Source organism: Chitinophaga sp. YR573 (assembly GCF_900110995.1).
Lineage (GTDB): Bacteria > Bacteroidota > Bacteroidia > Chitinophagales > Chitinophagaceae > Chitinophaga.
In genome coordinates this window covers 4,125,875-4,183,545 of the sequence record NZ_FOJF01000001.1, presented here as the reverse complement: position 1 = coordinate 4,183,545, position 57,671 = coordinate 4,125,875, and the positions used below count along the sequence as shown (strand labels likewise).

The following is a 57,671-nucleotide window of genomic DNA, read 5'->3' as shown; positions in this document are numbered from 1 at the left end:
TATGTGATGCCACTCAGGCAGTGGGCAAAATTCCAGTGAACGTTGACCAGGATGGTATTGACCTGCTGGCATTTTCAGCTCATAAAATGTATGGGCCTAAGGGTGTGGGCGCCTTGTTTACCGGTAAAACCTTACCGGTAACACAACTACATGGAGGCAGTCATGAATGGGGTTTGAGAAGTGGTACCCTGAATACACCAGCCATCATTGGTTTTGGTAAAGCAGCCGAATTATGCAGCCAGGAAATGCTGACTGATGCTGATCGCCTACAACAGCTAAGGGACAGCATGGAACATGCCTTACCTGATCTTATCGTTAATGGCAGCGAAAACAGATTACCTCATGTCACTAACTTTCTGCTGCCGCAGGGCGATGCAGAACAGTTCCTGCTTTCCTTATCACCCTACCTTGCCGCGAGTCGTGGCAGTGCCTGTTCATCAGGACTGGTACAGCAGCCTTCACATGTATTAAAAGCAATGGGATTAAGTGATGTGGAGGCACATCGTGCTATTCGTATCAGTCTGGGAAGGTTTACCTCCCGTGATGAAGTAGACAGCGCGGTTCAGCATCTTATGAGGGGGATACGGGCATTAGTACCTGCTGACATGCATGAATAAATGATACAATTTCAATGAAAGAGATCAGACAAATCATACGGGCTTTCGAAACAGCGTTCAGGCAACACAAAAAAATGGTGCTGGCCACAGTGGTACACATTGAGGGCTCCGCTTATCGTGCACCTGGTGCACGAATGCTCGTATCTGAGGATGGCACACTGATGGGGACCGTCAGTGGCGGATGCCTGGAAGGTGACGTACTGCGAAAAGCATTGCTGGTAATGACAGAAGAAAAACCGGCGTTGATTACATATGATACCTCTGATGAAACGGATACTACCGGCCTGGGAGTAAGCCTGGGATGTAACGGCATTATCAGGATTCTGCTGGAACCCATTCCTGCACACCAGGATCATAACCCGATAACGCTGTTGCAGCTTGCGGTCGCTACGCGTCAACCTTCAGTACTGGTGACCTTTTTTACACCTGATAATAAAAAGTATGCTAAGCAGGGAACCCGGTTAATTGTGAATGCTGATGGTACCCACATCGTTGATGATATTATGCCGGTTGCCTATTCAAGGATGGACGCTGATATCCGGCAGGTGTTAGCGACACAGTCATCTGCGTTTATACGATATGCACCCTATAAAACAGGCGAAACTGCTGTACATGTGTTTTTTGAATTCCTGATACCTGGTCCGGCCCTGGTGGTAGCAGGGGCAGGCAATGACGTACTCCCCCTGGCACATATGGCAGCCATACTGGGTTGGGAACTTACGCTGATAGATGGACGCCCTTCTTATGCCACTTCTGCCAGATTTCCGTCCTGCCAGGTAATTGTGGCGAAACCGGAAGAAGCATTACAGTCTGTCACTATTGATGAACAAACGGCTGTGGTGCTGATGTCTCACAATTATTTCTATGATAAATCTGTGCTTATTCAGGCGCTACAAAGTCCGGCAGCCTATTTCGGCATTTTAGGGCCGCAGAAAAAGCGGGACCGTTTACTGCAGGAGTTACAGGAGCAGGGCATCACGCTGTCTGCACAACAGCGTGCCCGGATATATGGTCCGATAGGTCTGGATATAGGCGCAGAGACTGCAGAAGAGATAGCGCTTTCCATTATCAGTGAAATAAAAGCCGTTTTTGCAGGAAGAACTGTAGGATCGCTGCGTAATAAGTCGGGAAAAATTCACAAGCGCAGTACATGCATTGCTTCACCCATGGAAACGTATGGTATTGTGATACTGGCTGCCGGGGAATCTAAGCGGTTGGGCACTTCTAAACAACAACTGATATTCAGGGGAGATACTTTGTTAAGGAATACGGTGCGTACCGCATTGGAGTTAGGTACTGCCGCCACTGTTGTAGTCGCGGGGAAAGCGGCTGCCACGATAAAACAACAGCTGGAAGACATGAGCATTGAATTAGTGATCAATGCCGGATATGCGGAAGGTATGGCAAGCTCTATACGTGAGGGGGTGAAACACTTATGTGGTAAGCATCCACATGTAGCTCATATACTGATTATGTTATGTGATCAGCCTTATGTTGATGTAACCCATCTCAGAAGACTCGTTTATCAACAGCAATTGACAGCAGCGCCGGTTGCTGCAAGTAATTATGCAGGGCGCAATGGAGTGCCGGCACTCTTCCACCAATCCGTTTTTCCGCAGTTGCTGGCATTGGAAGGTGATACAGGTGCAAAACACGTGATTGAAGGATTAGGGGAAGCAGTAACTATTGTTCCTTTTCCTGAAGGAGTAGTAGATGTTGATACTATGGAGGCCTATCAGAAAATTATGTAAAGGGGTGCGCTGTTTTCGAACACCTGCTGTACGATTATGAGCAGTTATATTAAAACAAATAACTGTATTTCAATAAGTTATATTAATGGCATAAAATTCCTTTGTATGATTTAACCTAATAACATTTACATGAAAAGGTCAATCGGTATTTTTGGAATTTTACTTAGTAGCATTATAAGTTTTGGTCAAAGTGTTCTCTACACACCAAAAGATCCCCAGTTATATAAGGATATTGCTCATATGGATAGTGTAATGTTTGATGCTTTCAACACACAAAATCTTACTATTCTAAAAACTGTCTTTGCAGAAAACCTCGAATTTTATCACGATAATGGTGGTCTAAGCGACTATACATCCAACATGGAAGCTTTCAGGAGAAATTTTGAGATGAATGCCAATAGTGCTTTGAGACGTGAGCTGGTGAAAGGCACGTTGGAAGTTTACCCTGTACCAGGATATGGTGCTATTGAAATGGGTATTCACCGTTTTATTCATACAGAAAATGGTAAGGAATTAATTGGAGTTTATAAGTTTACACATGTCTGGCAATACAAGGATAATGAATGGAAAGTTACCCGTGTGATGAGTGTAGGGCATTAAGTATATTTTATACGGTTAGATGCTCTATAACTACTGCCAGCACTTCTGTTTCGTAGCGTTCCTGTTCAATCGCTCCTTTGCGTGTACCAGAGAAATAATCGCTGATGGCATAGCTTTTCCCATACCGGTTTTTTCTATTAGATAATACATAATGTGGTTCACTATTATCGGTTTCTAAAAGAATATACACTTCATCTAAACTCATCAGTTTCCTGGTATACAAACCTGGCACTTTCTGAAATAGTTGTCTTTGGGTTAAATCAAAAACATAGGTAAGGTTAAGCTTAAACAAAAAATCGTACAGTGCATAAACCGTACAAATAATGCCAATGCTCAATATCAATAGATAAAGATCGCGACCTATAACCATAAAATATGGAAGCAAAAAGGCTATTGCTGCCAGCAACAGACAAATGATGATTTTATTCTTGTACTGTTTGTTGGGTTGCAGAACCAGTGATTCGCTGCTCACATTAAAGATCCAGGGTGTCATTATCAGTTATTGTTTGTTATGCCCATAATCTGGGCGGCTTCGTCTATCACGTTTTGCAGGGGTCTTGTCACAAACATGGTTTGGTGTAGCAGCAGATTTCGTTGTTTCCCATTTGGAGCCACAATCAGGGAAGCAGTTGCATTAATGGTGATAAGGAATGTTTGTTTGGAGATCAGAAAATTGTGAAAATCATCAAAGTGAAACACCTTTGGCGATGTAAAGAAGAATGATTGTGCAATGATGGTACGGTTGTCTATGTCAAACCGGGTACTGGCGCCAGCACGAAGCAACAGGATCAGGCCGAATATGCCAAGCATAGCGCATAGCATTTTATTGCCATTGGTCTTTTCAAAATAGACAAAAGCAAGTATTGCAGCTGCCAGTAAAAACAGGGCAACGATGTAATACAATGTGCGTTGAGGTATTTTGATATACACATTTCCTTCCCTGGTAAAGTATTTGTATGATTCCATATTCTTTTTTTATTGCCATCACAAAATTGTGACGTAGCGCGAAAACCTGCAAGCTTTAGCATACAACAAAACGTCTATCAGTTTTTAAAAAGCGTCTACAATACATCTACATAATTCATAAAAAGCCGCCTCAATATGTAATTGAGACGGCCTCTTAACCCTTATAACGTTGTAAGCTCAATCAGGAGCTGTACCATCCCTGTATACTTTTACATTCCTCCATTTAACGGTGGCTGTACCGGTAGTTAATGTACCATAATTACCATATTTCATATAATTGGTGACAGCCTCATTATCAGCAATGTCGGCTTTCTTCACCCCATTAATATAGATTTTAATCCTGTTGCCTTTATCTTCCTGTAAATGGATGACATTTATATGCACTTCCTTACCATAAATATTAGTGGCTAATGTCTGCCCGGCTCCTTTGATAGATCCGCCGTCAGCAGCATATCCACGGATCATTAATTCCGTAGCGCCTGAAGTACTGCCGAAAATCTGCATCAATGACTCATCATTTAAAGGAGAAGAGAAGGTGACATAACCATCGAACTGACGACTACCCTGGCTATAGTCATTCTGCAGCCGTATTTCCGAACGGTTAGAATTATTATTTACAATCCGGAAAGTCTCGATGCCATTACTGTAACTGTAATCAGCACAAATGGGACTCCCAACAGATTTATAGGTAGTCCAGTCAAAAATCTGTAATCCGTCTGCATTATCAAGATGGATTTTTTTGGTAGGCGAATATTCCACCCATCCACTACCCAGTGCGGACATTATAGATACTTCACTTTTATCGATGATAGTATTTTGGGATACGGCCGTTGTTAGGGGAGATTTCCTCAATGTTTTTTCATCTTTACTACAACCGGTAAAAAGGACAACTATCAAGAGCGAATTTAGTAGCCATAGCATATGATTAGCATCATTGCTTTTTGCAAAGGTTTTCATTTTGTTTTGATTGATAAGTTAAGAATAACGTGAAATTGAATAAACTAGATTGGGATATATGTTAGTTAAGGGTTACAGGGCTATTCTCCGAAAGTTCTAATGCCAGAATCAACAATCAATTGTCTGTAGTTCATACAAATTTCAATCGATTGCATTATTATACTAATTTAATATTTTTGATCGTAAAAACAAATACTTTTTCAGAATGGCAGATGTTGTTAATCATAAATACACTGCATCTGACTGTTTAGTTCTCTGATTTAGCTTTGGAATATGGGTTCAGATTTTGTTTTTCAATTTAGCTTCACCTAATATTCACGTCAGATAAGGTGTATTTATCGATCAACAACATCTGGCGCGAAGATTATACAATCAAACTGAGACACTACCTTCAGTTTTAATATTATTCTACAGCAGCTTCTTATCAGAAAATGATACAGGCCATACGTGTAATACACATATGGCCTGTAGAAAATGAGTACGGCAATTATCTTTTTGCTGCTCTTAGTTGTAATAAAGTGGAGGTTAAAAGATCAACATCCGCACAGGTATTGTAAAAAGCCAGTGATGGCCTTACCGTGCTTTCCAGACCAAACCTGCGAAGGATAGGCTGAGCGCAATGATGGCCGGTCCTTACTGCAATACCTTCTTTATTCAATGCCTGCCCTACCTGGTCATTGGAATAGCCCTGCAGGGTAAAAGAAAGCACACTGGCCTTTTCTCTGGCAGTACCGATCAATTGAAGTCCGGGTACCTGTTGCAGCAAACGGGTGGCATATTCCAGTAAATAATGCTCGTACAAAGCAATATTGTCAATACCCAGTTTGCTTACATAATCAATAGCAGCACCCAACCCCACCGCATCAGCAATATTACCTGTTCCGGCTTCAAAACGGCCAGGCGCCAGATGATATTGGGTATACTCAAACGTTACATCCTTAATCATGTTACCCCCACCCTGCCAGGGTTCCGTCTGATTCAACAGATCTTCCTTACCATATAACACACCTATACCGGTAGGACCAAACACTTTGTGGCCGGAGAATACAAACCAGTCCGCATTTAAAGCACGCACATCAGTGCGCATATGTGAAACGGACTGCGCTCCGTCAAGCAATACCTTTGCGCCTGCCTGGTGGGCCATTTCTATCATAGCCTGCGCCGGAGTAATAGTACCCAATGCGTTAGATACCTGTGTAAATGCAACCAGTTTGGTTTTGCTGTTCAGCAGTTTTGCATATTCATCCAGCAATACCTGCCCATCGTTATCTACCGGTACCACGCGTAGCTTCAGTCCCTTTTTAGCAGCCAGCTGCTGCCAGGGCACAATGTTGGCGTGGTGTTCAAGATGTGTAACAATGATTTCATCACCAGACTGCAGATATTGTTCTCCCCAGCTTTTAGCTACCAGGTTAATCGCCTCTGTGGTGCCGCGTACAAAAACAATTTCATTGGGCGAACCTGCATTAATAAAAGCCTGCACCTTTTTACGGGCATCTTCATATGCATCTGTAGCACGGGCTGCCAGTTCATGTGCCGCACGGTGAATGTTGGAATTTTCGTGCTGATAATAATAGCTGATCCGGTCAATTACCTGTTTAGGCTTTTGTGTAGTAGCTGCATTATCCAGCCAGACCAACGATTTGCCATTCACCTTTTCTGATAAAATAGGAAAATCCTTTTTGACCGTATTCACATCAAAACCCCATGCTTCACCGTTAGCTGTTTTTCCTTCCAGGAAATAATAGGCAGGCACCACATTCTCTATGGTGGGAGCTGCGTTATTATCAGCGGGAATAAACGATAACAGCGCCTGCAGATTAAACAAATGCTCCGGGTCAGCCTCAAAAGGCAGGTACTCTTTTAACCGGAGCGCCGGAGAAAACAAGCTATTGCCTGATACTGAGGAAGCACTGACCCCCTGCAGGTTTTCATCCGGAAAACCTGTTTGCGGATTGTCAAAATTGATGTTATTGCCATGTATAATACCAGCGGGCGATTGCCCGTCGCCTGCAACAGAAGCCGGTATGCTACTGTTGCGGGTGGCAGTATGCGCACCGGATAGTACGGTATCTGCACCACCCTCCTGGTTTACTAAGTAATCGTAGTCTGCAAGCTGCCCGAGCCCCTGCACACCATTACCTGTATCTGACTGGCGAAAAAGCTGGTTGGCCAACTGTTCCAACGCAGCTTCGTCAGGTAATTCCGGGTTATTAATATTTATACTCATGGTAGTTACCTATTTCTACATCGTCCAGGACAGCAATGGCATCATCTACCAGTACTGCCAGCGAACAATACAATGACACTAAATAAGAGGCAATGGCTTTATCATTAATACCCATAAAACGTACAGATAAGCCGGGCGACTGTTCTCCCTGTAAACCGGGCTGGAAGAGTCCTACTACTCCCTGGCGGCTTTCACCGGTACGCAACAAAATGATCTTTGATTTACCCTTTTCTATAGGCAGTTTGTTGCAAGGTATTAATGGTATACCACGCCAGGTAATGAATTGTGAACCGAAAAGAGATACTGTGGGTGGTGGTACTCCCCTTCTGGTACATTCACGTCCAAAGGCAGCTATCGTTTGAGGATGTAATAAAAAGAAACCAGGCTCTTTCCATACCAGTGCAATCAGTTCGTCCAGATCATCGGGTGTAGGAGGCCCTTTACGCGTTTTAATTCTTTGTGATGGTACTACACTGTGTAATAGTCCATATTCTTTGTTATTGATCAATTCGCTTTCCTGCCGCTCTTTAATAGTTTCTATAGCTAAGCGCAGCTGTTCGCTGATCTGGTTATAAGGTTTGCTGTATAAGTCAGATACCCTGGTATGCACATCTACAATTGTTTGTACGGCTGCCAGGTTGTATTCACGCGGATTTTCAATATAATCCACAAACGTTTGAGGCAACGTACGTTCGTCCCGGGCCGAGCAGTCCACTTCAATAGCGCCTGCATCTTTCACTCTGTTCAAACGATATACCCCTGATTCCACAGGTACCCAGTTAAGCAGGCGGGTGAGCCAGCGTGGACTAATGGTAACCATTTGCGGTACGGTACGGGTAGCAATGGCTAGTTGCCTTGCTCCAACATCTCCCAACGCTGTTTGCTGGTAATTACTCTTTTGATCTGCCATATAAGATATTATTTATGTTTAAAAAAGTAGTTATAAATAAAACGTTGTGGGAAAAATATATACACAATACCCTGCACAAGATCGCAGCGTTGCACTTAATGGGTGGTCAATAAGGAATCAACATCTTAAAAATAAGATAATCTGGTTGGTTTAACAATTTAATCCTTAGGGGGTAGACTTAGTTTGATTTATTTTGATCTGAGAGTAGTTTTTTGTGATAGTGCTTCGCACCATCACAAAAAACTGAAGGGGTTTTGCAGGGCTTCGCCCTGCACCCAAACGGGGAAATACCAGTCAATTCTATTCAAACTGGCTTTTATCTATCCCGGGTATAATTCTCAAAGCATTTTTGTAATACACTTTTTTCAATATTTCATCGGGTAGCTGCATACCATACATCCGCCAGAAAGCGTGATATTTCTTATGATAGGGAAAGTATTCATCCGCGGTTTCCAGCACACGGAAGTAAGTGGTATATTCGTCCGGCTGCCAGGAATCTTTACCGAACAAGATCCTGTCCTGATACTTCTCAAAGAATTGTCGTGCCATCTTAGGTTGCCTTCCCAGCTCTGCTATCACTGCTCCAAATTCGACATACATGTTAGGTATCTGATCCATCAGCTGTGCTAATTGTGACAAATTACTTGCATACCAGCCAAAGTGGGCATTAATGAATGTTGTGCCGGGATGTTTTCTAAACATACGATGCTCTTCTTCTATGATCTGTTCCCAGGGCGCCGGATTGGTATTACTGCGCTTACGGCCAGGATGGGTAATCAACTCTAACCAGCGTTCGTTATTATAATCTGCAGGTTGCCAGAACTGTTTGGGGTCAGCCGCATGAATAAGCACCGGGATCTTCATCCTGCCACATTGGTCCCAGATAGCATCCAGTCGCGGGTCATCAATGGCTACCCGTTTACCTTTATTATCATTTACACTAAGCCCTAAGTTTTTAAACACTTTCAGGCCATTGGCACCATTCTTTACATCTTCCTTCAATTGTAGCACAGCTTTTTCTGTCCAGCCATCCTCCCCTATACCATCAAAATCAATATTTGCGAATACGATAAACCGTGAGGGAGCCTTACTCTTTATATTGTCTACCTGAGCCTTCAGGCGGCTGCCATTCCCCCCGCTCAGGTTCACCATTACTTTCATATTCAATGCGTCCATATCCTGCAGCAAATCCTTCAGGTTGCCGGATGCCAGGCCATTCTGATGATTATGTACATCAATGAAAGGAAACTTTGCCCTTGTCAGTTTATGTTCCGGCACTACCAGAGAGGAAGGCGGGTCATATTTTTCAAAATCAATGACAGGCTGTTCCTGGGCATATGATGTAACAACAACACAAAACAGGGCATAGAAAAGGGAAGATAGTTTGCGCATATGGCTACAGATAGTTTAAACTAAATTTATACAAAGATGAGCGGGATTGAAAGCGGGATTTTATGAGCGGAAGAATAACCGGATTCAATGAAAATATCAATCTTGTAAAAGACCGGTCTTTTTATAAGGTTTGAAACAATCGATCCATAAAAGTGTCGAGATCCTGGTTAATCGCCCTTACTGTAGACTGTAATTGATTTAACATCCCTGCTCTTTTATGTAGCAGGTCAGCAGTATACGATCCTCCTTTATTGAATAGTAGGTTTATGTCGTTTTTATCGTCAATTTCAAATGTTTTCCATCTGCCTTTTATGCTCTCTATAAGCGTACTTCCTTCAGTATTGCTAAAGCCTTTATGTGAAAGAATATACCAGACAGAACCCGGATATACTAAGGACTTATCCTGAGGATACCATATATCATGAAGCAAATTCCGGTCATGCATAAATAACATCTTTTTCCCTTTAGGATTAATAGTCATGGCGCTAAGACCAGCAGATAGCAAGCCTCCGGATATACCGGCAATATTTTGTGCATTGTCGTTTGTCAGTATTACCGTCACAACAGTTGTAACAGATCCAACAATAACCGACGCAATTGTTAAATTCTTTGTTCTCTTTTGATCCAGATTTTCCAGATAACTGGCTAATTGATCCGCTCTTTCACCCTGACAATCAAGTTCCGCCGCAAGACCATCCAACTCTGTACGAAAGCGGGAGATCCTCTGTTGAATTTCACTCTTTTTCTCCAGGCGCAATATTCTGGTAGACAGGGAAGAGTCTTCTGTTGTAAGTGTCAGGAGTTGATCTATTGAATGCAACGTTCCGGTAGCACTTGCCATCAGGTACTCATGTAATCCCAACTTCTTATTAAAAATACTATCACGTGAGTAATCGGCTTCTTCCAGATTTTCGAAGCCAACCGAAACGTTGGGGATAGTAGGAGAGCAATAATCCTGACCGAAACTGTTTGACTGAATTGGTCTGGTTGAATTACAAGAAATGAAACTTGCGGAAATAATGAATAAGTAAAGTAATATTTTCCTCATAATAGCTAATCCTTAGATTACGAACAGGAATGATTAACCAGAATCGTAAAAATAGAACTTTATCCTGAGTATGTATTGAAAAATAGAACAACCGGTTGCGCTGGCTTTGTTCCCTTAATTGAAGTAATATTATCTAATAATTTCAAACCATGAGGCTAAAGCAAGTTGTATTAAATATTACATTCTTTATAATAGTCCTTTCAATATGGGAATCTTCATATGCTCAGCCCAATATAATAAAAATTAAAAGTGGTGAAAATTGGTATGGAGGAACTGTAACTGAAGGACAAATGATGCCTTTCAAAGATGGATATTCATTTAACCTTTATGCAAATACTGGTGGGAACCAGGCATCTCCCCTACTTCTTTCAACCACGGGCAGGTATATATGGAGTGATGCGCCTTTCGAATTTTCTGTCAAAGGCGATCAGTTGTTTTTAAATGCAACACAGCCTATTGAAATTGATTCAATGGGCCATAATTTAAAAGAGGCTTTTATTAACGCAAGCAAAAAGCATTTCCCTTCAAAAGAGAAGTTGCCCGATACACTTTTATTTACCAGGCCACAATATAATACCTGGATAGAGTTGGTTTATAACCAGAATCAGACCGATATTATTAAATATGCGAATGCTATTATCTCTAACGGTTTTCCAGCTGGTGTGTTAATGATTGATGATAATTGGGCAGATTACTATGGGCGTTTTGATTTTAGAAAAGACAGGTTCGATAATGCTACAGTGATGGTTGACAGCTTGCATAAAATGGGTTTTAAAGTGATGTTGTGGGTTAGCCCTTTTATATCTCCCGACACCGAAGTTTTCAGAGACCTGTTAAATAAAAAACTCCTTCTGTTCGCCGGGAAAACTAACTGGAAAGATGCTACGAACCCAGCTATTATTAATTGGTGGAATGGCTACAGTGCGGTTTTGGATTTTACAAATCCACAAGCTAAAGATTGGTTTACCGGAAGGTTGGACTATATGATTAAAACCTATCACATTGATGGTTTTAAGTTTGACGCCGGGGATGCTGATTTTTATCCCTCCGATGGAATTTCATTCACAAAAGCAACACCCAACGAACATAGCCGGTTATGGGGGGAGATTGGTCTGAATTATCCATTAAATGAATATCGTGCGATGTGGAAAATGGCAGGAGAACCGCTTGTGCAACGTTTACGGGATAAACAGCATACATGGATTGATTTGCAGAAACTTATTCCTCACTTAACCGTGGCTGGTTTACTTGGTTATAATTTTACATGTCCTGATATGATAGGTGGAGGGGAATATGGTTCTTTCATTGGAAGAGATAAATTAGATGAGGAACTTGTTGTCCGTTCTGCCCAGTGTTCTGCTTTAATGCCTATGATGCAGTTTTCTGTTGCCCCATGGAGGGTACTAAGCAGCTCAAACCTGGAAATAGTGAAAAGAGCTGTTGAAACCAGAAAAAGGTATACACCATATATTTTACAGATGGTAAAGGAGTCTGCAAAAAACGGGCAGCCAGTTGTGAGAAGTATGGAATATGAATTTCCGAATCAGGGTTTTGCTGAAGTTAAAGGGCAATTTATGCTGGGCGAGAAATTTTTAGTAGCCCCGGTATTGACTAAAGACATGAAGAAATCAGTTTATTTCCCGAAGGGGAAATGGAGAAGTGATAAGGGCGAAATTATAAAAGGCCCGGCGACAATAGAGCAGATAGTACCTTTAGACAGGCTACCAGTGTATGAATTAGTTAAATAAAAGAAAGCCCGGCGAATTTGCAGGGCTTTCTTTTAACAAGTATTAATTACTTTGCCACCAGACCTGTTATCCTACCCGGCATATCATTATTTAAGCTCACTGCCTTTCCATTTTTCCAGTAGGTGGCTATGCCATTCAGATAACCAGCCACATAAACGTCGACTCCAAGCACAGTTATAGCATTTACACCGGCACCTTCTTTCCCATCAGTCAGCAGGTCTGCTTTCCCGTTCTTCCAGCAAACGGCAATATTCGTACCTGCAGCATTTCTGTCAAACCCGGCGACATATACGTCATTACCGGCTATAGCAATAGCTTTTGCTCCGCAGCCATCAGGAAGTATGACCGGCTGGTTATTTTTCCAGTACATGGCTACTTCTTTCCCTGCATCATTTATTGCAAAACCGGATACATACACATCGTTACCTGATACAGCAATAGCCTGTGCTTCTGCACTCTTTTTCCCTTCTGTGAGGGATACTGCTTTCCCATTTTTCCAGTAGGTAGCGACATACTCCCCTGCCTCATTTACCTGGGAACCGGCCATATAAACGTCGTTGCCGGCTACTGTAATAGCGTATAGTTTAGTATCTTCTCCCATAGAGGTGGGTGCTCCATTTTTCCAGTAAGTAGCCAGCCGGCCGTTATTTCCAATTACATGCACGTCAGAACCTGACACACTAATGCCAATGGCTTTCCCGTATGTTTTACCATCTGTGAGTCTGACAGCTTTCCCGTTTTTCCAATAAGTAGCAACAGGTTCTCCTGCGGGGTTGTATTCATAACCGGCCACGTATTCATCATTGCCTGATACGGTGATCGCACACGCCCCTGCCGTTGCTTTACCATCCGTCAGTGGTATTGTTTTCCCGTTTTTCCAGTAAGTGAGACCAGTTCCGTTACCAGAGAAATCATCGTAAGCCAGCAACAAAACAGGTGTGGATTGGGCTTTAAGGACAGTAGTTAACGCCATTAATAAAAACCACAGGCTAATTATTTTTTTCATTTTCATTTTTTTTGCCATCACAAATTTGTGATGCAGTGCGACAGCCTGCAAGTTTCAACATACTACAAAACATTTACCTGTCTTAAAAAACGGGTCTACAATACGTCTACATAATTCATTAACATACTGATTATCAATATATAAAGTATCTGTTTTTAGAGCAGGATTATTTGAAGAAGAAGATAGCAACTCAAATTGTCAGTGAAGGTGCTAACATTAAGATAAGATTTTCATAACTATTATTTCATGAGTTATAAATTATATATATCGATCCGAAGATTATGTTTGCTGTAAATAAACCTACAACCTACAATGACCACCTTTAAAGTGAACGGGAGTCCATTCGTCTTATTGTCGATTTGGGTACTGTTGTTATTACCGCATACGTCACTATCACAAAACACAACATTTCTTCCAAACGCTTACGCCCATAATGACTATTGGCATAAGCGACCATTGTTTGATGCGCTCGACAATGGGTTTACTTATGTAGAGGCAGATGTATACCTGAGGAAAGGGCAACTTGTGGTAGCACATATGCTACCTGTATTACAGCCTTCCAGAACACTTGATAAATTATATCTTAATCCTTTGTCTGATCATTTTAAAAATGATAGTATGGGGATGAATTATCCGCGGATTACTTTAATGATAGACATAAAAAGTGACCCTGAAAAAACCTACCAGGCATTAGCTGACCTGTTACACCGTTACGAATCCCTCTTATCCTATTATGAAAATGGAACATTATACAAACGTGCTGTTACTATTGTGATAACCGGACACAAGCCTGTCCGGACTATAAAAAGCCTGGATTGCCGGTATGTTTTTATTGATGAAGACTTAATACAGATGGCAAAAGAAAAGAACCCTGCAAATTTGTTTCCGATAGCCAGTTGCCGGTATGGACGGATACTGAGCAGGAATAGTGAAGAAACATTATCAAAAGAAGAAAAACAAAATCTTTGCAGATATGTACAAATAGCCCATCAAAATGGCAAAATAGTACGGCTGTGGGCTTCCCCTGAAAATACAAAAGTCTGGAAAGAGTTATTAAGTTGTGGTGTTGACTTAATTAATACCAATAAACTGGTAGAGTTAAAAACCTTTTTATTGAACAGGTATCCGGATTTTGCAAAAACTAATTAATGCTATAAAAAAGCCCCCTGGTTTAAACCGGGAGGCTTTTGTTTAAGTAGGCATCTATTCCAGCCTACCTGCGATGGTTGGTATGTGTTGGATAGATAGGTTAGGACTATTGCGCAAACACTTGTTCCAGTTTATCCAGCAGTGCATCTCCACGTAAGTTCACAGCTACAATCACTCCTTTGGAGTTCACCAGGGCATTCTGAGGAATAGCATTGATACCATACATCTGCGCTATCGGATCTTTAAACCCTGCAATCAGTGATGATACATGATACCATGGCATACCGTCTTTTTGGATCGCTGCTTTCCATCTCTCAGCTTTATCATCCAGTGATACACTTATAATGTTCAGCCCTTTTGGGTGAAATTGCTCGTATGCTTTTACAACGGTAGGGTTTTCTGCGCGGCAAGGTGTACACCAGCTGGCCCAGAAGTCAATCAGGGTGTAAGTACCTTTATCCATTACTTCCCGGAGAGACAGTTTCGTTCCTTCCGGAGTGGTGGATTCGAAGTTTTTCACCGGAGTACCAGCCTGCATATTCCTTGATCCATTGATCTTCTTTTCGAAATCCATTCCATCGGCAGATGTTCTCAGTGTTACATCCAGTTTCTGGAAATGCGGCATCACTTCGCTGTAATTGATGAACATACCTGCTGTCGTCTTCAACAGGTAAAAGGAGAGTGTTGACTTTGGATGTTTATCGATGAAGGTATAGGTCAGGTCCTTTTGTTTTTGAGCCAGTTCTCTGCGTCTTGCAGAAATTTTACGCCCCTCTTCATCCCTGCGGGAAGCCTCCGGGATAGCCATCCAGCGGTTCCTCAGGCTAACCTCTTCGCTCTGCACAGGTATCAGTTTAGAATATAGGTCATGGTATTCTACAGCTTTTTCATTGCCTTTAACTTTTGCATATTTGATGGAATCGCCGGCAATCAGCTCCACTGTTTTTCCACCGGTAATATATACCTGGATATAATCTGCAGGTATTCCATCACCCACCCGGATCATTGCAAACCCCGGTTCTTTTAATGATCCGGAAACAGAGAACTCTCCATCTTTCACCGTTGTTCTGACTGGTTTATAACTCCCTGCTATCATCATAATGCCTGCGTTGTTACGGGAAGGATTCATTTTTCCATGAATGGTAAAGGCTGTGCTGTCCTGAGCATTGGTATACAGCGCCATAACAAGCATATTTCCGGCTAATAATAAGTATCGTTTCATAATAATCAAGTTTTAGAAGTCGTATCCATCATTCTGTTTAATCAATGGGTTCGCCTGTATGTCAGCAAATGGTATTGGGTATAACTGGTCGTTGGTACTCCAGTTAGGCTTGTCTTTTAGTACGATGTTGGCCTTGTCTGTACGTTTCAGGTCCAGCCAGCGATGGCCGAGTTCAGCAACCATTTCCAGCCTTCTCTCGCGGGCAATAGCATCCAGCAGGTCTGATTGTGTAATCGCCGGATCTGTAGGTGTTAACAATCCTGCGCGACTTCTGATAACATCCAGATCGCTGATAGCATTGCTCAGATCAGTATTTTCAGCCCTTGCTTCCGCACGAATGAGATACATTTCTGCAAGGCGCAGGAAAACCAGTGCTTCTGTTTTGACAGTAGCAGTACCGCTGATCACTTTATATTTATATGGATAACTATACGTTTTCGTAACACCTGCTGTAGTGATATTCACACTTTTGATCCAGTTGCTAAGACGCAGGTCACCAGTGGAGAAAGCGCTATACAACCCGGGAGTGATCTGATAATTGGGAACTGCAGTAGCCGTTCCGGGAACAAATGCGGCCCCATCCCATGTAGGTATACTTGTTCCGGGGTTCATCAGCTGTAGTATTACCTCTTTACTGGTGAGCAGGAAAACATTGTTCAGTGTGGTTTCCAGGCGATACAACGGTGTACCACCCGCCTGGGCTTCAATAACTTCTGTAGCCATCAACTCAGCATCCGTCCAGTTCTTTTGATAGAGATATACTCTTGCAAGAAAAGCAGAAGCGGTAAACCTGTTGGCACGGATACGCTGTGTACCCATATAACTTTCCCCCAGGTTGGCACGTGCATATTGAAGGTCTTCCACGATCTGCGTGTATACCTGTACCATAGGGGTACGGAGTGTCCTGGTATTGGTTACATAATCAGTCCCTAAAATCAAAGGCACATCTCCATACAGATTTATAAGGTAGAAGTAATTCACTGCCCTTACAAAACGTGCTTCTGCCAGGAATTGTATTTTAGCTGCTTCTGAGATACCGGCTGATTTCGGTACGTTTTCTATCACCTGGTTAGCTACATAAATCAGGTTATAAAAAGCTCCCCAGTAATAACTCGTAGTGGCTGTATTGGAACTATTGATGTTGTTGTTGTAAAGTTCGGCATAGGCAGAGGTAGTAGAAGATACGATGAATTCATCTGCACTGGCACCCAGACCAGCCGACACCGCAGCACCAAAAGCGTAGTTGGTAGTCTTCACCATATTATTATATAATCCACGTACTACAGAAGCGGCTTTAGTTTCGGTAGCAAAAGCTTCTTCCGCTGTAATCGTATCAATGGGTTTGTCTACCTCTACAAATTTCGTACAACCACTTGCCAGAAGGCATGTGATCAGCAATATTTTTTTATATCGATTCTTAAACATAGTTGAGTAATTAGAGTGAAATTTGTAAACCACCTGTGATTGTGCGCAGCGGTGCCATTCTTGTATAGTTCTGGATCTCAGGATCTCCTCCTTTATATGGAGTAATTACGAACAGGTTCTGCGCCGACATATACAGACGGCAGGAACGGACATGAACTACGTTAAGCCATGAAGCTGGCAGACTGTAAGAGAGATTCACGTTTTTCAAACGCAGGAACGATGCATCTGTAAGTACACCATCCGAGAAGCGGAAAGCATAGAAGCCCTGCAAACCGGTAATCTGACCAGCTGAAGTTGTAAATTTCTGCACATCAGTTACCTGTCCCGGCTCCTTCCATCTGTCCAATGCCATTGCCGGTACATTGTAAGCCATACCTGGTGGATTATAGAGGTTATTTCCCTTCCAGCTGGTACCCAACTGTTTGGTAAACTGGAAGAAGAAACTAAGATCAAATCCTTTGTAGCTGAAGGTATTGTTCACTCCTCCATAATAACGTGGATCGGTATTCCTTCCTGGAACAAAATCAAGTGTTCCCCCGGCTCCGTCATTATTCTGGTCTTTAGCAGCATACAAGCCAGTAGTTGGATCTACACCAAGGAACTGCATTGCCATTACCTGGTTCAGAGAATGGCCAATAGAATATTTGGTAGCGTAACTGGAGGTTGCCAGGTTGGGATATTTCTTCAGATAATTCGTTGGAATAGTAATATTAAAATCTGTTGTCCATTTGAGTTTGCCGTCTATGTTGCGTGATGTGAGGGTAATCTCCCATCCTCTGTTCACAACTTCCACTCCTGTAAGGTTGGATAAAATAGTAGAAAAACCGGTAGTACGGGTTACAGGATAACTTACCAGTGGTTCGGAAGAGATGTTATGATAAAATGAAGTAGTCAGCATCAGCCTGTCTTTGAAGAAACCCAGTTCCAGTGCGATTTCTTTTTTCTTACTTTTCTCCCAGTGCAGGTCCGGATTAAAAAGTTTGGTAGGCAACAGTGTGGTAGAATCTCCGTACGATGTACCTACGCCCCAGGTGTCGAGATACATATATTCACCGATCTGGTCATTACCTGTTATACCATAGCTACCGCGTAGTTTACCATAACTAAGGAAAGGTATATTCGTGGCCCATTTCTCATTACTGAATAACCACGCAGCACCTATTGCACCAAAGTTTGAGAACCGGTATTCAGGGCCAAAACGGCTGGATCCATCACGACGTCCGGTAAAGTTGACGATATACTTATTAGCTACGTTATAGTTAAAACGTCCGAAGAAAGCCTGATAGTTATATTGTTCAAAAGCATTGGTAGCGCTGAAGGTCGCAGCTCCGGTCAGAGACCCGATAAGATCATCATTTGAATAACCATTCCCTGTAGTTGTTAGCCTGATCTTCTCTGTCTTGTTAAAAGTAGCACCTGCCAGGGCTGTCAACTTACCCTTCCATATCTGCCTGGTATATTCTGCCTGTGGTTCTATGATCCAGCTTTTGAAATTGCCGGAACCAAAAGTAGCAAACCCTGCCAGGCTGGCCTTTGCAGGGTTTTGTGCTGCCATTGGTGTCATACGTTTATCGTCTGTTGCCGTATAGTTATACCCAATACTACTACGGAGTACCAGGCCATCCAGAATATTATAATTCAACAGAAGGTTCACGTTGAAATTGTTCATGTTGGCAAGGTATTTTTGTTTCAGCTGTGACATTGGATTGTCACGTCCGGTATTGTAGCCTCCTTCGTTCCAGGCAAGATTTCCTGCTGCATCGTAAATCTGAAAATTTGGAGGAAGAAGAATAGCGCTGGCTAAATCTGCCGCTAAAAGATTGCTCTTGCTCATCGAATACACACCTGATAACCCAGCTGAGAATTTCTTGTTGGCAGATGTTGTATAGGTATTGAAGTTGAGCGAGAGGCGGTCGCTGGAAAAATCACCGGGCCATACGGTACCTTCTTTATGATATCCTGCACCCATACGATATTGCGTGGTCATATTACCACCCGAAACATTCACCTGTGCATCTGTTGTGGAAGCTGAACTACCGGCGAACATCTTCCCAAAATCGGTGTAACGGGTCTGATCAAACAGCAGTAAGTCAGCAGCGTTCGCGTTTGTTTTAGTGACATTATCATTTGCAAATGCCTCATTCCTCATAGCCAGGTACTGTTCAGTATTCAGCATGGTTGCCATACGGGTAACACGGCTTATACCTGAGTATACGTTAGCATCTATCTTCATCTGCCCTGCCTTTCCCCTTTTGGTTGTAATCAGCACCACTCCGTTTGCTCCACGGGAACCATAGATAGCAGTAGCATCTGCATCCTTTAATACGTCTATACTTTCGATATCGGCTACATTTATTCCTGCCAATGCGCTCAATCCTTCTCCGGTTATTACACCGAATGGGCCGCTGATATTATTCATAGAAGTGTTAGCGCCCGCCATAGGCACACCATCAATAATAACAAGTGCCTGATCTGAAGTAATATCACGATCGAAGTTAGTACGGCCACGAACCTGGATGTTCAGACGTGCCCCCGGAACACCGGAAGTCTGGCTTACCACCATCCCCGGAATACGCCCTTCAAGCGCCTGCATTACATTCCCTACCGGTTGTTTCTCGATCTCTTTAGAAGAGATAGAGGATACTGCACCGGTGGATAACTGGCGCTGCTCAGTATAATATCCTTTATTGATAGTTACACCTTTTAACTCTGCCGTTACCGGCTGTAACATGATGACCATTTTAGCAGCTACCTTATGCTGCTGTTCTGCAAAACCGAGAAAAGTTACTACCAGCACAGCATTGTGTGGTACCCCGGATAATGTGAAACTACCTTTTGAGTTGGTATTTGTAATGAGCGTACTGTTTTTCACTTTGATGGAAGCGCCAGCCAGGGCTCCTCCATCTGCAGACATTACCAGACCGCTGATATCTATAAGGCTATCTGCCTGTGGTGTGTTACCGTTGTTACGACGGGGTGTTATTACAATATTTTTACCCGAAATATAATAGCTGAATGGCTGATTGTTTAATACGGTTTCCATCACCGTTGTGAGTGGTGCGTTTTTTACCTGTATATCAACAGTAATAGCACGTAACGCTCCTTCATTGTAAATAAATCCGTAGCCGGATTGTTTTTCGATTGCTGAAAAGACTTTTGTAATTGCGGTGTTATGCAAATCAAGTGTTATTCCTCCCTGCCTTGCACTGGCGGAAAGACTCATGAATGTGAACAATACAAATAATAGACATGACCTCCCCCTGCTCCTTAGGCAGGAGCCTGAAACATTTTTCATCATTAAGCGATAGTTGGTAGATTAATTAAATTACTGGCTGATCTCTCCATTATAGGGCAGAACAATTACTCTGTCCCTCTCTATTTTGAAACTTGCGCTGCCTGTGGCTGATAGCATAGATAACAGTTGATTCAAAGGGATATTCCTTTCTGTTTTTACACTAAGCCTGTTATCGGCCGGCAACTGGCCCTGATAAACAACATTCACACCGTACCAGTGAGCGATGTCTTCCATAATAGATTGCAGACTTTCACCCCTGAAAATGAACAGACCGTCTTTCCAGGCAAGGGTTGCTTCCATATCCGCGGTAGCCACCTGAAATGTACTGCCAACTTCCTGTCCTGGTTTAAGCGTTACCTCTTTTGCATCTGTAGTGACTTTTACACTTCCGGATACCAGTGATACCTTTTTTGTATTAACATCCCCATAGGCACGAATGTTAAATGCGGTACCCAAAACAGTTACGTTCATACCTGCCGTTTCGACTACAAAAGGATGAGCGGATTCCTGAGCGACTTCAAGGTAGGCCTCCCCCTGAATGGATATCCTTCTTTCATTTGCTGCGAAGCGGTTAGGGAAACGCACCGTAGAGCCGGCATTGAGCCAGAGCTGCGAGCCGTCCGGAAGGCGTAGCTGATAGCGGTTTTCCACAGGAACGCGTAAGGTGAATTGTTCAATAGGGGCTTCCTTGATGTTATCTTCGAAGCTGAGCATACCTGGTTGAACGTTCGCATTACCGTTGCCGATTCTGAATGTGGTGTCTGCGTTGTTATTGATTACGACTTCTTGTCCATGCGGGCCAGTCAGAACGATCCCTTGTTTCCTGATTGTAATTTTGTTCTCGTGCTGACGTGTTCCCAGCCATACTACGGCACCCAGCAGCGATGCTGCCACGGCTATTCGTATTATGATGGTCCTGAGTGGTTTCCTCCTCCTTTTCATCAGGTCTTGCCATCCTTCTTCCGGGTCAAACTCCCTGAAAGGATGGTTTTCCGGCTCTTCAAGTACGGTTTTAACCCTGTCAAACAATTCCGCATTGGCTGAACGCGCAGCGATCCAGGACTGCAGTTCTGCCCATTCAGCTTCGGTGATTTCACCTGCCAGCTCCTTGCTGATAAGGTTTCCTATATGAAGTTCGTCGTTCATCGTTAACAGCTTTTCAGCCTCGCTCTTATAAATAATACACCGTCGTTTTGCTTTTGTCTAAACAAAGGCAAATTATTTTTTTAAGGGTGTTGTTTAAACATAGAAAGAAAAACGAGGAAGGTTTGAAAATTAAGGAATTGACGCATCAGTTGCAACCCCCGCCGCTTCTGATTACGTACAGTACTGGCACTTATACCCAGCAGTTCTGCGATTTCTTCGGATGTTTTGCTGCTGCTCATACTCAGCTCTATTACTTTCCGGCATTCATCTGGTAGCCGGCCTATGGCATGCAGGATATCGCGATAGACTTCTGCTTCTATTATTGCATTGCTTATATCCGGGTCCATTTCTTCCTGTGTGCTGGCCCATTGTGTTTCCAGGGAGATACGGCGGGTAGTACCGCGCAGGTAGTTGAGAGATGCATTTTTTACGGACTGGTACAGGAAAGCCCGTACTCTGTCGGGATCGTTTTCCAACCCCTCCTTTTTCTGCCAGCTTTTCAGAAAGACATCCTGTACCAGCTCTTTGGCTACATGCGTATCGTTCAGCAACTTCCTTGCGAAGAAGCAAAGCGACTGGTAGTATTTCCGGTAAAGTTGTTCAAAGCCGTCCTGGTCCATACAGTTGTAAAATGGAGGGGTATTGCATTTCGGTGATAAATCTATAAAAAAAATCCGGTTTGGGCAATGTAGACAGAAGACGGGGTAGGGTACTGATGCAAAAGACACACTTCTGATCATGTAAAGTCTATACTGAATAATGAAAACTTTTAGACAGGTTATGGTAGGCATAGCCCTACTTAAAGGAGGCATCAACTTTACCCGAAAAGGCAATATCAGAAACCAGGCATACCCTTGTTAATCATTTAAATTTCACCTTATAGATTGATTTGTAATAAATTAGGCCCTTTATTCACAAATATTCCATAATTTATAAGCTGAATTTCAGGTAAAGCGTTTGAATATGTTTAAGGTGCAATCTTTCCGGTCACACAGATCGTTACAGGATTATATACTTTCTTACCTGATCCTGGAAAGTGATTTCCAGGAGGAAGCCAGCCGGAAGATGACCATATTGCCGCACCTTATCCAAAACCTCGTATTTAATCTAGGCCCACCGGATAAGGTTTATGATATTACCAATAAGGAATATATAGGATCAGACAGCATTATAGGCCCGAACGATACTATTTGTGAATTCTGCATTTATACGGGAATGAAAAACCTGGTGGTAAATCTTAAACCAGGTGCCTGCTTTAAACTCTTCCATATTCCGGCAACAAAATTCACAAATAAAAGTACTGATCTGTCGGTTGTTGCCGGTTGTCAATTACATGAATTAGGGGAGCAGATAAGAGCATGCAGTAACGGAGAACAACAGATTGCTATCCTGGAAGCATTTTTTATCCGCCAGTTGTTAAGTGAAAGAAAATATTCAAGAAATCTGAACGAGGCGATGCGGTTGATATATGCAGCAGATGGGAATATTACCATTCGGCAACTGGAATCGGGAACCTATCTTACTAAACGTACTTTAGAAAGAAGTTTCCTGGAACAAACAGGGCTTCATCTGAAAACATTTTGTCGCATTGTTCGTTTCCGGCGAACGATTGAATACATAGAAAAAGAAAAGAATTTTCAATGGTGTTTGTTGGCCAGCCGGTTCGGGTACAGCGACCAAACCCATTTTATCAATGAGTTCAGGCATTTCGCGGGATGTTTGCCGCATGAATATCCTGGTTTCCGAAGCAGTCTGGAACAGGCGTTGGGAATTTAAATTTTGTCACTTTTATCCGATAGTCCCCACTCTTATTTTCCTAAATTAGCATCACCTGTAATTCCCCTTATTAATACGGTTAATTCGTATTAATGATGTCGAAAATGCATCTCCTCTTCGAAATCCCCGTTTTCCATTAAAGCCGTTTTATTAACTGCATGCTATTGCTAATAGCTGATCCTATACGTTCATCAAAATAGCAACCATATGAGTTATACTGAAAATGAATCAACCAATCGCCGCGATTTTCTCGGGAAGATCATCGCAGGGGCAACAGTGTTTACTGTGCCGTCTTTTGTTCCTCTGGACCTGCAGGCAGCGTTCTCCCCGGAAAAAATGAATACTGGCCTTGAAGACCCCGAAACATGGGTGAATAAAATCAAGGGGAAACACAAAATGGTGCTGGATGTAGTTCGTCCACACGATATATTGCCTTTTGCCTGGCCTAAAGTGTTTTTATTAACCAATGCAGCTACGGGCACACCCGAAAAAGAGTGTTGTGTGGTGGTGGTATTACGTCACGACGCGATTCCATATGCGATGAAAAGTGAGCTATGGGCCAAGTATAAATTCGGAGAACTATTTAAGGCAGATGATCCTGCCACAAAAGCTCCGGCAGTCAGAAATCCTTTCTGGGAGCCTAAACCGGGAGATTTTAAAGTTCCGGGCGTTGGAGACGTAGCCATTGGGATCAATGAACTACAGGACAGTGGTGTATTATTCTGTGTATGTAACATGGCGATAACAGTGTATAGTGCAGTGGTGGCACAAAACATGTCGCTCGATGCTGCTGAGGTAAAAAAAGAATGGATTGAAGGAATCTTACCGGGGATACAACTGGTGCCTTCTGGTGTGTGGGCTGTTGGTCGTGCCCAGGAACGGAATTGCGGCTATTGTTTTGCGGGATGAAACAGATTTCTTTCCGGGTGTTGTGGAGCATGTTGTTGCTGGGATTGATCCTGGTTGTTATTAAGCTGTTTTTCAGCAAGCATCATGTTAAAAAGTCAATGGTGATGTTATGGATAGCTCCCGATACGGGTACGATCCCGCATACACCAAATGGCGCAATGATCCGGTATGGCCGGGACCTTATTGCGCATACCTCCGTATACCTGGGACCTAAAGGAAAAATAGCGGCCATCAGCAATGGTATGAACTGCCAGAATTGCCACCTGGAGGCGGGCACTAAAAGCTGGGGAAACAATTATGGCGGCACAGCATCTACCTACCCGAAATTCAGGGAAAGAAGTGGTACCGTTGAATCGATTGCCAAAAGAGTGAATGATTGCCTGATCCGCAGTCTGGATGGTAAAGCGCTTGACAGCAACAGCCGGGAGCTCAGGGCCATGGTAGCCTATATACAATGGCTGGGGAAAGATGTACCTAAAGGATACAAACCACCAGGAAGCGGAATAAAAGAAATGGTGTATCTGGAAAGAAGTGCGGATACCACAAAAGGTAAGCTGGTATATGTGCAGCAATGCAGTAAATGCCATGGAGAAAATGGCGATGGGAAATCATCTGCAGATGCTGTTGAGTACGTGTACCCGCCTTTGTGGGGAGAGAAAACTTATAATACAGGTGCCGGCCTTTACAGATTATCGAGATTTGCCGGATATGTAAAAAACAATATGCCGTTTGGCGCTGCGCAATTAACGGATGAGGAAGCCTGGGATGTGGCCGCCTTTGTAAATTCACAACCACGTCCTGTTAAAGTATTCCCTGATGACTGGCCAGTAATAAGCACCAAACCGGCAGATCATCCTTTTGGACCGTTCGGCGATACCTTTTCTGAGCAACAACATAAATACGGGCCTTTTGGTCCTATTCTTCATCAAAAGAATGCCCGTTAATATTCATCATTTCAAATAAAAATATGATCATGAAAAAGCTGTTCATACTTGTTGGGTATTTGCTTGGATATCTCGCATCTTATGCCCAGGCTGATTACAAAGTAATATTTGATATTACCAGTAAATCAGTAGAGGATCATAACACGGTGATACGGCAATTGAATGGTATTTTGAAAGGCAGTCCGGATGCACAGCTGGAGGTAGCCGTTTATGGTGATGCACTGGATATGGTATTGAAAGATAAATCAAAAATTACCCCTGCCCTTACGGAGCTGCTGAACAATAAAAAAGTGAGCGTAAAAGTATGTGGTGCTACCATGAAGCGGAATAATAAAGATGCCAGTGAACTGATCCCGGGTGTTAACGTTGTACCGGATGCCATTTATGAAATAATCACTAAACAGAGAGAAGGCTGGGGGTATATCAAAGTGGCGCATTAGTGAAGCGTAATACTTGCTTAATTTCTACATAACATTTTATTTAAAAATCAAAAACACAACAACATGCGTACAATGTTAAGAGTGACGATGGATGTAATTGCGTCAAACAAAGCTATCAAAGATGGTACTCTCAGTGAGATTATCAATTCCACTATGGACAGAGTCCATCCTGAGTCCTCCTATTTTACAACTATTGATGGGTGCAGAGCCTGCATAATGGTTTTTGAGCTTCATGACCCATCCGAGATCCCTTCTATTGCAGAACCGTTTTTTGTCAGCTTGAATGCCAAAGTTGAATTTTCTCCTGTTATGAATGCGGATGATCTGAAGAGAGGACTTGAAATGACGGCAAAATCCTTTGCGATGGCCTTGTAATTCTTTGCCGGAACGGAGTAACTAATTACCAACCAGCAGGTGCCGTGATGTAAGGCTGCGAATAGCGGAGCTGAACAGAACGGCACCTACTGGTTATGGTAACCGGATTTAAAGCCTGTCTATGTCAAAAAGGGATGAACATTACTGAACCACAATCGGATGAAACAACCTATATTCTAAAACATTGGCGTATTCTTCTATCCGTAATCATTATCCATTGTATCTTTATTTCCCGGGAATGTTCCTATTTTTCCCGGAACTTCTTTTATAACCTAAATGGTTAAGCAAGCTCATTATATGAAAGTCAATTTTTATCAGCCGATCCATCCCATTCTTAAAAAATATATCGAAGGTTATTATTTCATGTTAAAGGATGAATCTCAACTGCCGATCAGATATCTTACATTTCCAGACAACTATTTTATTTTGTCAGCCTGCCAGAATGCATCTATAATTCAGGAAAAAGGATGGTTGGAAATTCATGAATCTTCATCAGAAAATCTGATCATTGATTTTGTTTCCAGATGCTCTGTTCCTACAGAAATCCTTTATCAGCAGTCTATTAATGAAGTTACTGTGTACTTTAAACCGTTGGGAATTTATCACTTCTTTGAGGCAGATACGAGTATAGGTTTAAAAGATAAAATTCAGGATTCAGATTTTAAAGAAATAATGGATCGTATCTTAAAAGAGTCCGACAGGAAGACACAGATACAGTGGCTGGAAAACTATTTGCTTTTGAAATTCAAGCTGAAAGATTTGATGCTTGCTTATACAATAGTCTCTGATTTTGAGTCTGAACTTAGTATAGAAGAAATTGCTACAAAAAGCAGCATTACAAGACAATATTTAAATAAATTATCTAAAAGATATTTAGGCAAACCTTCTTCTGAATACAGAAAGATTCAGCGATTCCGAAAAGCCTTGATCTCAAATAAAAAAGTAAAGAATCTCACAGAACTTTCCTATGAAAATCTTTTTTATGACCAGTCGCATCTTATTAAAGATTTTAAGGAACTTACCAAAATAAGCCCCAAAAAGTTTTTTGAAAATGTAGATACGGAACAGAATAATATCTGGTTATTTATTTAAGTTTCCATTTTTACAATTTATATCCTATTCATTGAAATACTTTTGTGGAAATATTACATTCTGTTTTCATGAAAAAATTACTTACGGGGATTTTCCTCTTTCATTCTATCATCTCCTATGCACAGAGAGATAACAATACAAAAGTACTGTCTGATATTACAGAAAAGGTACAGCAATATTATATTGATGGAAATGCTTATAAAAAAGTAGACTCTTTATTTCAAAGTGAAGTTAAAAAAGGGGCTTTTGATAATGTAAGTAAAAAAGACTTCGCAGTGTTGCTTACCGAAAAGTTAAGAACAGGTATTGAAGACAAGCATTTTTTCGTTAAATATATCGAAAATTATACTCCCGAAGAGAAGATAAATGAGAAAGAAAGGGAGAAATTATACAACTTTCAAAACAGTCTTGAAAATTTTGGATTTGAAAATGTTCAAAGATTAGAAGGCAATATCGGTTATATTAATTTCAAAGGGTTTGCAGACCCTAAATCAAGTGCAAGAGTATTAGCATCTGCAATGAATTTTGTTGCCAATACCAATTCTCTGATCCTTGACCTTAGGGAAAACGGTGGAGGAGATAACGGAATGCTTCTCCTGTTCTGCAGTTATTTTTTTAATACTAAAACCAACCTGTATACGACTTATTTCAGGCATACAAATAAAACCGTCCAAAACAGCACACAATCAAAGGTTTCCGGACAGAAATACCTTCATAAAAAGATATATATTCTGACCAGCAATAAAACATTTTCTGCAGGTGAAGCACTTGCTTATTTTTTACGGCAAAATAAATTAGCTGAAATAATTGGTGAAAGAACGGGTGGCGCAGCCAATCCCGTAGACAATTTTATTATTCAGGATCAATATTTGTTGCTTGTTCCGGCAGGAAAAATTACATCATCAGTAAGTCATACCAATTGGGAACATATTGGTGTAACTCCTGATCAGGAAACAAAAGCTGAGAATGCTTTAAAAACGGCCCATGTTAAAGCGTTAGAAAATATTTTAAAAACCGAAACAAAAACAGAATTAAGTATCCCTGAAATAAAAAATCTTATTAATAAACTAGAGCAATAAGGTATGAATTATAATCAATAAAGCTTCTATTGAATACTTTGAAACCGTACAAAACATTGGAATACAGACTTTTTTGAAACTTTTGCGAAAAACTAATTCTGAAGAAACGATGAAAAATATCTGGAAGAAAGCTTTAACACTGAAAAAATTAAAGCAGAATCCAGATTCATTTTTCTTCATTGCATGAGAAGAAGACAGGATGAAACTTCTTTGGAAATCCACCCTTCAAACCCCAACCAAACCCCGGTCAATTCTACAACACTCCCCCAACATTCTCTGCAGCCAATCAGCAAAAGAGGTGGTACTTCAATCCTCACTAACCGGAAAACAGGATTATAAATTTGATGATTTAATGAGGATTACGTCTTTATGGATAATTAAAATCAATAAACAACCATGATTAAAGCCTAATTTTAGGTATTAATAATTTCCTGCATGTACCAAATAAAAACATTAATTGTAGAAGACGAGCCTGCGATAAAAAAAGAGCTGGAATGGTTGGTTTCGCAAGAAAAAAGTCTAAAGTTAGAAGCCACAGCGGCTACAGTTGGGGAAGCCTTACAAATGATAAAAAACACAAAACCTGACTTAGTATTGATGGATATTCAGTTGGCCGATGGTACCGCTTTCGATATCCTTAATCAGCTGGATGAACCTGCTTTTCATATTATTTTCATCACCGCTTATAATCATTTTGCCATAAAAGCCATTAAATATGGAGCATTGGATTATCTTCTGAAACCAATAGACAGTGAAGAATTCTCCATAGCGATACAAAAGCTTAGGAAAGTTAAACATACTGATTATCAGGGTCAGATTAATATTCTAAAAGAACATGGTTTGGCAAAACCTATTGGGATGAACGATATCATCTGCATCACATCATTAGATTGTTTGCAAATGATACGGCTGAATGAAATAATATATCTTTCAGGAGAGGGTTCTTACACCCAAATTCACCTTGAAAACAATAAAAAAGTACTTGCTTCCAAACCTTTAAAATATTACGAAGACCTCTTACCCGGTGATTTTTTTATAAGAACACATCAATCCTATATCGTGAACAAAAACTTTATTGACAAATATCTGAAAACAGGCGTAATGATAATGAAAGACCTTTCTGAAATCCCTGTTGCTACGCGTAGAAAAGAGTTCATTTTAGATCACTTAAGTCCCTTTAAATAATGAACAGAGCAGTTCTATTTTTTTTACCGCTTCTGGTAATTTCCTGTCAATCGAAACCCGAAAATGCATCAACCGCTCCGGAAGAATTATTGAAAAGGCTAGAGGTAATAAACGACAGCCTCGACCAAAATAAACAGGTGGATAAACTCGCTTTCTGGGCAAGTGAACTCAAACAAAAAGATTTCGCTGAAAGTAGTCCTAGTTTAGCTTTCATTCATTATCATATTGCCAAAAATCTGGTAAAATCCAATACTGATAGTGCGAAATACCACATTAATATCGCTTTAGATCTGATAGAAAGGGAAAAAGAATTTAATGAGCTGAAATTTACTATTTACAATGGAGCCGGATTAATCGCAGAAACTGAAGATAAGTTCTATCAGGCAGTGTATTATTTCAATAAATCTGCTGCCATAATAATGAACGATGATTCACTTCAAAGTAAACCTTTATCCAAGGTAATCTGCCTGCTCAATGCAGCTCAGGATAATAAAAAAATCAATCAGTACCAGAAGGCCGTTCAACAAAACCAGCTCGCGCTAAATATTTTGAAAAAACTGCCGAATAACCACTACAACTACTATTTCCGGGCATATTCACAATTATTTACATCTTGTGCAGAGGGCGGTATTTACAACACAGATTCACTACTTTTTTACCTAAAAGAACTAAGGAATATTTCTGAGAATACAAAAGACTTAATGCAAATCAGATTTACTAATGAAAATACGGCAACCTATTACTCATTAACCAATCAGTATGATACTGCAATACGTTATTACAATCTGGTAAAAGAGTACGATACAGAAAATTTACTGGCCAATCCCGACAAACAGAATGCAGTAAGAAACAGCTATATCACCTTAGCCAATCTTATTGATTTATATGTTCGAACCCGGCAATTCTCCGAAGCTGCACACTCAATTAAGGATGCCGATAAAATTGAATACCAACATTTACATGGACTTTCTTCTTATGAAAAATGCCTGAACAAACAGGCTAAAATGCACTATTATTTTGCCATAGGTAATAATATCAGAGCTCAAAAAGAAGCAGACGAGCTATCAGAACTAAAAGATAACATTCTCATAAATTCGGGTATTCAGGCTACTGAAGAGATGGCCACTATTTACCAGTTACAATCGAAGGACAGGTCTATTCATAGCCTTAACCGAACAATTGATTATACAACACAGCGTCTTGAAAACAATAAGCTATTGTTGTTTATTTTCGGATTACTGGCACTACTTGCAGTTTCCTGGGCCATGCTGCTTTATTTTATCCAACGGCAAAAAAGACAAAAACAGGAAAAGGAGAAAATCCTACTCCAACAACAATTACTACGAACGCAAATGGAGCCGCATTTTATCTTTAATACTTTATCGGCACTGCAAAGTTTTATCCGGTTTGATGAAAAGGAAAAGTCGATAAAATATCTAAGCCAATTCAGCAAATTGCTCCGAAGCAGCTTAGAACTAAGCCGAAAAACCTATGTTCCGCTCGACGAAGAATTAGATGCCATAGAAAACTATCTGAGTTTGCAACAAATGCGTTTCGAATATACTTTCGGATACGAAATCGCAACACCGGATACGGATACATCAGCAATATTAATTCCTCCTATGCTGATTCAACCTTTCGTTGAAAATGCCATTATCCATGGCATAGGTAATCATTCTAATAAAGGATGGATATCATTAGAAATTTCCCCGCAGGAAAATCAATTGTTAGTAAAAATAACCGACAATGGAAAGGGTTGGGGTAATACGTCTAATGCGAAAGCCAACCATCAGTCTTTGTCGGGAACAATAGCCAAAGAGCGTTTGGAAATATTAGCGAAAGAGAATAAAATGAAGGCCAACATAGAAATTACCTCCAATGACAGAGGTACTAGTGTTTTGCTTACGCTTCCAGTGAAAAACCTGAGGCATTAATGCGGATTTAAAAAAGATCACCACGAATATCCGGTAATCCCTGGCGAATTTATATCTACTTAAATTCGCCAGGGATTTTTTTTGAGGTTTGTATCCAACGATTAAGCTTTTTATGTCTTCAGTAACAAAATCATATCCCATAAAGATTAAATCACCTGTGAATTTTGAAAACCTCAATTAATGATGATGAATAAAAACATGAAATACATTTTTCTGCTGTTGTGCATTTCTGCTATTTCCTGTGCTCAGGAAATTAAAGACAGCTCACAAAAAACTCCCATTGTACGCGAAAAGATAAAGGGATACATGGATAAAAATAGCAACTCCTGGATATGTGAAGATTCGTTGTATATAACCGTTTCTGCCGGCGACAGCCTCACGCAGTATTTCACGGTACTAAAGCTGGATACGGGTGGAAAACCTATTAGTATGGGGCTTATTAACCGACAAGGGGAAATAATAGTTCCCTTCATTTACGATGGTGTGTATCCAGTATTTACTGATAGTGTTTGCCAGGTGAACAAAGCTGACAAATTAGGGCTGGTAAATTTTGAAGGAAAAGAAATTGTAGCACCTACCTATGAATACATAGCCGATAAGGCTGAAGATGGTCTTTTGCGTGTAGGCATGTATAATCTTTACGGTATGATTAACCTTAAAGGTGAAATTGTGATTCCTATAGTGTATCGGGATGCTGGCGTAGCAAATGAAGGAATGGTGGCAGTAATGATTGAACCTCAAAGATGGGGATACGTTAACCATAAGAACGAAATGGTTGTAAAACCTGAGTTTACCTATGCGGATAAATTTGAAAACGGAAAGGTGACTTTGCAAAAAGCCGATGGAGAAGAATACAGCGTTTACAAAGATGGAAAGGTTGAGAAAAACTGAACTCTTAATTTCAATATCAGATGGTAGGTGCGACTACCAATCCCCAGGCATATTATCTCAATTATATTAAAAAACAAATAGTTAATTATGAAACATTTACTTCTTGCCCTGTTTACACTTATATCCTTAACCAGTTCAGGGCAGGATAAAATTCAAAAGAGAATTAATTATGTACGTAGTTTCCGGAAAGAATCAGACAAAGTCATAGTGGAACTGGGCAATAACCCACAATTATGTTTTCTCCAGATGAAGAACAATCCCAATTTCGCTATGTACTCAGCATTACTAAAACAGCATGCGCAAAAGGATTATTTCCGGAGTAGAAAATTATTCGAGATAGGAATTGAAGAGGAAACCAATAATATAAAATTCTTCAGGGTTTTGAATAAAATTGAGGAAAAAAAATATGAATATCTCCAACCATCCCCTATCATTTCTGTAGCAGCGGTTGCGGTAGATGAAGAGGCTGAAAATCTTTATAAGGAGGCACTTGATATTTTTGACAAAAAGCAATATGAGGATGCAATTGATACTATTAACAAGGCAATAGTAATAAATACACAAAATACTGATTATCACAAATTTAAAGCATATTGTTTATCCTATTTGAAACAATACAAGCAATCCACAGATGAAGTAAAGTTTGCACTTGAAATGGACCGGTCCAATGCCGAATTATACGAGATCATGGCAAACAATTTCTATTTTTTAAAAGACAACGAAAATGCAGTTAAGAGCTACGAAAAAGCAATTGAATATGAAAGGGAAAATCTTCCCAGACTTTATCATAATTACATAAGATGCTTAATTGAAATACCCACTCCGCAAAGAGCAATAGAAGTTTACAAACTTTACCAATACCGTACAGATGCAGAGACCGCATATCCAGATGATACTGAAAGATTTTCCAACGACTTAACTTTTTATGCCGGACAAGCCTATCAACAAATAAAAGACTGGAAAACCGCTTTTGACATTTACGATAAACTGATCGTTATGTATCCTGATGTTTATGGCTATTATGCTCAACGAGGAAGGCTTTACCAGGAAAGAGGGGATTTTACAGGAGCCATCAAAGACTTTGAAACAGCACTGAAACTGGATACAGCACAAAGTATTTTACTAACAAACCTGGCGCAGATATATCAGGAACTTCATGACTATAAAAAAGCTGAATCCGCTTATAAAGAATACCTCAGTAAAAACCCTGAAGATGCCATAGAAATAGGTAACTATGGATACCTTTTACTTGGTAAAGAAGAATACAAAGAAGCGCAGATAATGTTCGAAAAATCCATTGAGACTGATAACAAAAATATAGATACGCATATAGGGCGTATCCTTGCAGCATATTTTCTCGGAGATACCGAAAATAAAAATAGATTCATCGCAAAAGCAAAACTGCAATTCCCGGAAATTCCAATCGACACGGCAACATTAAAAACATTAATAAAAACAGGTAATTACTATTATCCTCAAAGAATCATCCTTGTTTGGGAAAATGCAATTTTTCAATAAAACAGCATGCTCTTATTGAGGAAAATATTTTCATTGAGGTATAATACTTATTAAATAAAAATATGAAGAAGAAAAAACTGCTGACAATTTCAGTCACCCTTTTACTATTAACCTTTCTATTCTTAAAGTATATTGTTGGTTTTAGTCATATACCTAATCACTTTGAGCATGCAAAAGCATTATTATTCTCTTCAGGAAGTTCTGAAGATAAAGCTTCTCCATTATCGAATGACGTAGCAATAGATGACACAGCAATAGATACCGCGGCTGCAGTAAGCTCGCCTGATTATCCTTTTGATACAACCGGCATGACTTTAAGCGCTGAGGAATTAGAAAGAATAAAATCTTACCATTATGAAAATTTAAAAAAAGCTAAAAAAGCGCCTACTGATGAGGAAGCTCAGGCAGCCCTTGTACGACTAACCCAAGGTAAACTTACGGAGTTTATAATGCATGAAAATGTGAACATAAAAATTGGCAAATGCTATGAGAATCCTAATACCGATGGAAGCTTTACTTGTGTGAGTTGTATGGTATTTATTTACGATCGAAAATCAAAAGACGAATCTGTTAACGAAGCAAGAATACTGATTAAACCGGCTTATGACTTCTACCAGGCATCAGAAAATGATTGGTGGGAAGCAAAAGATATTTCACTTAATATCCCGTTTGATCATAAGTTATTTAAACAGTATAGTAAGTAGTGCGTTTTAAAAAATGAGAAGCTATTTTCAAGCAAAGATTAATTTAAAAGAATACATCTTCGAGAACTGAGTCTTGTGGTCTGAAAATAAAAACGGGAACAATACATTTTACTGTAATGTTCCCGTTTCTGTGGAAAAGGCGGGGTATATCGAAATGGTTTGTGTCTGCGCCATATGTTGTTGATAATGCTTAAAGCTACCCGCCAAAAGCTGGTTGGGCAAGATCATGAATAGGGTGCCTATACCCCGTTCAGCCAGCAGCTGCAATCTCCGGACAATTCATCCTGGCCTGTCTTATATGTCGCTCGTCATGGAAGATGACAAACTGCAGCGCGTCTCCCACCTTCAATTTGAGGAGCTTAAGAATAGACACCGGTATACGCGAATGGTTGAGGTCCGCCTGCCTGGCTCGTTGCAAACATGACAGCAGGGCTTCCTGTTGCCGGATGAACTCAGCAACAACGGTGTGAGCGTCCAATTGCCGGTCAGGCGTGTAGGCCCTGAATGCCCGTAGTTTCTTTTTACCGGTAACGGGGTCCATCAACCGGGTGAAATACCCGCCAATCATTCCGCTGGTAAATGTCCCCCCCGCTATCTTTTTCTGCTGTCCGGTAAGGGCCTCGCGTATAAGTGGTATATAATATACGCCATACCGGTTCAAATGCTCGAGACATTGTGCGATGCTCCACCCTCCTGTCGCAGAGAGCTTGAGCAATGGCTCATCCTGCATGTTCTGAAATTCCTGCACAGCCGTCTGAATATGATAATTCACCATGTTTTCCAGTGTGTCTAGCAATTTATCTTTGTCAATAGGTTTCATGCTACATTGTTATTGGGGCAAAATTATCAGGCAGCCGGCATTTCCACCTTGGTAAAAACCAACAAAACTTAAAATTTGGGCTTATTGATCAATTTACTGAAGTTGGTGGCGTCCATTCCCAGGTAGTTGGCGATGTATTTATGGGGTATCATTTTGAAAATATGCGGGCTCCTTTGCATCACCTTATCAAATCTTTCTTCGGCCGAGTAGCATTGAAGCTCCACCAGTCTCTCCAGCACTCCCGATAGTGAATACGTTATACCTATCCTGACCAATTGTTCAATTCCCGGGCGGGCCTTCATAAGCCTGTCCAGCTCTCCGTAAGGTGCCCGCAGGAAGGAAGAAGGCGTCAGCGTCTCGTAAAAATAGCGGCTTGGCAGCTGTAATAGCAAGGCATCAAGCACACCGCCAAAAGATGGTCCATAAGTAAATACCAACGTTGCCTCCCGGCCCTGGTCGTCGAAATAATAGACACGCTGCACGCCTTCGATCACAAAGTACAGGTAACGCTCCTGAGCCCCCTCTGCTGTAATGATCTCCTTCCTTTTCGCAGAAAAAGGCATCCATATTCCGGAAAACATCTCCCTGTCCTCTCCAGAGATTGGGTGGACGGCATTCACAAATGCTTGAAGTTGCAGGAGCGCCTCAGTCATAGGACGAATATACGGTGATCGATCGGTAAAAAACAGAAAGTCGGTTGCGTAAAAAAGATGCATATGCTGCTGCGACTTTTGTCAGTGTAAAGCCCCGTTTTACATAAAAATCTCATTAAATTAATGATTGGAAAAGGCAAGCAGATAGCAACTTCACCCCATAAAAAAACTCAACATTTCTGCTAAGGCTTTTTCGTGGAAAATACCTGAATATCTTTAAAAAGAGGAGAAAGCGAAATAGGTTTTTATTGTTTAAATTCTCTGCTGTCAAATAAAATATGAAGTGCCTTCTATTATAATCTCATGGAATCAACAAGCTACTTTTCTCTGACAACAATAGAGCAGATAGCACCTTTAAATAGGCTACCAGTGTATGAATTAGTTAACAATGGTATTAATAAATCAGACAAATAATATCTGGAATATTTTTTTATTTCAAATATTAATATCACATTTGCATCATGAAAGCAAATATACATATACCGCATTTTTTTCCGTTTGCCATTGGCAGGGGATCGTTGTGTATGTAATTAAAATACAAATAACACAATATTGAGCCCCGGAAAACCGGGGCTTTTTTTTTACTTTTTTGAATCAGATTTTCATGAAACAATTTCAACATATACCGTTTTTGCCGTTTACCATTGGTAAGGGTTTGTTGTGTACATAATCTATTATAGATAACACAAATAAAAAGCCCTGGACCATCGTCTGGGGCTTTTTATTTAGAGTAGTGTCGGGAAATGGTGATTCCGTCTTCCTTTGGAGGGAAGGGTATGCTGGTTCGAGTCCAGTCTACTCTACATAATGTTTGTGTAATGCAGACATAACATGGTGCAGAAGCTAACTTGGTAGAAGCGGCAGTCTGAAAAACTGCAGGAAGTGGATCGTAACCACTCTGTACCACTTGTTTTTTTTATGGTGATAGTAGTTTAATGGTAAAACACCTGAATGTGGATCAGGAGATCAGGGTTCGATCCCCGCTAATCACCCTTACTTAGAGTAGTGTCGGGAAATGGTAACTCCGTCTTCCTTTGGAGGGAAGGGCATGCTGGTTCGAGTCCAGTCTACTCTACATAATGTTTGTGTAATGCAGGCATGGCATGGTGCAGAAGCTAACTTGGTAGAAGCGGCAGTCTGAAAAATTGCAGGAAGTGGATCGTAACCACTCTATACCACTTATATTTTTATGGTGATAGTAGTTTAATGGTAAAACACCTGAATGTGGATCAGGAGATCAGGGTTCGATCCCCGCTAATCACCTTTACTTAGAGTAGTGTCGCGAAATGGTGATTCCGTCTTCCTTTGGAGGGAAGGGCATGCTGGTTCGCGTCTACTCTACATAATTCATGGGAATTTATATTTCCAATTATTAATCCATTTGTTGATTTTTAATCAGGAGCTACTTTAGTCCGTGTATATTCATAGTCTTAAAGTTGGGGTTTTACGTTTTCTTTTTAAACTCCATATAGGTGGCAGGCCAAATATCTTCTAGCCATGGATACCCTATTCCTAGTCTAATCTGTGCATCTATTTTCTTCCATAAAATTAAAAACTCATTGCCTCTGTCAGCAAACCAGTTATCCGCCATCTCAATAAAATATAAACATTGACTATATGGAGCATAAGAATCTTTCTCGAATTCATAAAGTGGCATAAATTTACTATCCAATATTCTGTTGGATAATTCAAAGTATAGTTTAGAACAAATAGGTGGGTATTCTAAAAGTCTGATCTGATGGAAGATTATATCATATATTCCGCAGGGTAACCAAAGAAGAGAGTGATCACTAAATAACTCCCCATTATCAAATACAGAGATTGCCTGCCTCAACATTATTTCAAGAGCTATCCCAAATTCCTCAATATAATCAAAGTAGAAAAACCCATTGCTTCTAAGGGCTTCCGTCAGCGACGCAAGGTTCCTATATTCTTTTTGTTCAGCATGGATTCGCAGTAATTGAAGAAGTGCCAGGCTATTAAATCGTACAAGCTCTTCAGACATTTGGATTGATTCAAGATCAAAATAACCTTCTGAAAACCACTGTTTCATCCACGATTGATATTCTTCAAAATCTATTGGTTCCAATTTTCGTTTGTATTACACTTTTGAAAACACACACTTAAATTACGATCTTATTATAAACCTTTACATACCCATTTTTTGTGGCAGCAATTATTAATATCCCATACCCAACATTCGAAATGGTTTATGGAGAAAATAAGCAGAATTATCTGCATCTAATTACTCCATGTTTAAAGATAAACTATGAATGCTATTGCAAAAAGGTCAGCCCACTCTATATCAAACCAATCGTTCTGCCAAAGTATCTTTCCAGATGATGAATCCTTTCTGTTCATTAGAATAGTCATGAACAATTCGGCTAAAATTTTCTGGAGGAGTGGCAAGAAATCCTTGTCTGCCCTGCTTACGGATAATATCCAATTGCCTATCGATTTCTTTCAGATAAAAAGGCAAACCAGGTATATTCTTTTCAAAATGCCATAAATAACTGGCTTCTTCTGTATCCAATGTTTCTAAGACAACATGCAATTGCTCCTCCCCCTCCAGGAGGAATACAAAAGAAAATGGTTGCAATACAAACCGGATTTTAAGCAAGTTTTTGGCATGTTTATCAGCAAGATATCGGAGTTGTCTGGAATGTTTATACTGGCTATGTTTTAATACATCCTCCAGCAATTCATTTACTGATTCATATAAGGCTTGTTCAGTTTGAACCTCGTTAACATTAAGAATGTTTTGTCCCAAAGAAGCAACTTTTCCAAACATTGTTTTAGTAACGAAACGGAAACGTACTCCTTCTATCACCTCTTTATTTATTTTTTTAATATCCTCAGATACAGCTGATTGAGAAAGTAATTGATCTTTCTCAATTTCTGCGTATATCGAAACACAAATAGATTTGCTACTTAGCGCCTTTGCAAAATAGGGTTTCAGTACTTCAAATTCCGGGCGGATGTCCTCATTCTCAATTTCAAATTCCAGACTTCTATTTGCTTCTGTAAATAAATAGGTAAAGGCAACACTACCATATCTGAATTCCAGAGAATCAATAGTAACCTTTATCTCTTTCTCAATGGTCAGAACCTTACTTTCCGTCACAACATCTTCTACCGGATCATCAAATAATGAAGCTTGTTTCGTCAATTTTCTATAATAAGTATTACGCTTTAAGAATAACTTATTTAGATAATCTATTTTAATATCTTTATAGTCATATATGACAGGAGTTAGCTCTGAACGCTGTACTCTCCCAATATACTGAATCAGCTTACCTTCAAAGGAAAATGGATAAACAAGAAACAAGCAAGTGGCATTATGCAAATCGGTTCCCTCTCCGAAAAATTGCCCTGTAGTCACCAATGCCTGATAATTACCAGTGTTCAATATTTCCCATTTGGCATCCCTGCTGACAGCAGAATCATCACCACTTAATGTTATTACTTCATAAGATTGTTTCAGATATTGGAATAATGAATCAATATGTTCCTTTCGTTCGGTAAGAATAACCACCCGTTTACCGCCATTCAATTCACTGGTTATATCCTTTAGGATCAGTTTATTCCGGGAAGAATCATGTACCAAAATTTTAGACAGTGTTTCAAACCGGTCTGTTTTCTGATTAAATGGAACATCCAGTTCTGTATTCCGGACTATGATAGTAGCCTGTCTGATCTTACCTGTTTGTTGGGATGTTAGTTCTGCTATGATCTCACCAAGGTGAATGAAAATCAATTTCCCATCATTGTATTTCCGGAAAGGTGTAGCAGTTAACCCATATAGATAATAGCTATTAAATTGTTGTATAGTGCTGTGGTAACTTTCGGCGGTGATATGATGACACTCGTCTATAAGAATTGTACCAAAAGCGTTTTTAAGCACTGCCCCGTCAGGATTATCTACCTCTTTTGCCAAACTCTGTATTGTGGCAACGGTAACTCGTTTACCAAGTTTAGATTTCCCTTGCCCTATTTTACCAATTTCCTGTTTAGGTATTCCCAGGAAGGTTTCAATTCTTTCTATCCACTGATCCATCAATTGTTTTCTATGGACGACTATAAGTGCAGGTTGTTGTTTGTCAGCAATTATCTTTAATCCAATGATTGTTTTGCCGGAACCAGGAGGAGCTGTAATCACTCCCATATCTTTTTTTGACGATGCAATAATTGCTATATCCTGATATTCTCGCAATACAGTCTGAAACAGAAAAGAAACATTCTCCTTCCTTACTCGTTGATCATTAAATTCAAAAGGAATAGTAGCATCTTTGCAAAAACGTAAAAGTTTCCCAATAAATCCTCTCGGCAAGATTACATGATCCTCCGTTTCCTCAATAAATCGAAAAAATATTTCCGTACCAAATGTATTTCTGCCAACCTTCTTCTTAATGATAAATTCCGTATTAGCAAAGTTCAGTTCCTCTTTCAGAAAATTAATCAATGAAATAGGAATATCAATGCGGTTGAGCCGGATAGTATTACTTAATGAAATAGTTAGTCCTTTGCTCTCAGAAGAAATGCTATTGACATGCTGATTAGATGAAATGGATTGATAACATTCCTCTAACTTTTGGAAACTTATTTTTTGAATGGCTCCAAGATAAGCCCACTGATCTGGAAATACGTCTAATGTGTTGTGGTTGATAAAGCAGCTATTCCCTTGCTCCCATGAGATTTTATGCAAAGGCAAAGCTATAAGATTACCTAGTCCTTTACCAGAAAGTTTATCCTGATTGGGAAAGAGTCTGTCGAAGCTGGAATTTTTATCAAATGTTGAAATAATACCCGCTTCCGTTAGTAGTGCTAATACAATCTTTCTGCTTTTACTTGCTGGATAAGGCTGCTGAAAGAAAATCCATACATGCCCTCCTTTACCGGAACGGGAACGCTCAAGATAGGCAGGAATACCCTTTTTCATACAGAGTACTATAAATTTTCTGCTATCTTCTACCCAATTCTTTTCGTCAAAATCCGCAGCGATAAGCCAGGAAGTATTATCCTGCAATAGCGGATAAAGGCCAATTAATTGTGTCCCATTCAGGTGCTTTGTTATTTGTTCATTTGTTAAGGGTAGATAGCTCTTTTCGGAATAGTTCTCAAAAGTACCACCCTTCATCTTATGCATTCTGTAACGGAATGGATCGTAAAAATATGCTGGCATATAGCCGCTTTTCGGTTCCTTTTCCCAACGAATAGCAAATACATCGTTCCTACCCTTAAATAAAGACGTAAATAAAGCAAGTTTATTATTAGATTCCAGACTTAACATTCTTTTTATTCAAGAAATACTAATATTATTCTGTCTTTATAGTTCAAACTGTTTCAATTGAATACCGACTTCAGTCTTCCATTCCAAAGGACCACTAGCTGACCGAGCAAGGATGGCGGCAGCTGCACGAGATGGGGAATTAAAAATGTAATCTTTGGTCAAAATATAAAAATCTCCTTTCTGCAGGAGTATGCCATCAGCTAACATTTGCATTCTTTCATTACGCATACTTTGTGTTAATGCGGGTTGTTCCTGTTTGATAAATAATGAATCTTTAAAAACAATAAATCCTTCAGTAGATGGTCTACCAATACCGTTAGCCCCAGCACCATTCCTACAATAAAAAAATTCTTCCTTTGTTGGGTTAGTTTCAATTGTTTCATCCAATGTTTCGAAAATCTTATAGCCAAGTGTAGCTGTGAGTATTTTAATGTTAGCTAAAAACTCTTCCAATTCGGCTTGCTCAGCTTCCGATAGTTCAGATTTTGTTGGATTATTTTGATCCAACTTATAACGGCCTGCTTTTACTGCCAACTCGTACAATCTATGTTCAAGGTATTTTACGCTTGCCTTATTTAAGTATTTATCTTTACTACCAAAAAAAACTACTTCATTCCAAAACTCTTTATTACTTATGTGTTGTATCAGGCGGTCATAAATAATCTCAGCCTCACCAATATAAGCTGCATCTTCATTATTTTCGTTCTTTCCAACCAGAATATATATACCGGGCTTCTGAAACTCAGATCGGGTAAAATATTCCTTTACCTTAATACGAGGGACTTTTATACCAATTCCTGTCCAATTACTGAGCTCCGCAGTAGTAAGTCCATTTGTTGTACCATCCACCAAGAATAAACGTATTGTCTTGCCAAATATGTTCATTTTGTTCTATCGTTGATGTTTTAATTTATTCATGTATAAAGCGTCATTCCTAATTAATGAACCTTATATTCTTTCATTTCTTGTACCGACATTATACCATTAATCAGAAATGTTCTTCCAGCTTAACACATTATATTGGGTTCTTTTTTCATTTTCTGCACCACCATAAATGAGGGTTTTATTTACTTCAGCAGGAGCAGATATTTCTTCAAAGCGATCCATTTCTTTGAATAAACCAGTGTTGATTGTTTGTGTTGCTTTAATCTCGAAAATTGAAAAACCCATCCCCTTTTTCATGAGTAAATCAACTTCATGAGCATTGCTATCCTGCCAGAAATAATAATCCTGATGAAGGTATAGGTGATGATTCTTTTTTTGGTATTCTGCAAGGATCATGTTTTCAAAAATATGTCCTTTTAGCCTGTTTTCCTCTAGTTCCGCGGATGTCCTTATTCCCAACAAATAATTTAATAAGCCTGTATCATAGAAATATAGCTTAGGGCTCTTGATCAATCGTTTATTAAAATTCTCGTGATACGGTTGTAAAAGAAAAATAATATAACTGCTTTCAAGTATTGAAAGCCATGCTTTGGCCGTAACATGAGATATATCGCATTCATTAGCTAGGGCACTAAAATTTAATAATTGTCCGGCACGGCCAGCACACATATCTAAAAATGTTCGGAAAACTTTCAGATCCCTAATATTCAATAATTCAGTAACATCTTTTTCTATGTAAGTCTGGATATAATTAGCATAAAATATTACGGGATCAATATCGCGGTCAAATATAGCAGGATAAAAACCTTTAACACTTGCTTTAGCATATGGATCAGCCAGTAAACCATTTGTTTTTAATTCCTTGAAATCCAATGGAAGTAATTTAAACAGGGCCACCCTGCCTGCCAGAGTTTGAGTGATGCTATTAAACAAATGAAAATTTTGTGAGCCGGATAATATGTATTGCCCCATTATTTTAGATTCATCAACCCGGCTTTGAATATAGGAGAACAACTCAGGCACACGCTGCGCCTCATCAAATATTACTTTTTTATCATATTGATTCAAAAACCCGATTGGGTCTTCCGTTGCAAATGAACGTGTATTTGGATTCTCAAGAGAAACATAACGATAATCACTAAAAATTTCTCTTAATAGCGTTGTTTTACCTGACTGCCTAGGACCAGTAACTGCAAGTACAGGAAATTTTGATTGCTGGGCCATAATGATTGGTGTTAACTGTCTTGGAATAAATGCGCTCATTTTGCTTGATTTCCATACTAATTTAGGAAATATATTCAATTTACATGAATAAAATTTTCAATTTACATAACATTTATTTTCAATTTACATAGAAAAGAATATCTGTGCCAACTGTCATTACTAAAGAATAAGCGAAGTTTTTGAAGCGTCTGAGCGAAATAAGGAACTATATTATCCGGCACATGGAACATACCCTTTACAAAACGGTCGTATTCTCCTAAGTACTCTGGTTCATTGCTTAATATGCCTAAAACAGTCTCAAACTTTTTATCAATGGGCAGACCTGCTATTTTCGAAGAAGACCGATTATTCTGATTAATAATTTCTATAGCGAGGGTCTTAAAGCAGCTATGAGCAATAGCACGATCACTTAAAATAGAGAGGTCATAGATATGCCGGACCACATCAGGATCATCATTAACTTGTCTAGACTCCCTTTCTGGAATGCGCCAGATGATAGCACTCAGCTTATCAGAAGCATTCTCAACAGGATCCGTACAGCCTATTGATTCAACTTCCGGTGATTGCGAAGATAGTTCATTGATAAAAGAAGAGTCAGGTAAATGAATAGGAAGTAGTGCCAGGTCAGCTATTGTAATTCTACTAAAATATATGGTAATTGATCTCTATAGAAAAGAAATGATTTTCGTTTCTTGCCATTATATGCGCTTCATTCATCAGGAAGACCGTTTTTAACTCTACGATGACTACATGTTTAAACGTGGAGAGGAGTCGTTTTTGTTCACTCCGGCTTTTTTGCGCAAGACAGGGTGTTATGATTCTGAAATCAATATCTTCAGAAAATCGTTGAATGAGACCATGTGCTTTTGATAACGCAGTCCCACCAGTAAAAATGATTTGAAAATCCTAATAATGAATTTTCGAAATTTTTCGGATCACCTCGGTAACATATCAATCCTTTTCTACTTCACCTTTCCCCCAATACGTTCTCTTAGATTTAAAATTTGTTTAAAAGTATTTATTAATGCTTTTAAAGCGAATTATACATGAATACATATGTATATATACATATATATTTATAATACTGGTTTTTATAGACTAAAAGATTGAAATATAAATTGGGATTTAGCTTATTTTGCAGAGAGTTTAATGTTAAAGTCTTCTTTTATAAAGAAAAAAGCGAGGACCCGAATTAAAGCTGTTTTAACGGAAAAAGCTAAAACTAACAACTGGCTTGCAGAAGAATTGGGTAAACAGAACGACCATATCAAAATGGTGTACTAATCAAATGCAACCTACCATGGAAACACCTTTTGAAATCCCGTATATTTTGGGTATTGACGTAAGAGAATTACTAATGCTTATAAAAAAAACTATATAAATGAAAATTTCTTTTTTAGGTCAGGGCTTTGAAGACAAATCTGTTAATGCAGTTGGAAACCACTTGGTTAACTTCTTAAGTTTAACGGGATTTGATTCATTTACTGGCATCTCAGCTTTTGCAAGTGAATCTGGTGTATATGGACTATCTGGATTTTTAAATGCAGCGAAGAACAATTTTAAACATTTAAATTTAATAGTTGGAGTTGATTTAGAAGGAACTTCCAAAGAAGCCTTGGAAGAAATCTTAGCACTCAATATAAACAGCTATGTTTTTTATCAACAAGAGCAACCAGTTTTCCATCCCAAAATTTTCCTTATAGAAGGGGCTAAGGAAACAAAAATAATTATTGGTTCTTCAAATCTTACTCGCGGAGGTTTATTTACTAATGTGGAAAGCTCAATGCTTATTGAATTTGATTTGAATGATAAAGAAGGCTTAGCTTTATTATCAGAATTGAAAAGCTACTATCAATCATTATTTGATTTTTCTGATCCAAATCTTTTAAAAGTAAGCACCTCTATTATCGCTGAATTATTCTCAAAAGGAATAATTCCAGACGAAACAACAAGGAGAAGTAATTATGCCAAAAGATTAACAGGTACAAGTTCGGGATCAAGTGCATCAACTAGTACGGTTATCATTCAGAAACGGGCAACTGCGAAAGTACCTTCAACATTTCCTTCAAAACCAAAAACTGCAGGATCTTCAAATGCCACAACTTCACCTCAAACTATCGCCCAATCAACAATAACTCCTCCAATTATAAATCAAGCACAACAAAGAGTATTAGTATGGCAAAAGTTGTCTCTTAGTCGAAGTGACGCTCAATCTGTTCCTACAGGTACAAATGGAACTGGAAATCTAAAGTTATCACAAGCTAGTTTTAGGCTAAACGGTGTATTGATAAATCATAACACTTACTTTAGGAATCAGGTATTTCAGCACCTAGGTTGGGCAAGAACAAAACCAACAAGTACTACTTACGAAGAAACTATATGCAATTTTGATGTTACAATCTTAGGTACTTCTCACGGTCTTCAACCAATAAAACTAAGTTATGACCCCATAAGAATTTCAAACCAAGCCAATACGCCATCATGGCTTCATTGGGGAAATGTTCTTATGTCAATACTTCAACAGACTAATGTTACAGGGCGCACTTTAAATCTATACCAATTAGGTAACCAATCATTTTCAATTGAGATTGTCTAATTTAATATCAATGTTGTTTAGTTAAGTATAATAGGGTTTGTAACAACACTGCAATTGGTTTAGGAGTTCCATGTTTGTAGAAAATACATTGGACAATAAAACACAGACTTCGTAGGACTCCTACGGAGTTAATTAAAGAGAATATCAATGTTTACTACAAACACGGGGCTAATGGAACTAGCTAAACAACATTGAATTTAATATCCCATTAAGTTTTTTATAACTTTTTTTATTAATCTCTTGCGAATTCATTTTACATTCTTACATTTGGACTGAATTTGTCCAAAATGAAAACTGGAAAAACCTTCGGTGATACAATCAAAATCCTTCGTGAAGAAAAAAAACTCACACTACGTGAGGTTTCCGAGTTTCTTAAAATCGATACATCAATGTTGGGAAAAATAGAAAAGAATAATCGCAAACCTACTAAGGAAATGATTGTAAAATTTTCTAAAATTTTCAATGTCAGTGAAAAAAATCTCACCATTGAATTTATCAGTGATAATGTTGCTTATCAAATAATGGACGAAGAAGATTTTGCTAACGAAGTTTTAAAAATTGTCGAGAAAAAAGTCAAGTATCTGAAAACCATCAAAAGACTCAAATAATGAAACTTATCACAGATGCATCAGCCGAAAAGTTAAGAGGTGGTTTTTATACCCCAGAACCTCTTGCAGAATTTATCTTAAAATGGGGGATTAATGGTTCCATAAATTCAGATATCCTTGAACCAAGTTGTGGTGATGGAGTTTTTATTGAACAATTGAAAGATTTAAAATTAAAATATAAATCTATTACTGCAGTTGAACTTGACCCGATTGAAGCAAAAAAAGTTGAAGAGATTGAGTTAGAAAACAAGCAAGTTATTAATGATGATTTTCATACATACTGTAATAACACCCTGCAACGCTTTGACTTAATTATTGGCAATCCACCTTATATACGTTACCAGTTCTTTGATAGACAGCAACAAATTGAGGCTGGAGACATTTTTATTAAAGCAGGATTAACATATTCAAAACTAACTAATGCTTGGGTTTCGTTTGTTGTTGGCTCATCCCTTTTGCTTAAGGACAAAGGCGGTAAAATCGGTTTTGTTCTTCCTGCAGAAATTTTACAAGTATCATTTGCTTTGCAATTGCGAAAATTTATTGCACAATTTTACAACAAAATAAATATCATTTCATTTGAAAAACTTATATTTCCAAACATTCAACAAGAAGTCGTTTTACTACTTTGCGAGAGGAATGAAACTAAAGAACATTATATTGAGCATATTGAGTTAAAAGATGCAAGCGAATTAAAAACTCTTAACACGGAAAAACTAAGAAGCCCACAAAAGAAAATTGACTTTAAATCTAACAAATGGACTTTTTATTTTTTAGATCAAGAAGAAATTGACTTCTTGGAAAGCATTGCTACAAAGAGAAACATCCTATCACTTGGAAAGTTCGCAGATGTTGAAGTTGGCATCACAACAGGTGCAAACGGATTTTTCACAGTCCCTCTTACAACAGTTGAAGAATATGACCTACACGACTACGCAAAACCAATGGTTGGAAGAAGCGTACAGGTAAATAGCGTTATTTTTACTGAGAAAGATTGGGAGAAAAATAAATATTCTAAAGCAAAAGCACACTTACTTGCATTTCCTGACAAACAAAATTTAAATCAAAAAAGCGGAGCTATAAAATACATTGCTTATGGAGAAAGCATTGGAATTAACAACGGTTATAAAACAGGCATTCGAAATGACTGGTTTGTTGTACCATCTTTGAAAATTTCTGATGCACTTTTTATTCGGAGAAACAACCTTTATCCAAGACTAATTATTAATCAGGCAGAGGCATACACTACTGACACAATGCACCGGGTATTTGTAAAACCAGGAAAAGACATAAAAGCTCTTACGGCAAGTTATTATAATTCCTTATCACTTGCATTTACAGAAGTGAGTGGACGAAGCCACGGTGGGGGGGTTCTGGAACTAATGCCCAATGAGGCAGAAAAAATTTTACTTCCATATCACAAAGACAACGCTAAATTACTTCCTCAAATTGACAAACTTATTCGTAACAAAACAGATATTGAAGAAATTTTAAAGATTACTAATCAAATAATATTGAAAGAACATTTCAGTTTAACACAAAAGGAAATAAATTTAGCCCATAGTATTTGGAAGAAATTATCTTCAAGACGACTGAACAGAGGAAAATAGCCAACACACAATTATACGCAGATTTGCGACTCACACAAGCCGACTTACAACCAAAATTGCAAAAGAGCTTTCAAGTTTTGCTCTCGTTGACGCTAGTCAATGATGGGAATGAAACGAAGAACAAAACGCCAGCCTGTAATAGTGGTTTCGCTAAAGTGGCGGTTCAGTACTCATATAACAGTTTTGTGAGTTAATCAACCTTAGTACCTCGCATGAAGGTTGGTGCTAAAAATGCCATGTTCGTCAATCCACAAATCGTTATTCCAAAGTATCAATAAATGAATAGAATAAATCCTAAGGTTGATGTATTTCTAAGTAAGTAATGATTCGAATTTACCCATACCACCCTGCAAATATTTATTTGTAAGAAGTAATTGAGTATCTACTTTTGTTGTGATATCCAGTTATGAGGAAGTAATTGACCAATGTCTTTCTTTCGATTGTATGAGATTCGGGTTAATACGTCTGCTAACCATGTTGGGTTTATATGATGTAGTTTACAGGTACCTAAATAGGCTATATAGTATGGCGGATCTTTTCGCGGCTTATGGGAACCTACAAACAAGTAATTCTGGCATCCTATTACTGCAAGACCAACACTGTTTTCAATAGTATTGTTGTCCATAAGTAATCGACCATCGGTTACATAGGTGTTTAGTTTACCCCAGCGCTTAAATTATATGCAGGTATTACCGATTGAGCTTTTCGGCAATACCTGCTCATACTCATGCTTCATCTATTCATGCAATAATTACAAGATAGGTAACAATTGCTCTTGTCTTACTTGGGTATGGTTTGCTGACAACAACTGTTGCTGCGTGCAATTTTTCTGTATGCGGTAGCAATTGAAGGGCAAATTTTGGGAATAGACAAAAACTGAAAGGTTAAGAGAAAGGTTTGCGATAGAGAAAATAAACGGAGATATGTACAAAGAATTTAAATTAAAGTTCGAGGAAGAAAAAGCCAGCTTGGCTAAAACTAGTCGAGTACGGTAATAGGATATCGAATCTTGAAAAATGTGTAAACGTGATGATGAACTATGCTGCAAACCTCGTTAGTACTTGGGCCAGGCGGATATGCAAAAAACAGCAGCTTTAATTTTAGTGTATTTTATATAACAGGAAATTATGAATGTCGAGTCCCGAGAGCAAATGAAGTATTTCAGCAGATGATTACACTGGCAAGAGGTTTGACCGAAAATAAAAACGGGAACAATACATTTGACTGTACTATTCCCGCCTGGGTGGAGCCGGAGGGAGTCGAACCCTCGTCCAAACATATCCGCCGAAAGCTTTCTACATGCTTATTTACGCATTGTGTTTTCGAGACATGGCAAGGGGCGTAACTAACCAACCTAGTCCTTATCCGTTGTTGTTTCAGTATTCACTCACGGAAACCATGAATACCTATTCTGCTATTGGTTTGATTCAGCGGAATGAGTCACAGCAGACAGCAACTCAAGCGGCCATAATGGGGCTTAATCTATGATTAAGCAGCCATAGCGTAGTTAGACTCGCCTTTTGAAGTTTGTGTATTCAGATTTACGTGCTAATTACACAACGCACGACATGCTTACACTCTCAAAGATCTATGCTGTCAAAACCGGGCGGCCCCAATTGCTTCACAGCAGTCTGCAAAGATAGCGTATTATTTAACATAAAAAAAGGAAGGAGCCTCACAAAGGCTCCTTCCGATAAGATATAAGAAGATTGAGAAACTACTTATGGAAAATGTTCCTCCAGATATCCAGACCATTCGCATACAGCAATAATCCGAATAAGAGTACCATCCCTACAATCTGTGCGTATTCAAGGAACTTCTCGCTTGGTTTACGGCCCGTAACGATCTCGTACAATAAGAACAGTACATGACCGCCATCGAGGGCCGGAATAGGCAGAATATTCATGAATGCGAGGATGATAGATAATAAAGCCGTCATCTCCCAGAAAGACATCCAGTCCCATTCACCAGGGAATAAATTACCAATACTTAAGAAACCTCCTAATGATTCACTCGCCTTTACTTCTTTGGAAACGAAGATCAGACGCAGCTGCTGCACATACTTTACCAAAGTATTGATACACTTGCTGAAACCCGCAGGTATCGCTTCCACGAAGCCATACTCCTTGGTGACAAATGTGAACACCTTATCCGGCGACTTTGGCCACATACCAAGTTTCCCGGTTTCAGGTACATTACCAATCAATCTGATAGTGTCCCCATCTCTTAATATTTCAATAGCAACCTGCTTGTTCTTATTGGCAAGCATCGCCTTTGCATACTCATTGAAGAAATAAGATGGCTGTCCGTTTACCGTCAGCAACTGGTCACCTTTTCGTAAACCAGCCTTATCTGCATTAGAACCCTTTAACACAGAATCTACTTCAAATGGCATCCTTACATTCAGCAACGTACCCTTTTCCTTAATCATTTCACGTTTGAAACCATCCGGAATAGGAATGTCCAGATGCTGACCATCACGACTTACCTGGATACTGGTAGCTTCACGCAACAGGATCTCTGCAGGGATAGCCCTGAAGTTCTCAACAGGCTTGTTGTTTACGGAAAGGATCATATCACCGTCTTTCAGACCAATACTTCCGGCCAGTGAATCAACGGCTACACCGTATTTTACGTTTTGAGTAGGCAGATAACTTTCGCCCCAGTGCCATAACATCATTGCATAGATCAGGAACCCTAACAACAGGTTAACGGTTACCCCTCCTATCATGATGATCAGACGCTGCCAGGCTGGTTTGGAACGGAATTCATGGGGCTCAGGAGGCTTAGCCAACTGCTCGCGGTCCATACTTTCGTCTACCATGCCGGAGATTTTTACGTATCCTCCTAATGGCAACCAGCCAATGCCGTATTCAGTATCTCCCTTTTTCTTCTTAAACAGGGAGAACCATGGATCAAAGAAAAGATAGAATTTTTCAACCCTGGCCCCGAAAAGCTTGGCAGGGATAAAGTGCCCAAGCTCATGTAATACTACCAGTATGGATAGTGACAGTACCAACTGCCCGGCCTTTACCAATATTTCTTGTGTGGTCATGTAAATTGATCTGACAGTAAAAATATATATTGTTCTTAATCCATAAATGGCTTACAAATATAGCCGCATTAACTGCGACACAGCCTCTATGGATCCTAAATTACAATTGCATTGATCATTGCATTGGCATACTCTCTTGCTGCCTGATCGCTTTCATAATAGTTGTGCAAGGTAGGTTTTTCAATGAAGGGAACCTTCACCATAATTTCCTCGATTACTTCAGTCATTTGCAGGAAGCCAATCCTGTTCTTGAGAAAAGCATGCACCACCTCTTCGTTGGCAGCATTCATCACACAGGCGGCATTTCCACCTTTATGCATTGCCTCAATAGCAATAGCCAGGTTGCGGAATGTTTTGGTGTCCGGCTGTTCAAAGGTAAGGCTGGGGTTGTTCCTGAAAGAAAACCGGGCGAAATCGTTAGACAGACGTTCGGGGTATCCTAAAGCAAACTGAATAGGCACCTTCATGTCCGGTACACCCATCTGAGCTTTCATAGATCCATCTACGAACTGTACCATGGAATGGATGATAGACTGAGGATGAACTACCACCTCAATTTTCTCAGGCGCCAGGTTAAATAACCAGCGGGCCTCAATCATTTCCAACCCTTTGTTCATCAGGGTAGCACAGTCGATCGTTATTTTAGCCCCCATTCTCCAGTTAGGATGCTGGAGGGCATGATCTTTCTTTACGTTGATAAGGAAGTTAGGCTTTTTGCCCAGGAATGGCCCTCCGGAAGCGGTGAGTATCACCTTTTCCACTTTGCTGAAGGATTCTCCCATCAGGCACTGGAAAATGGCGGAATGCTCAGAATCCACAGGAATTACCGGTACATTTTTCCTGGCAGCCGCTGCCATCACAATGTCGCCGGCCACTACCAGGGTTTCCTTGTTAGCCAGTGCGATAGGTGTACCCTGCTCTATGGCTGCCAGTGTAGGCGCCAGTCCTGCAAAACCCATTACAGCGGCCAGTACCATATCAATAGTGTCCCATGCCGCTACTTCCACCATTGCTTTTGCACCGGCAAACACTTTGATCCCTTTATCAAATAATACTTCTTTTACCTTTTCATATTTTGTTTCATCCGCTATCACTACCGCATTTGGACGAAATAACAGGGCCTGTTCTATGAGCAGGTCTGCATTTTGTCCGGCCGTGAGTACCTCCACGCTGAACTTGTCAGAATGCGCTGCGATGACCTCCAGCGCCTGTATTCCTATGGATCCTGTTGAGCCTAATATGGCTATATTTTTCTTACTCATTGTTGCAATAATAAGGGAAAAGTGAGAATTACAAATGCGAAATAAGTGTTAAGTATGAATGCTTTATTAAAAAAACATCCATCCCTAACCCGCAATTGAATGTCAGTACCCGTTTACAGCAGGTGATTCGCCAGCTCATCTGCCAGCGCTCTGTCGTTACTTAACCGGGGCACTTTATTTTGTCCACCCAGTTTACCCACTGATTTCATATAATCAATAAATCCGTTCTTACGTACTTGTCTGATTTTAAGGGGTTGAAGGATATTTCCCTTTAGAAGATCGAAGTAATAAATATTTTTCTGCTGAAGATTTTCATCTACTTTCTTTGCGAAGGCCTCCAGATCGGCAGGGGAATTCTCGAATTCCACGAACCATTCATGGAAAGGAAGTTCTCCCGGCGCATTTACCATTGGTGCTACAGTAAACTCTGTAATCTGCAAACCTTCTTCCTTAGCGGCTTTCATCAGGCTGTATTCCACTTCCTCTCCTATCACGTGTTCACCGAATGCAGAGATAAAATGTTTGATACGTCCTGTAACCAGCAAACGGTAAGGATTCACCGATACGAATTTTACGGTATCTCCGATGTTATAACTCCATAAACCCGCATTGGTACTTACTACCAGGGCATAATTTACGCCAACTTCCACATCTCTGAGAGATAAACGGGTAGGATTTTCGTTGAAGATCTCCTGTGCAGGAATAAATTCATAGAAAATACCTGAGTTGGTATTCAGGAGTAATCCTTTATGTTCCTGTGTATCCTGGAAGGCAAAGAAACCTTCTGATGCCGGGAAAGTCTCTACAGTATTGATGGGCCGACCAATAGACGCCAGTAATTTAGCCCTGTAAGGTTCAAAATTCACACCGCCGTATACGAGTACATCCAGGTTCTTAAACAGCTCTCCTACCGGTTTTCCACTTCTTTCAATGAGCCTGTCGAAGTACATCTGCATCCATGGTGGTATACCACTGATGAGGGTCATATCCTGGTCGATAGTTTCATCTACAATCCTATCCAGCTTGGTTTCCCAGTCTTCTATACAGTTCGTTTCGTAAGTCGGTAACTGGTTGGTACGCAGGTAACGGGGGATGTGATGATTGACAATCCCGCTGAGGCGACCATAAGGAATACCACCCACACGTTCCAGCACGGGAGAACCAGATAAAAATATGAGTTTGCCATCAGCAAAGTCTGTGTGTCCTGTTTCTGACATATAGTTCAGCAGCGCATTGCGGGCTGTATCCATATGATTGGAAATAGAATCTTTGGTGATGGGAATATATTTTACACCACTTGTTGTTCCGGATGTTTTAGCCAGATAGATGGGCAATCCTTTCCAGAGTACATTCTGTTTTCCGTCCTTGATCTTATTAATATAAGGCTTAAACTGTTCATAGTCGCGAATAGGAACAGCCTGTTTATAGTCATTATAAGAATGGATATTGTCAAAATGATGGTCTTTCCCGAATTCCGTTTTCCGGCCCGTTTTTATCAACTCCTCCAGGATTGCTTCCTGGTCTTCTACCGCCCGTTGCATTTCCTTCCTTATTTTGTTGGCTACTATGGAAGCAAATGGTTTGGCAAGCAGTGATTTAAGCTTCATGCCCATTATTTTAGAATATGTGAAAGGACAAATGTATAAAATAAAAATTGTTATAAAAGCCCATATTACAAGGCTTACGGAGAGAATACCCGTGTGCTGCCATCTCTTTGCAGCTTACATCAGATAAGGAATTCAGCATATTGTAACAAACTATATTAAAATAAAGTACGTATCTTTGAAAAGGTTAAGTGTTTTCTCTCTAAAAAGTACCTGTACCAAATTCAGTACAGATATTTAAATAAAGAGAAAACTTTGTCAATTTGAAAACAAATCCTACTTTTGCAGGAAATTATTTTTGGATAACTATGTTTGCAGTTGTAAAAATCGCAGGTCAGCAATTCAAAGTACAAAAAGACCAGGAAATCTTTGTACAACAATTACAGGGAAATATTGGAGATAAAGTGCAGTTCTCTGACGTGTTGTTAACAGATAATGGCGGCCAGCTGACCGTTGGTACTGATGTAAAATCAGTGGTTAAAGCAGAGATCCTGAGACATGTTCAGGGTGATAAAGTGATTGCTTTTAAAATGAAGCGCCGTAAGGGTTTCAGGAAAAAGATAGGTCACCGTACTCACTTTACGCAGATCCGGATCAATGAGATTGCTTAATTATTATTAGATAAAGTTTAAAACCTTGCATTAGAAATGGCACATAAAAAAGGTGAAGGTAGTGTAAAAAACGGCCGTGACTCTCAGAGCAAAAGGCTCGGAGTAAAAATATTTGGTGGTCAGGCGGCTGCTTCTGGGAATATCATTATTCGCCAGCGCGGTACCGTATATCATCCTGGACAGAATGTTGGCATTGGTAAAGATTTCACAATCTTTGCAGTAGCTGACGGTGTTGTTGAGTTCAGAAAAGGACGTGAAAACAGGACCATCGTTTCCGTAAAATCATTTGACACCACTGCCCAGGCGTAAGCCCGGGTAGTGTTTGCCATAAAGTTTTTTTTTAATACCCAATTTTTTTACTAACCCAAAATTCAAAAAACAATGGCAACAATTAAAAAAGCTGCAAAAAAAGCTGCGCCTAAAAAGGCCGCTGCTAAGAAAGCTGCACCAAAGAAAGCCGCCGCTAAGAAGGCTGCTCCTAAAAAAGCTGCTGCTAAGAAGGCTGCTCCTAAAAAGAAAGCTGCTGCTAAGAAAGTAGCTCCTAAAAAAGCTGCTGCTAAGAAAGCTGCTCCTAAAAAGGCTGCTGCTAAGAAAGCTGCTCCTAAAAAGAAAGTAGCTGCTAAGAAAGCTGCTCCTAAAAAGGCTGCTGCTAAGAAAGCTGCTCCTAAAAAGGCCGCTGCTAAGAAAGCTGCTCCTAAAAAGGCTGCTGCTAAGAAAGCTGCTCCTAAAAAGGCTGCTGCTAAGAAAGCTGCTCCTAAAAAGAAGGCTGCTAAAAAGAAACCAGTCGTTGCTCCAGTAGCACCTTCTGATTCTCAGCCAACTGAGCTTTAGTCTAAGAATTTACACACTGTAACATAAAGGTCCTGGCAATTGCCGGGACCTTTTATTTTGCCCAAAAACTCCCTCTCTACTTTCTCCCAAAAAAACGAAATTCGCAGTTCAATTGATACGAACATGCTCGACAACTATACTATAGCCGATAATTTCTCCCTGTTATCCAAACTGATGGATATTCACGGAGAGAACAGTTTTAAAGCTAAATCTTATGCTACTGCTGCTTTTACTGTTGAAAAGCTGCCCGTACAATTACAGGATACCCCTGCCGAAGAGATCTCCAAAATAAAAGGTATCGGGGATTCCACCGGTAAAGGCATCCAGGAGATGTTACAATCAGGAAAGTTTACCCAACTGGAAACATATATAGAGAAAACACCTCCGGGTATTCTCGAAATGCTGCAAATAAAAGGACTGGGACCTAAAAAGATAGCTACCATCTGGAAAGAACTGGAAGTAGAATCTTTAGGAGAACTTCTTTATGCCTGCAATGAGAACCGCCTCATGCTGCTGAAAGGGTTTGGACAGAAAACACAGGACTCCGTTAAACAAAGCATAGAGTTTTATTTCAGTAACAGGGACCGCTTCCTGTATGCAGAAGTAGAAACAGCCGCTACCTCTCTTGAAAAAGAATTGCAGCAACTGTTTGCACCGGCTGAAGTATCCCTCACCGGGCATATACGCCGGAACGAAGTAATCATAGATGAGGTTGAACTGGTGATAGCTGCCACTGCAGCAGATATACAACAAAAACTGGCGGCTGTAACTTCGCTTGCTTTTGTAGAAGAGACTCCTTCCGCCCTACTATGGCAAAACGAACAAAAAGTTAAAATAAAGATCTACCCTGCTACTGCGGATAATTTCGGGAAAACATTGTTCTCTACTACTGCAGATGCTGATTTCCTGGAACATTTCAGCGAAAACGGCGGACTGGCATCCCTTCCTGCCGGTATTTCAGAGACAGCCATTTTCCAGTATACCGGAATGGATTATATAGAACCCTGCCTTCGTAACAGCAGCAAGGTCATAGATTTAGCGCGTAATCAGCAGCTGCCGGACTTAATCAGGCCATCAGATATCAAAGGTATTATTCATGCACACAGTACCTGGAGTGATGGTCAGCATACCCTGGAAGAAATGGCCCTGGCTGCCAAAGAGCAGGGATTTGAATACCTGGTGATCAGTGATCACTCCCGCTCTGCATTTTACGCCAACGGGCTTTCTATTGAAAGAATACAGGCACAACACGCTGAGATAGATGAGCTGAATAAAAAGTTAGCGCCCTTCCGCATTTTCAAAAGCGTGGAAGCTGATATATTGAATGATGGTAGCCTGGATTACCCGGATGAAGTGCTGGCCACCTTTGATATGGTGATTGCCTCTGTACACTCTAACTTAAAGATGAGTGAGGAGAAAGCGATGACCCGCTTACTGAAAGCCATCGAGAATCCGTATACGACCATACTGGGTCATATGACAGGCAGACTGTTACTCAGCCGTAATGGTTATCCTGTTAACCACCAGCAGATCATTGATGCCTGTGCCGCGAATAACGTAGTAGTAGAACTGAATGCACACCCACGCAGATTAGATATAGACTGGCAATGGATACCTTATGCTACAGAGAAGAAGGTACTGCTCTCCATTGACCCGGATTCCCACAGCACAGCCGGTTATAAGGATATTCATTATGGAACGCTGGCCGCCCGTAAAGGAGGACTTACCGCTACACAAAACCTCAGCAGCTTTGGAATTGCAGAATTGGATGCTTATCTTAAGATCAAGAGAAAATAAGCAATATGAAACTGATCTATATCTATGACGCAATCTGCGGATGGTGTTATGGTTTTACGCCCGTAATACAGCAATTACAGACGCAATTCGGAGCAGAAATGGAACTTGAAATACTTTCAGGCGGGATGATGCTGAGTGCTAACCACAGACCTGCATCTGCGATGTATACTTATATACAGGATGCGCATAAAAGAGTAGAAGCAACGACGGGGATTAAGTTTGGGCCTGCTTTCCTGGATGAATACCTTCAGACAGATGATATCATGGATTCAGAGAAACCCGGTGTTGCCTTAACCGTGTTTAAACAATATCAGCCGGAGAATGCGATCAGTTTTGCACATGATATGCAGCTGGCACTTAATTATTACGGGAAAAGTCTGAATGATGATAAGACCTACACAGAACTACTGGAAAAGTATAATATACCTGCTGCGGAGTTTTTAAAGAAGATGCAGGAAGATGAGAATAAGTATGCAACTCAGCAGGAGTTTAGTATGGTGCAACAATGGGGTATTA

49 protein-coding genes, 5 tRNA genes, 1 other RNA gene and 1 pseudogene (2 of these 56 running past the window's edge) are annotated in these 57,671 nt (G+C 40.1%); 30 read left to right on the top strand and 26 right to left on the bottom strand.

The annotated features are described in order from the left end of the window. The 3 genes from BMW86_RS17645 to BMW86_RS17635 form a co-directional block, all read left to right on the top strand. Positions 1 to 617: the 3' portion of a cysteine desulfurase family protein gene (locus tag BMW86_RS17645; RefSeq protein ID WP_089783035.1), read on the top strand. The gene continues 529 nt to the left of window position 1, outside the view; the window shows 617 of its 1,146 coding nt (coding positions 530-1,146); the start codon falls outside the window, past its left edge; the stop codon is at positions 615 to 617. Between the two features lie 14 nt (positions 618 to 631). After that, positions 632 to 2,368 (top strand): XdhC family protein, encoded by a 1,737-nt coding sequence (locus BMW86_RS17640; protein ID WP_089783034.1) that lies wholly within the window; start codon positions 632 to 634, stop codon positions 2,366 to 2,368. A 129-nt stretch (positions 2,369 to 2,497) separates the two neighbouring features. Beyond that, positions 2,498 to 2,968 carry a nuclear transport factor 2 family protein gene (locus BMW86_RS17635; protein ID WP_089783033.1) on the top strand — a complete coding sequence of 157 codons (471 nt, stop codon included), beginning with the start codon at positions 2,498 to 2,500 and terminating at the stop codon, positions 2,966 to 2,968. Positions 2,969 to 2,975: 7 nt separating this feature from the next. Here BMW86_RS17635 and BMW86_RS17630 read toward each other — a convergent pair whose 3' ends face one another. The 7 genes from BMW86_RS17630 to BMW86_RS17600 all read right to left on the bottom strand — a co-directional run bounded on the left by BMW86_RS17630 (position 2,976) and on the right by BMW86_RS17600 (position 10,471). Next, on the bottom strand, positions 2,976 to 3,461 hold the full coding sequence (locus BMW86_RS17630; protein WP_089783032.1) for a hypothetical protein: 486 nt from the start codon (positions 3,459 to 3,461) through the stop codon (positions 2,976 to 2,978). A 2-nt stretch (positions 3,462 to 3,463) separates the two neighbouring features. Then, positions 3,464 to 3,934 carry a hypothetical protein gene (locus tag BMW86_RS17625; RefSeq protein ID WP_089783031.1) on the bottom strand — a complete coding sequence of 157 codons (471 nt, stop codon included), beginning with the start codon at positions 3,932 to 3,934 and terminating at the stop codon, positions 3,464 to 3,466. A gap of 177 nt (positions 3,935 to 4,111) precedes the next feature. Then, positions 4,112 to 4,891 carry a LamG domain-containing protein gene (locus BMW86_RS17620; protein WP_089783030.1) on the bottom strand — a complete coding sequence of 260 codons (780 nt, stop codon included), beginning with the start codon at positions 4,889 to 4,891 and terminating at the stop codon, positions 4,112 to 4,114. Positions 4,892 to 5,378: 487 nt separating this feature from the next. Then, complete coding sequence (locus tag BMW86_RS17615; protein WP_089783029.1) at positions 5,379 to 7,121, bottom strand: family 2A encapsulin nanocompartment cargo protein cysteine desulfurase; 1,743 nt, start codon at positions 7,119 to 7,121, stop codon at positions 5,379 to 5,381. Further along, entirely contained in the window at positions 7,105 to 8,031 is a 927-nt protein-coding gene (locus BMW86_RS17610; protein WP_089783028.1) for a family 2A encapsulin nanocompartment shell protein, read from the bottom strand. Before BMW86_RS17610 ends, BMW86_RS17615 begins: the two co-directional genes overlap by 17 nt. Positions 8,032 to 8,331: 300 nt before the next feature. Continuing rightward, on the bottom strand, positions 8,332 to 9,423 hold the full coding sequence (locus BMW86_RS17605; protein WP_089783027.1) for an amidohydrolase family protein: 1,092 nt from the start codon (positions 9,421 to 9,423) through the stop codon (positions 8,332 to 8,334). Positions 9,424 to 9,544: 121 nt separating this feature from the next. Continuing rightward, a complete protein-coding gene (locus tag BMW86_RS17600) occupies positions 9,545 to 10,471 on the bottom strand; it encodes a hypothetical protein (RefSeq protein ID WP_089783026.1) in 927 nt (308 codons plus the stop codon). A 149-nt stretch (positions 10,472 to 10,620) separates the two neighbouring features. Here BMW86_RS17600 and BMW86_RS17595 point away from each other — a divergent pair, with 149 nt between their 5' ends. Beyond that, complete coding sequence (locus tag BMW86_RS17595) at positions 10,621 to 12,219, top strand: glycoside hydrolase family 31 protein (RefSeq protein ID WP_089783025.1); 1,599 nt, start codon at positions 10,621 to 10,623, stop codon at positions 12,217 to 12,219. 46 nt (positions 12,220 to 12,265) lie between these two features. Here BMW86_RS17595 and BMW86_RS17590 read toward each other — a convergent pair whose 3' ends face one another. Then, complete coding sequence (locus BMW86_RS17590) at positions 12,266 to 13,225, bottom strand: hypothetical protein (protein ID WP_143056606.1); 960 nt, start codon at positions 13,223 to 13,225, stop codon at positions 12,266 to 12,268. 312 nt (positions 13,226 to 13,537) lie between these two features. On the opposite strand from BMW86_RS17590, the gene BMW86_RS17585 reads away from it, so the two are divergent. Next, entirely contained in the window at positions 13,538 to 14,374 is an 837-nt protein-coding gene (locus tag BMW86_RS17585) for a phosphatidylinositol-specific phospholipase C/glycerophosphodiester phosphodiesterase family protein (protein WP_089783023.1), read from the top strand. Between the two features lie 106 nt (positions 14,375 to 14,480). On the opposite strand, the gene BMW86_RS17580 is transcribed toward BMW86_RS17585, so the two are convergent. The 5 genes from BMW86_RS17580 to BMW86_RS17560 form a co-directional block, all read right to left on the bottom strand. Beyond that, positions 14,481 to 15,596 (bottom strand): TlpA disulfide reductase family protein, encoded by a 1,116-nt coding sequence (locus BMW86_RS17580; RefSeq protein WP_089783022.1) that lies wholly within the window; start codon positions 15,594 to 15,596, stop codon positions 14,481 to 14,483. Positions 15,597 to 15,608: 12 nt separating this feature from the next. Then, on the bottom strand, positions 15,609 to 17,021 hold the full coding sequence (locus tag BMW86_RS17575) for a RagB/SusD family nutrient uptake outer membrane protein (RefSeq protein WP_089783021.1): 1,413 nt from the start codon (positions 17,019 to 17,021) through the stop codon (positions 15,609 to 15,611). A gap of 10 nt (positions 17,022 to 17,031) precedes the next feature. Then, entirely contained in the window at positions 17,032 to 20,244 is a 3,213-nt protein-coding gene (locus BMW86_RS17570; RefSeq protein WP_177189292.1) for a SusC/RagA family TonB-linked outer membrane protein, read from the bottom strand. 102 nt (positions 20,245 to 20,346) lie between these two features. Continuing rightward, positions 20,347 to 21,462 carry a FecR family protein gene (locus BMW86_RS17565; RefSeq protein ID WP_089783019.1) on the bottom strand — a complete coding sequence of 372 codons (1,116 nt, stop codon included), beginning with the start codon at positions 21,460 to 21,462 and terminating at the stop codon, positions 20,347 to 20,349. A gap of 80 nt (positions 21,463 to 21,542) precedes the next feature. Then, entirely contained in the window at positions 21,543 to 22,082 is a 540-nt protein-coding gene (locus BMW86_RS17560) for an RNA polymerase sigma-70 factor (protein ID WP_177189291.1), read from the bottom strand. A gap of 343 nt (positions 22,083 to 22,425) precedes the next feature. On the opposite strand from BMW86_RS17560, the gene BMW86_RS17555 reads away from it, so the two are divergent. From BMW86_RS17555 to BMW86_RS17500, 12 genes are all read left to right on the top strand, one after another. Further along, positions 22,426 to 23,238 (top strand): helix-turn-helix domain-containing protein, encoded by an 813-nt coding sequence (locus BMW86_RS17555; RefSeq protein ID WP_089783017.1) that lies wholly within the window; start codon positions 22,426 to 22,428, stop codon positions 23,236 to 23,238. 207 nt (positions 23,239 to 23,445) lie between these two features. Further along, a complete protein-coding gene (locus tag BMW86_RS17550; protein WP_089783016.1) occupies positions 23,446 to 24,147 on the top strand; it encodes a hypothetical protein in 702 nt (233 codons plus the stop codon). Further along, positions 24,144 to 25,091, top strand: coding sequence for a c-type cytochrome (locus tag BMW86_RS17545; RefSeq protein ID WP_255372939.1), 948 nt, complete (start codon positions 24,144 to 24,146; stop codon positions 25,089 to 25,091). Before BMW86_RS17550 ends, BMW86_RS17545 begins: the two co-directional genes overlap by 4 nt. 29 nt (positions 25,092 to 25,120) lie before the next feature. After that, positions 25,121 to 25,531 (top strand): DsrE family protein, encoded by a 411-nt coding sequence (locus BMW86_RS17540; protein ID WP_089783716.1) that lies wholly within the window; start codon positions 25,121 to 25,123, stop codon positions 25,529 to 25,531. Between the two features lie 63 nt (positions 25,532 to 25,594). Continuing rightward, positions 25,595 to 25,906, top strand: a complete 312-nt coding sequence (locus BMW86_RS17535) for a hypothetical protein (protein ID WP_089783015.1) — start codon at positions 25,595 to 25,597, stop codon at positions 25,904 to 25,906. A 297-nt stretch (positions 25,907 to 26,203) separates the two neighbouring features. Then, a complete protein-coding gene (locus tag BMW86_RS17530; protein ID WP_177189290.1) occupies positions 26,204 to 26,998 on the top strand; it encodes a helix-turn-helix domain-containing protein in 795 nt (264 codons plus the stop codon). A gap of 68 nt (positions 26,999 to 27,066) precedes the next feature. Further along, positions 27,067 to 28,077 carry a S41 family peptidase gene (locus tag BMW86_RS17525; protein WP_089783013.1) on the top strand — a complete coding sequence of 337 codons (1,011 nt, stop codon included), beginning with the start codon at positions 27,067 to 27,069 and terminating at the stop codon, positions 28,075 to 28,077. Between the two features lie 435 nt (positions 28,078 to 28,512). Further along, positions 28,513 to 29,262 (top strand): LytR/AlgR family response regulator transcription factor, encoded by a 750-nt coding sequence (locus tag BMW86_RS17520; protein ID WP_089783012.1) that lies wholly within the window; start codon positions 28,513 to 28,515, stop codon positions 29,260 to 29,262. Further along, positions 29,262 to 31,196: a sensor histidine kinase gene (locus tag BMW86_RS17515; protein WP_089783011.1), complete on the top strand. Its 1,935-nt coding sequence runs from the start codon at positions 29,262 to 29,264 to the stop codon at positions 31,194 to 31,196. The genes BMW86_RS17520 and BMW86_RS17515 overlap by 1 nt, the downstream gene beginning before the upstream one ends. Positions 31,197 to 31,376: 180 nt before the next feature. After that, a complete protein-coding gene (locus BMW86_RS17510; RefSeq protein ID WP_089783010.1) occupies positions 31,377 to 32,087 on the top strand; it encodes a WG repeat-containing protein in 711 nt (236 codons plus the stop codon). 87 nt (positions 32,088 to 32,174) lie between these two features. Continuing rightward, positions 32,175 to 33,605 carry a tetratricopeptide repeat protein gene (locus tag BMW86_RS17505; protein ID WP_089783009.1) on the top strand — a complete coding sequence of 477 codons (1,431 nt, stop codon included), beginning with the start codon at positions 32,175 to 32,177 and terminating at the stop codon, positions 33,603 to 33,605. Between the two features lie 62 nt (positions 33,606 to 33,667). After that, a complete protein-coding gene (locus BMW86_RS17500; RefSeq protein WP_089783008.1) occupies positions 33,668 to 34,309 on the top strand; it encodes a hypothetical protein in 642 nt (213 codons plus the stop codon). Positions 34,310 to 34,559: 250 nt separating this feature from the next. On the opposite strand, the gene BMW86_RS17495 is transcribed toward BMW86_RS17500, so the two are convergent. Both BMW86_RS17495 and BMW86_RS17490 read right to left on the bottom strand, forming a co-directional pair. Continuing rightward, positions 34,560 to 35,129 carry a DinB family protein gene (locus BMW86_RS17495; RefSeq protein ID WP_089783007.1) on the bottom strand — a complete coding sequence of 190 codons (570 nt, stop codon included), beginning with the start codon at positions 35,127 to 35,129 and terminating at the stop codon, positions 34,560 to 34,562. Positions 35,130 to 35,197: 68 nt separating this feature from the next. Beyond that, complete coding sequence (locus BMW86_RS17490) at positions 35,198 to 35,692, bottom strand: Crp/Fnr family transcriptional regulator (RefSeq protein WP_255372938.1); 495 nt, start codon at positions 35,690 to 35,692, stop codon at positions 35,198 to 35,200. An 817-nt stretch (positions 35,693 to 36,509) separates the two neighbouring features. Between BMW86_RS17490 and BMW86_RS32855 the strand changes: the two genes are divergently transcribed. The 5 genes from BMW86_RS32855 (at position 36,510) to BMW86_RS17480 (ending at position 37,046) form a co-directional block, all read left to right on the top strand. Continuing rightward, positions 36,510 to 36,585, top strand: a tRNA-Pro gene (locus BMW86_RS32855). A 30-nt stretch (positions 36,586 to 36,615) separates the two neighbouring features. Continuing rightward, positions 36,616 to 36,688 (top strand) — tRNA-Phe (locus BMW86_RS32850). Positions 36,689 to 36,702: 14 nt separating this feature from the next. Next, positions 36,703 to 36,775: transfer RNA gene (locus BMW86_RS17485), tRNA-His, on the top strand. 6 nt (positions 36,776 to 36,781) lie between these two features. Further along, positions 36,782 to 36,857, top strand: a tRNA-Pro gene (locus BMW86_RS32845). A 116-nt stretch (positions 36,858 to 36,973) separates the two neighbouring features. After that, positions 36,974 to 37,046, top strand: a tRNA-His gene (locus tag BMW86_RS17480). A gap of 180 nt (positions 37,047 to 37,226) precedes the next feature. Here the strand turns inward: BMW86_RS17480 and BMW86_RS17475 are convergent. The 5 genes from BMW86_RS17475 to BMW86_RS33355 form a co-directional block, all read right to left on the bottom strand. Beyond that, the gene (locus tag BMW86_RS17475; RefSeq protein ID WP_143056605.1) at positions 37,227 to 37,871 is read right to left on the bottom strand and encodes a hypothetical protein; all 645 of its coding nucleotides are present in this window, start codon (positions 37,869 to 37,871) and stop codon (positions 37,227 to 37,229) included. Positions 37,872 to 38,087: 216 nt separating this feature from the next. Next, a complete protein-coding gene (locus tag BMW86_RS17470; RefSeq protein WP_218149160.1) occupies positions 38,088 to 41,072 on the bottom strand; it encodes a DEAD/DEAH box helicase in 2,985 nt (994 codons plus the stop codon). A 36-nt stretch (positions 41,073 to 41,108) separates the two neighbouring features. Then, entirely contained in the window at positions 41,109 to 41,957 is an 849-nt protein-coding gene (locus BMW86_RS17465; protein ID WP_089783004.1) for a GIY-YIG nuclease family protein, read from the bottom strand. A 99-nt stretch (positions 41,958 to 42,056) separates the two neighbouring features. Continuing rightward, positions 42,057 to 43,220, bottom strand: a complete 1,164-nt coding sequence (locus tag BMW86_RS17460; RefSeq protein WP_089783003.1) for an ATP-binding protein — start codon at positions 43,218 to 43,220, stop codon at positions 42,057 to 42,059. Positions 43,221 to 43,823: 603 nt separating this feature from the next. Then, positions 43,824 to 44,075, bottom strand: coding sequence for a nucleotidyl transferase AbiEii/AbiGii toxin family protein (locus tag BMW86_RS33355; RefSeq protein WP_410492559.1), 252 nt, complete (start codon positions 44,073 to 44,075; stop codon positions 43,824 to 43,826). Between the two features lie 487 nt (positions 44,076 to 44,562). On the opposite strand from BMW86_RS33355, the gene BMW86_RS17440 reads away from it, so the two are divergent. From BMW86_RS17440 to BMW86_RS17430, 3 genes are all read left to right on the top strand, one after another. Continuing rightward, complete coding sequence (locus BMW86_RS17440) at positions 44,563 to 45,777, top strand: phospholipase D-like domain-containing protein (RefSeq protein WP_089783001.1); 1,215 nt, start codon at positions 44,563 to 44,565, stop codon at positions 45,775 to 45,777. A 287-nt stretch (positions 45,778 to 46,064) separates the two neighbouring features. Next, positions 46,065 to 46,385, top strand: a complete 321-nt coding sequence (locus BMW86_RS17435) for a helix-turn-helix domain-containing protein (RefSeq protein WP_089783000.1) — start codon at positions 46,065 to 46,067, stop codon at positions 46,383 to 46,385. Beyond that, positions 46,385 to 47,995 (top strand): Eco57I restriction-modification methylase domain-containing protein, encoded by a 1,611-nt coding sequence (locus BMW86_RS17430; RefSeq protein WP_089782999.1) that lies wholly within the window; start codon positions 46,385 to 46,387, stop codon positions 47,993 to 47,995. Before BMW86_RS17435 ends, BMW86_RS17430 begins: the two co-directional genes overlap by 1 nt. Before the next feature lie 382 nt (positions 47,996 to 48,377). On the opposite strand, the gene BMW86_RS33350 is transcribed toward BMW86_RS17430, so the two are convergent. The 6 genes and pseudogenes from BMW86_RS33350 to BMW86_RS17405 form a co-directional block, all read right to left on the bottom strand. Beyond that, positions 48,378 to 48,560, bottom strand: a complete 183-nt coding sequence (locus BMW86_RS33350; RefSeq protein WP_410492558.1) for a transposase domain-containing protein — start codon at positions 48,558 to 48,560, stop codon at positions 48,378 to 48,380. After that, positions 48,552 to 48,656, bottom strand: a pseudogene (locus BMW86_RS33345) (hypothetical protein); the annotation flags it as partial. The pseudogene BMW86_RS33345 and the gene BMW86_RS33350, both read right to left, overlap by 9 nt. 580 nt (positions 48,657 to 49,236) lie before the next feature. Next, positions 49,237 to 49,609: a transfer-messenger RNA gene (gene ssrA / locus BMW86_RS17420) on the bottom strand. 103 nt (positions 49,610 to 49,712) lie between these two features. Beyond that, positions 49,713 to 51,050, bottom strand: a complete 1,338-nt coding sequence (rseP, locus tag BMW86_RS17415) for an RIP metalloprotease RseP (RefSeq protein WP_089782997.1) — start codon at positions 51,048 to 51,050, stop codon at positions 49,713 to 49,715. A gap of 95 nt (positions 51,051 to 51,145) precedes the next feature. Next, positions 51,146 to 52,312, bottom strand: a complete 1,167-nt coding sequence (locus tag BMW86_RS17410) for a 1-deoxy-D-xylulose-5-phosphate reductoisomerase (protein ID WP_089782996.1) — start codon at positions 52,310 to 52,312, stop codon at positions 51,146 to 51,148. 113 nt (positions 52,313 to 52,425) lie between these two features. Beyond that, positions 52,426 to 53,919 (bottom strand): GH3 auxin-responsive promoter family protein, encoded by a 1,494-nt coding sequence (locus BMW86_RS17405; RefSeq protein WP_089783713.1) that lies wholly within the window; start codon positions 53,917 to 53,919, stop codon positions 52,426 to 52,428. Between the two features lie 305 nt (positions 53,920 to 54,224). Here BMW86_RS17405 and rplU point away from each other — a divergent pair, with 305 nt between their 5' ends. The 5 genes from rplU to BMW86_RS17380 all read left to right on the top strand — a co-directional run. Beyond that, positions 54,225 to 54,527, top strand: a complete 303-nt coding sequence (gene rplU / locus BMW86_RS17400) for a 50S ribosomal protein L21 (protein WP_089782995.1) — start codon at positions 54,225 to 54,227, stop codon at positions 54,525 to 54,527. Positions 54,528 to 54,563: 36 nt separating this feature from the next. Beyond that, positions 54,564 to 54,836 (top strand): 50S ribosomal protein L27, encoded by a 273-nt coding sequence (gene rpmA, locus BMW86_RS17395; RefSeq protein ID WP_089782994.1) that lies wholly within the window; start codon positions 54,564 to 54,566, stop codon positions 54,834 to 54,836. 72 nt (positions 54,837 to 54,908) lie between these two features. After that, complete coding sequence (locus BMW86_RS17390) at positions 54,909 to 55,358, top strand: histone H1-like repetitive region-containing protein (RefSeq protein ID WP_089782993.1); 450 nt, start codon at positions 54,909 to 54,911, stop codon at positions 55,356 to 55,358. Between the two features lie 123 nt (positions 55,359 to 55,481). Further along, positions 55,482 to 57,155: a DNA polymerase/3'-5' exonuclease PolX gene (locus BMW86_RS17385; protein WP_089782992.1), complete on the top strand. Its 1,674-nt coding sequence runs from the start codon at positions 55,482 to 55,484 to the stop codon at positions 57,153 to 57,155. 5 nt (positions 57,156 to 57,160) lie between these two features. After that, positions 57,161 to 57,671: the 5' portion of a DsbA family protein gene (locus tag BMW86_RS17380; protein ID WP_089782991.1), read on the top strand. It continues 116 nt past the right edge of the window; 511 of the gene's 627 nt are visible here — the first part of the coding sequence; the start codon lies at positions 57,161 to 57,163; the stop codon falls past the right edge of the window.

Bases quoted from the DNA above. Each gene is read 5' to 3' on its own strand.
- rpmA (WP_089782994.1), top strand. From the start codon at position 54,564: ATGGCACATAAAAAAGGTGAAGGTAGTGTAAAAAACGGCCGTGACTCT.
- BMW86_RS17625 (WP_089783031.1), bottom strand. From the start codon at position 3,934: ATGGAATCATACAAATACTTTACCAGGGAAGGAAATGTGTATATCAAA.
- BMW86_RS17545 (WP_255372939.1), top strand. From the start codon at position 24,144: ATGAAACAGATTTCTTTCCGGGTGTTGTGGAGCATGTTGTTGCTGGGA.
- BMW86_RS17460 (WP_089783003.1), bottom strand. From the start codon at position 43,220: ATGAGCGCATTTATTCCAAGACAGTTAACACCAATCATTATGGCCCAG.
- BMW86_RS17600 (WP_089783026.1), bottom strand. From the start codon at position 10,471: ATGAGGAAAATATTACTTTACTTATTCATTATTTCCGCAAGTTTCATT.
- BMW86_RS17590 (WP_143056606.1), bottom strand. From the start codon at position 13,225: ATGAAAAAAATAATTAGCCTGTGGTTTTTATTAATGGCGTTAACTACT.
- BMW86_RS17510 (WP_089783010.1), top strand. From the start codon at position 31,377: ATGATGATGAATAAAAACATGAAATACATTTTTCTGCTGTTGTGCATT.
- BMW86_RS17440 (WP_089783001.1), top strand. From the start codon at position 44,563: ATGAAAATTTCTTTTTTAGGTCAGGGCTTTGAAGACAAATCTGTTAAT.
- rplU (WP_089782995.1), top strand. From the start codon at position 54,225: ATGTTTGCAGTTGTAAAAATCGCAGGTCAGCAATTCAAAGTACAAAAA.
- BMW86_RS17605 (WP_089783027.1), bottom strand. From the start codon at position 9,423: ATGCGCAAACTATCTTCCCTTTTCTATGCCCTGTTTTGTGTTGTTGTT.
- BMW86_RS17535 (WP_089783015.1), top strand. From the start codon at position 25,595: ATGCGTACAATGTTAAGAGTGACGATGGATGTAATTGCGTCAAACAAA.
- BMW86_RS17575 (WP_089783021.1), bottom strand. From the start codon at position 17,021: ATGTTTAAGAATCGATATAAAAAAATATTGCTGATCACATGCCTTCTG.
- BMW86_RS17620 (WP_089783030.1), bottom strand. From the start codon at position 4,891: ATGAAAACCTTTGCAAAAAGCAATGATGCTAATCATATGCTATGGCTA.
- BMW86_RS17565 (WP_089783019.1), bottom strand. From the start codon at position 21,462: ATGAACGACGAACTTCATATAGGAAACCTTATCAGCAAGGAGCTGGCA.
- BMW86_RS17520 (WP_089783012.1), top strand. From the start codon at position 28,513: ATGTACCAAATAAAAACATTAATTGTAGAAGACGAGCCTGCGATAAAA.
- BMW86_RS17390 (WP_089782993.1), top strand. From the start codon at position 54,909: ATGGCAACAATTAAAAAAGCTGCAAAAAAAGCTGCGCCTAAAAAGGCC.
- BMW86_RS17570 (WP_177189292.1), bottom strand. From the start codon at position 20,244: ATGAGTCTTTCCGCCAGTGCAAGGCAGGGAGGAATAACACTTGATTTG.
- BMW86_RS17410 (WP_089782996.1), bottom strand. From the start codon at position 52,312: ATGAGTAAGAAAAATATAGCCATATTAGGCTCAACAGGATCCATAGGA.
- BMW86_RS17530 (WP_177189290.1), top strand. From the start codon at position 26,204: ATGAAAGTCAATTTTTATCAGCCGATCCATCCCATTCTTAAAAAATAT.
- BMW86_RS17585 (WP_089783023.1), top strand. From the start codon at position 13,538: ATGACCACCTTTAAAGTGAACGGGAGTCCATTCGTCTTATTGTCGATT.
- BMW86_RS17595 (WP_089783025.1), top strand. From the start codon at position 10,621: ATGAGGCTAAAGCAAGTTGTATTAAATATTACATTCTTTATAATAGTC.
- rseP (WP_089782997.1), bottom strand. From the start codon at position 51,050: ATGACCACACAAGAAATATTGGTAAAGGCCGGGCAGTTGGTACTGTCA.
- BMW86_RS17500 (WP_089783008.1), top strand. From the start codon at position 33,668: ATGAAGAAGAAAAAACTGCTGACAATTTCAGTCACCCTTTTACTATTA.
- BMW86_RS17435 (WP_089783000.1), top strand. From the start codon at position 46,065: ATGAAAACTGGAAAAACCTTCGGTGATACAATCAAAATCCTTCGTGAA.
- BMW86_RS17635 (WP_089783033.1), top strand. From the start codon at position 2,498: ATGAAAAGGTCAATCGGTATTTTTGGAATTTTACTTAGTAGCATTATA.
- BMW86_RS17525 (WP_089783013.1), top strand. From the start codon at position 27,067: ATGAAAAAATTACTTACGGGGATTTTCCTCTTTCATTCTATCATCTCC.
- BMW86_RS17465 (WP_089783004.1), bottom strand. From the start codon at position 41,957: ATGAACATATTTGGCAAGACAATACGTTTATTCTTGGTGGATGGTACA.
- BMW86_RS17505 (WP_089783009.1), top strand. From the start codon at position 32,175: ATGAAACATTTACTTCTTGCCCTGTTTACACTTATATCCTTAACCAGT.
- BMW86_RS17515 (WP_089783011.1), top strand. From the start codon at position 29,262: ATGAACAGAGCAGTTCTATTTTTTTTACCGCTTCTGGTAATTTCCTGT.
- BMW86_RS17640 (WP_089783034.1), top strand. From the start codon at position 632: ATGAAAGAGATCAGACAAATCATACGGGCTTTCGAAACAGCGTTCAGG.
- BMW86_RS17495 (WP_089783007.1), bottom strand. From the start codon at position 35,129: ATGAAACCTATTGACAAAGATAAATTGCTAGACACACTGGAAAACATG.
- BMW86_RS17615 (WP_089783029.1), bottom strand. From the start codon at position 7,121: ATGAGTATAAATATTAATAACCCGGAATTACCTGACGAAGCTGCGTTG.
- BMW86_RS17490 (WP_255372938.1), bottom strand. From the start codon at position 35,692: ATGCCTTTTTCTGCGAAAAGGAAGGAGATCATTACAGCAGAGGGGGCT.
- BMW86_RS17430 (WP_089782999.1), top strand. From the start codon at position 46,385: ATGAAACTTATCACAGATGCATCAGCCGAAAAGTTAAGAGGTGGTTTT.
- BMW86_RS17580 (WP_089783022.1), bottom strand. From the start codon at position 15,596: ATGAAACGATACTTATTATTAGCCGGAAATATGCTTGTTATGGCGCTG.
- BMW86_RS17555 (WP_089783017.1), top strand. From the start codon at position 22,426: ATGTTTAAGGTGCAATCTTTCCGGTCACACAGATCGTTACAGGATTAT.
- BMW86_RS17560 (WP_177189291.1), bottom strand. From the start codon at position 22,082: ATGGACCAGGACGGCTTTGAACAACTTTACCGGAAATACTACCAGTCG.
- BMW86_RS17550 (WP_089783016.1), top strand. From the start codon at position 23,446: ATGAGTTATACTGAAAATGAATCAACCAATCGCCGCGATTTTCTCGGG.
- BMW86_RS17385 (WP_089782992.1), top strand. From the start codon at position 55,482: ATGCTCGACAACTATACTATAGCCGATAATTTCTCCCTGTTATCCAAA.
- BMW86_RS17630 (WP_089783032.1), bottom strand. From the start codon at position 3,461: ATGACACCCTGGATCTTTAATGTGAGCAGCGAATCACTGGTTCTGCAA.
- BMW86_RS17405 (WP_089783713.1), bottom strand. From the start codon at position 53,919: ATGAAGCTTAAATCACTGCTTGCCAAACCATTTGCTTCCATAGTAGCC.
- BMW86_RS17540 (WP_089783716.1), top strand. From the start codon at position 25,121: ATGAAAAAGCTGTTCATACTTGTTGGGTATTTGCTTGGATATCTCGCA.
- BMW86_RS17470 (WP_218149160.1), bottom strand. From the start codon at position 41,072: ATGTTAAGTCTGGAATCTAATAATAAACTTGCTTTATTTACGTCTTTA.
- BMW86_RS17610 (WP_089783028.1), bottom strand. From the start codon at position 8,031: ATGGCAGATCAAAAGAGTAATTACCAGCAAACAGCGTTGGGAGATGTT.